The organism is Kitasatospora sp. NPDC015120 (genome assembly GCF_043080305.1).
Classification (GTDB): domain Bacteria; phylum Actinomycetota; class Actinomycetes; order Streptomycetales; family Streptomycetaceae; genus Kitasatospora.
In genome coordinates this window covers 1-57,084 of the sequence record NZ_JBIBVJ010000014.1, presented here as the reverse complement: position 1 = coordinate 57,084, position 57,084 = coordinate 1, and the positions used below count along the sequence as shown (strand labels likewise).

At 75.1% G+C, this 57,084-nt stretch carries 49 protein-coding genes (1 of these 49 only partly in view); 29 read left to right on the top strand and 20 right to left on the bottom strand.

Annotated elements, in window-relative coordinates; genetic code table 11:
* Positions 1-972, top strand: the 3' portion of a protein-coding gene (dapE, locus tag ACF1AK_RS26580) for a succinyl-diaminopimelate desuccinylase (protein ID WP_391501338.1). Its footprint begins 102 nt before the window's first position; the window shows 972 of its 1,074 coding nt (coding positions 103-1,074); its start codon lies beyond the left edge, outside the window; the stop codon is at positions 970-972.
* Between the two features lie 100 nt (positions 973-1,072).
* Complete coding sequence (locus ACF1AK_RS26575) at positions 1,073-1,882, top strand: TIGR00730 family Rossman fold protein (RefSeq protein WP_391501337.1); 810 nt, start codon at positions 1,073-1,075, stop codon at positions 1,880-1,882.
* Between the two features lie 16 nt (positions 1,883-1,898).
* Here ACF1AK_RS26575 and folP read toward each other — a convergent pair whose 3' ends face one another.
* Complete coding sequence (gene folP / locus ACF1AK_RS26570; protein WP_391501458.1) at positions 1,899-2,711, bottom strand: dihydropteroate synthase; 813 nt, start codon at positions 2,709-2,711, stop codon at positions 1,899-1,901.
* Between the two features lie 156 nt (positions 2,712-2,867).
* On the opposite strand from folP, the gene ACF1AK_RS26565 reads away from it, so the two are divergent.
* Together ACF1AK_RS26565 and ACF1AK_RS26560 are read left to right on the top strand one after the other, a co-directional pair.
* Complete coding sequence (locus ACF1AK_RS26565) at positions 2,868-3,320, top strand: DivIVA domain-containing protein (protein WP_391501336.1); 453 nt, start codon at positions 2,868-2,870, stop codon at positions 3,318-3,320.
* Positions 3,317-3,904, top strand: coding sequence for a DNA-3-methyladenine glycosylase I (locus ACF1AK_RS26560; protein ID WP_391501335.1), 588 nt, complete (start codon positions 3,317-3,319; stop codon positions 3,902-3,904). Before ACF1AK_RS26565 ends, ACF1AK_RS26560 begins: the two co-directional genes overlap by 4 nt.
* A 54-nt stretch (positions 3,905-3,958) precedes the next feature.
* Here ACF1AK_RS26560 and ACF1AK_RS26555 read toward each other — a convergent pair whose 3' ends face one another.
* Positions 3,959-4,759 (bottom strand): enoyl-CoA hydratase-related protein, encoded by an 801-nt coding sequence (locus ACF1AK_RS26555; protein WP_391501333.1) that lies wholly within the window; start codon positions 4,757-4,759, stop codon positions 3,959-3,961.
* A gap of 298 nt (positions 4,760-5,057) precedes the next feature.
* On the opposite strand from ACF1AK_RS26555, the gene ACF1AK_RS26550 reads away from it, so the two are divergent.
* Positions 5,058-5,225: a DUF3117 domain-containing protein gene (locus ACF1AK_RS26550; RefSeq protein ID WP_014137929.1), complete on the top strand. Its 168-nt coding sequence runs from the start codon at positions 5,058-5,060 to the stop codon at positions 5,223-5,225.
* Between the two features lie 120 nt (positions 5,226-5,345).
* On the opposite strand, the gene ACF1AK_RS26545 is transcribed toward ACF1AK_RS26550, so the two are convergent.
* A complete protein-coding gene (locus tag ACF1AK_RS26545) occupies positions 5,346-5,978 on the bottom strand; it encodes an O-methyltransferase (protein WP_391501457.1) in 633 nt (210 codons plus the stop codon).
* A 331-nt stretch (positions 5,979-6,309) separates the two neighbouring features.
* Here ACF1AK_RS26545 and sigE point away from each other — a divergent pair, with 331 nt between their 5' ends.
* From sigE to ACF1AK_RS26525, 4 genes are all read left to right on the top strand, one after another.
* Entirely contained in the window at positions 6,310-7,053 is a 744-nt protein-coding gene (sigE, locus tag ACF1AK_RS26540; protein ID WP_391501456.1) for an RNA polymerase sigma factor SigE, read from the top strand.
* On the top strand, positions 7,050-8,048 hold the full coding sequence (locus ACF1AK_RS26535) for a zf-HC2 domain-containing protein (protein ID WP_391501332.1): 999 nt from the start codon (positions 7,050-7,052) through the stop codon (positions 8,046-8,048). The genes sigE and ACF1AK_RS26535 overlap by 4 nt, the downstream gene beginning before the upstream one ends.
* 139 nt (positions 8,049-8,187) lie before the next feature.
* A complete protein-coding gene (locus tag ACF1AK_RS26530) occupies positions 8,188-8,634 on the top strand; it encodes a sec-independent translocase (RefSeq protein WP_391501331.1) in 447 nt (148 codons plus the stop codon).
* 211 nt (positions 8,635-8,845) lie between these two features.
* On the top strand, positions 8,846-9,520 hold the full coding sequence (locus tag ACF1AK_RS26525; RefSeq protein WP_391501330.1) for a hypothetical protein: 675 nt from the start codon (positions 8,846-8,848) through the stop codon (positions 9,518-9,520).
* 75 nt (positions 9,521-9,595) lie between these two features.
* On the opposite strand, the gene ACF1AK_RS26520 is transcribed toward ACF1AK_RS26525, so the two are convergent.
* From ACF1AK_RS26520 to ACF1AK_RS26505, 4 genes are all read right to left on the bottom strand, one after another.
* Positions 9,596-10,756: an Mrp/NBP35 family ATP-binding protein gene (locus ACF1AK_RS26520; RefSeq protein WP_391501329.1), complete on the bottom strand. Its 1,161-nt coding sequence runs from the start codon at positions 10,754-10,756 to the stop codon at positions 9,596-9,598.
* A 56-nt stretch (positions 10,757-10,812) separates the two neighbouring features.
* Positions 10,813-11,361, bottom strand: a complete 549-nt coding sequence (locus tag ACF1AK_RS26515; protein ID WP_391501455.1) for a DUF1003 domain-containing protein — start codon at positions 11,359-11,361, stop codon at positions 10,813-10,815.
* A gap of 76 nt (positions 11,362-11,437) precedes the next feature.
* Positions 11,438-12,733 carry a magnesium transporter MgtE N-terminal domain-containing protein gene (locus ACF1AK_RS26510; protein ID WP_391501328.1) on the bottom strand — a complete coding sequence of 432 codons (1,296 nt, stop codon included), beginning with the start codon at positions 12,731-12,733 and terminating at the stop codon, positions 11,438-11,440.
* A 170-nt stretch (positions 12,734-12,903) separates the two neighbouring features.
* Complete coding sequence (locus ACF1AK_RS26505; protein WP_391501327.1) at positions 12,904-13,464, bottom strand: hypothetical protein; 561 nt, start codon at positions 13,462-13,464, stop codon at positions 12,904-12,906.
* Positions 13,465-13,584: 120 nt separating this feature from the next.
* Here ACF1AK_RS26505 and ACF1AK_RS26500 point away from each other — a divergent pair, with 120 nt between their 5' ends.
* Positions 13,585-14,556 (top strand): DMT family transporter, encoded by a 972-nt coding sequence (locus ACF1AK_RS26500; protein WP_391501326.1) that lies wholly within the window; start codon positions 13,585-13,587, stop codon positions 14,554-14,556.
* Between the two features lie 47 nt (positions 14,557-14,603).
* On the opposite strand, the gene corA is transcribed toward ACF1AK_RS26500, so the two are convergent.
* Positions 14,604-15,725 carry a magnesium/cobalt transporter CorA gene (gene corA / locus ACF1AK_RS26495; protein ID WP_380288663.1) on the bottom strand — a complete coding sequence of 374 codons (1,122 nt, stop codon included), beginning with the start codon at positions 15,723-15,725 and terminating at the stop codon, positions 14,604-14,606.
* A 493-nt stretch (positions 15,726-16,218) separates the two neighbouring features.
* Between corA and ACF1AK_RS26490 the strand changes: the two genes are divergently transcribed.
* On the top strand, positions 16,219-16,860 hold the full coding sequence (locus ACF1AK_RS26490; RefSeq protein WP_391501325.1) for a suppressor of fused domain protein: 642 nt from the start codon (positions 16,219-16,221) through the stop codon (positions 16,858-16,860).
* A 71-nt stretch (positions 16,861-16,931) separates the two neighbouring features.
* Here ACF1AK_RS26490 and ACF1AK_RS26485 read toward each other — a convergent pair whose 3' ends face one another.
* The 5 genes from ACF1AK_RS26485 to ACF1AK_RS26465 all read right to left on the bottom strand — a co-directional run bounded on the left by ACF1AK_RS26485 (position 16,932) and on the right by ACF1AK_RS26465 (position 22,123).
* The gene (locus ACF1AK_RS26485; protein ID WP_391501324.1) at positions 16,932-17,792 is read right to left on the bottom strand and encodes a PHP domain-containing protein; all 861 of its coding nucleotides are present in this window, start codon (positions 17,790-17,792) and stop codon (positions 16,932-16,934) included.
* A 99-nt stretch (positions 17,793-17,891) separates the two neighbouring features.
* A complete protein-coding gene (locus tag ACF1AK_RS26480) occupies positions 17,892-18,530 on the bottom strand; it encodes a DUF6758 family protein (RefSeq protein WP_391501323.1) in 639 nt (212 codons plus the stop codon).
* A gap of 331 nt (positions 18,531-18,861) precedes the next feature.
* Complete coding sequence (locus tag ACF1AK_RS26475; RefSeq protein WP_380288655.1) at positions 18,862-19,008, bottom strand: hypothetical protein; 147 nt, start codon at positions 19,006-19,008, stop codon at positions 18,862-18,864.
* Positions 19,009-19,379: 371 nt separating this feature from the next.
* Positions 19,380-20,267: an alpha/beta fold hydrolase gene (locus ACF1AK_RS26470; RefSeq protein ID WP_391501322.1), complete on the bottom strand. Its 888-nt coding sequence runs from the start codon at positions 20,265-20,267 to the stop codon at positions 19,380-19,382.
* A 116-nt stretch (positions 20,268-20,383) separates the two neighbouring features.
* Positions 20,384-22,123, bottom strand: a complete 1,740-nt coding sequence (locus ACF1AK_RS26465) for a DEAD/DEAH box helicase (protein WP_391501321.1) — start codon at positions 22,121-22,123, stop codon at positions 20,384-20,386.
* Between the two features lie 657 nt (positions 22,124-22,780).
* Between ACF1AK_RS26465 and ACF1AK_RS26460 the strand changes: the two genes are divergently transcribed.
* Positions 22,781-23,512, top strand: a complete 732-nt coding sequence (locus ACF1AK_RS26460; protein ID WP_380288649.1) for a ferritin-like fold-containing protein — start codon at positions 22,781-22,783, stop codon at positions 23,510-23,512.
* A 55-nt stretch (positions 23,513-23,567) separates the two neighbouring features.
* On the opposite strand, the gene ACF1AK_RS26455 is transcribed toward ACF1AK_RS26460, so the two are convergent.
* The 3 genes from ACF1AK_RS26455 to ACF1AK_RS26445 form a co-directional block, all read right to left on the bottom strand.
* Positions 23,568-23,900, bottom strand: a complete 333-nt coding sequence (locus tag ACF1AK_RS26455; RefSeq protein ID WP_391501320.1) for a hypothetical protein — start codon at positions 23,898-23,900, stop codon at positions 23,568-23,570.
* A 156-nt stretch (positions 23,901-24,056) separates the two neighbouring features.
* On the bottom strand, positions 24,057-24,284 hold the full coding sequence (locus ACF1AK_RS26450) for a DUF3107 domain-containing protein (protein WP_391501319.1): 228 nt from the start codon (positions 24,282-24,284) through the stop codon (positions 24,057-24,059).
* 132 nt (positions 24,285-24,416) lie between these two features.
* Complete coding sequence (locus ACF1AK_RS26445; RefSeq protein WP_391501318.1) at positions 24,417-25,079, bottom strand: TetR/AcrR family transcriptional regulator; 663 nt, start codon at positions 25,077-25,079, stop codon at positions 24,417-24,419.
* Between the two features lie 232 nt (positions 25,080-25,311).
* Here ACF1AK_RS26445 and ACF1AK_RS26440 point away from each other — a divergent pair, with 232 nt between their 5' ends.
* The 3 genes from ACF1AK_RS26440 to moeZ all read left to right on the top strand — a co-directional run bounded on the left by ACF1AK_RS26440 (position 25,312) and on the right by moeZ (position 29,449).
* Positions 25,312-26,241: an alpha/beta fold hydrolase gene (locus ACF1AK_RS26440; RefSeq protein ID WP_391501317.1), complete on the top strand. Its 930-nt coding sequence runs from the start codon at positions 25,312-25,314 to the stop codon at positions 26,239-26,241.
* A 787-nt stretch (positions 26,242-27,028) separates the two neighbouring features.
* Entirely contained in the window at positions 27,029-28,030 is a 1,002-nt protein-coding gene (locus tag ACF1AK_RS26435; RefSeq protein WP_391501316.1) for an NAD-dependent epimerase/dehydratase family protein, read from the top strand.
* A 240-nt stretch (positions 28,031-28,270) separates the two neighbouring features.
* Entirely contained in the window at positions 28,271-29,449 is a 1,179-nt protein-coding gene (gene moeZ, locus ACF1AK_RS26430; protein WP_380288634.1) for an adenylyltransferase/sulfurtransferase MoeZ, read from the top strand.
* A gap of 67 nt (positions 29,450-29,516) precedes the next feature.
* On the opposite strand, the gene ACF1AK_RS26425 is transcribed toward moeZ, so the two are convergent.
* A complete protein-coding gene (locus tag ACF1AK_RS26425) occupies positions 29,517-32,288 on the bottom strand; it encodes a flippase-like domain-containing protein (RefSeq protein ID WP_391501315.1) in 2,772 nt (923 codons plus the stop codon).
* 143 nt (positions 32,289-32,431) lie between these two features.
* Here ACF1AK_RS26425 and ACF1AK_RS26420 point away from each other — a divergent pair, with 143 nt between their 5' ends.
* From ACF1AK_RS26420 to ACF1AK_RS26405, 4 genes are all read left to right on the top strand, one after another.
* Complete coding sequence (locus ACF1AK_RS26420; protein WP_391501314.1) at positions 32,432-32,839, top strand: MGMT family protein; 408 nt, start codon at positions 32,432-32,434, stop codon at positions 32,837-32,839.
* A gap of 66 nt (positions 32,840-32,905) precedes the next feature.
* Positions 32,906-36,280 (top strand): ATP-dependent helicase, encoded by a 3,375-nt coding sequence (locus ACF1AK_RS26415; RefSeq protein ID WP_391501313.1) that lies wholly within the window; start codon positions 32,906-32,908, stop codon positions 36,278-36,280.
* A gap of 126 nt (positions 36,281-36,406) precedes the next feature.
* The gene (locus tag ACF1AK_RS26410) at positions 36,407-39,625 is read left to right on the top strand and encodes a UvrD-helicase domain-containing protein (protein WP_391501312.1); all 3,219 of its coding nucleotides are present in this window, start codon (positions 36,407-36,409) and stop codon (positions 39,623-39,625) included.
* Positions 39,626-39,815: 190 nt separating this feature from the next.
* Positions 39,816-41,072: a PP2C family protein-serine/threonine phosphatase gene (locus ACF1AK_RS26405; protein ID WP_391501311.1), complete on the top strand. Its 1,257-nt coding sequence runs from the start codon at positions 39,816-39,818 to the stop codon at positions 41,070-41,072.
* 24 nt (positions 41,073-41,096) lie between these two features.
* Here the strand turns inward: ACF1AK_RS26405 and ACF1AK_RS26400 are convergent, their stop codons facing one another.
* Entirely contained in the window at positions 41,097-42,068 is a 972-nt protein-coding gene (locus ACF1AK_RS26400) for an endonuclease/exonuclease/phosphatase family protein (RefSeq protein WP_391501310.1), read from the bottom strand.
* Between the two features lie 164 nt (positions 42,069-42,232).
* Between ACF1AK_RS26400 and ACF1AK_RS26395 the strand changes: the two genes are divergently transcribed.
* From ACF1AK_RS26395 to ACF1AK_RS26370, 6 genes are all read left to right on the top strand, one after another.
* Positions 42,233-42,886 (top strand): PadR family transcriptional regulator, encoded by a 654-nt coding sequence (locus ACF1AK_RS26395; RefSeq protein WP_391501309.1) that lies wholly within the window; start codon positions 42,233-42,235, stop codon positions 42,884-42,886.
* Positions 42,887-42,973: 87 nt separating this feature from the next.
* Positions 42,974-43,750 (top strand): ABC transporter ATP-binding protein, encoded by a 777-nt coding sequence (locus ACF1AK_RS26390; protein ID WP_391501454.1) that lies wholly within the window; start codon positions 42,974-42,976, stop codon positions 43,748-43,750.
* On the top strand, positions 43,747-46,623 hold the full coding sequence (locus tag ACF1AK_RS26385; RefSeq protein WP_391501308.1) for an FtsX-like permease family protein: 2,877 nt from the start codon (positions 43,747-43,749) through the stop codon (positions 46,621-46,623). Before ACF1AK_RS26390 ends, ACF1AK_RS26385 begins: the two co-directional genes overlap by 4 nt.
* Positions 46,624-46,781: 158 nt before the next feature.
* Complete coding sequence (locus ACF1AK_RS26380) at positions 46,782-48,194, top strand: dipeptidase (RefSeq protein WP_391501307.1); 1,413 nt, start codon at positions 46,782-46,784, stop codon at positions 48,192-48,194.
* A gap of 93 nt (positions 48,195-48,287) precedes the next feature.
* The gene (nudC, locus tag ACF1AK_RS26375; protein WP_391501306.1) at positions 48,288-49,238 is read left to right on the top strand and encodes an NAD(+) diphosphatase; all 951 of its coding nucleotides are present in this window, start codon (positions 48,288-48,290) and stop codon (positions 49,236-49,238) included.
* 322 nt (positions 49,239-49,560) lie between these two features.
* On the top strand, positions 49,561-50,415 hold the full coding sequence (locus tag ACF1AK_RS26370) for a GntR family transcriptional regulator (RefSeq protein ID WP_391501305.1): 855 nt from the start codon (positions 49,561-49,563) through the stop codon (positions 50,413-50,415).
* 105 nt (positions 50,416-50,520) lie between these two features.
* Here ACF1AK_RS26370 and ACF1AK_RS26365 read toward each other — a convergent pair whose 3' ends face one another.
* The gene (locus tag ACF1AK_RS26365) at positions 50,521-50,778 is read right to left on the bottom strand and encodes a mycoredoxin (protein ID WP_391501304.1); all 258 of its coding nucleotides are present in this window, start codon (positions 50,776-50,778) and stop codon (positions 50,521-50,523) included.
* 270 nt (positions 50,779-51,048) lie between these two features.
* Here ACF1AK_RS26365 and ACF1AK_RS26360 point away from each other — a divergent pair, with 270 nt between their 5' ends.
* The 4 genes from ACF1AK_RS26360 to ACF1AK_RS26345 all read left to right on the top strand — a co-directional run bounded on the left by ACF1AK_RS26360 (position 51,049) and on the right by ACF1AK_RS26345 (position 54,998).
* The gene (locus ACF1AK_RS26360; RefSeq protein WP_391501303.1) at positions 51,049-53,313 is read left to right on the top strand and encodes an ATP-dependent DNA helicase UvrD2; all 2,265 of its coding nucleotides are present in this window, start codon (positions 51,049-51,051) and stop codon (positions 53,311-53,313) included.
* A 279-nt stretch (positions 53,314-53,592) separates the two neighbouring features.
* The gene (locus ACF1AK_RS26355) at positions 53,593-54,069 is read left to right on the top strand and encodes a hypothetical protein (RefSeq protein WP_391501302.1); all 477 of its coding nucleotides are present in this window, start codon (positions 53,593-53,595) and stop codon (positions 54,067-54,069) included.
* A gap of 168 nt (positions 54,070-54,237) precedes the next feature.
* The gene (locus ACF1AK_RS26350) at positions 54,238-54,603 is read left to right on the top strand and encodes a WhiB family transcriptional regulator (protein ID WP_030309517.1); all 366 of its coding nucleotides are present in this window, start codon (positions 54,238-54,240) and stop codon (positions 54,601-54,603) included.
* On the top strand, positions 54,600-54,998 hold the full coding sequence (locus ACF1AK_RS26345; RefSeq protein ID WP_380288604.1) for a hypothetical protein: 399 nt from the start codon (positions 54,600-54,602) through the stop codon (positions 54,996-54,998). Before ACF1AK_RS26350 ends, ACF1AK_RS26345 begins: the two co-directional genes overlap by 4 nt.
* 110 nt (positions 54,999-55,108) lie before the next feature.
* Here ACF1AK_RS26345 and ACF1AK_RS26340 read toward each other — a convergent pair whose 3' ends face one another.
* Positions 55,109-56,608 (bottom strand): ABC1 kinase family protein, encoded by a 1,500-nt coding sequence (locus ACF1AK_RS26340; RefSeq protein WP_391501301.1) that lies wholly within the window; start codon positions 56,606-56,608, stop codon positions 55,109-55,111.
* Between the last annotated feature and the right edge of the window lie 476 nt (positions 56,609-57,084).

Genomic DNA, 57,084 nt, shown 5'->3' with positions numbered 1-57,084 from the left:
GCCGACGCGATCGAGGCGGCCCTGCGCGCCCACCCGCACCTGACCGTCGACCGGTACGGCAACAACGTGGTCGCCCGCACGCACCTGGGCCGCGCCGAGCGGGTCGTGCTCGCCGGCCACATCGACACCGTGCCGATCGCCGACAACGTGCCCTCCCGGGTCGAGGGCGACCTGCTCCACGGCTGCGGCACCTCGGACATGAAGTCCGGCGTCGCCGTCCAGCTCCGGCTCGCCGCCACCCTGCCCGAGCCCAACCGGGACCTCACCTTCGTCTTCTACGACTGCGAGGAGGTGGAGGCCAGCCGCAACGGCCTCGGCCACCTCGCCCAGGCCCACCCCGACTGGCTGGCCGCCGACTTCGCGGTGCTCATGGAGCCCAGCGGCGCGGTCGTCGAGGGCGGCTGCCAGGGCACCCTGCGCGCACAGGTCCGGCTCGGCGGCGTCCGCGCCCACTCGGCCCGCAGCTGGCTCGGCGACAACGCCATCCACAAGGCGGGCGAGGTGCTGCGCCGGCTCTCCGAGTACCGGGCGCGGCTGGTCGAGATCGACGGGCTGGAGTACCACGAGGGCCTCAACGCGGTGCGCATCGACGGCGGCGTGGCCGGCAACGTCATCCCCGACGAGTGCGTGGTGACGGTCAACTTCCGCTTCGCCCCGGACCGCGACGAGGCGGACGCCGAGAAGCACGTGCGCGAGGTCTTCGACGGCTTCGAGGTCACCGTGACCGACTTCGCCCCGGGGGCGCTGCCCGGCCTGAACCAGCCGGCCGCGCGGGCGTTCCTCGAAGCGACCGGCGGCACCGCCCGCGCCAAGTTCGGCTGGACGGACGTGGCCCGGTTCAGCGCGCTCGGCGTCCCGGCGGTCAACTACGGCCCCGGCGACCCGAACATGGCGCACAAGCGGGACGAGCACTGCTCGCTGAGCGCCATCGCCGCGACCGAGGAGCGGCTGCGCGCCTGGCTGACCGCCTGAGGCGGCCCGGCCGGCCGGCGGCCGAAGGCCACCTTCCGGTTGCCCAACCGACCTTCCACCGTTGCCTGAAAACGGGGAGGGGCGGGCGTAGGGTTTCGTCATGACAGGCACTGGAGACGAAAAGCACTACGGTCACGGCCCCGAGCAGGTGGGCGAGCCGCGCCCGACGAAGGCGTGGCCCGAGAAGCAGAAGGGCCCGGTGCTGGTGCGCCGGGACCAGGTCGGCGAGAGCACCACGGACCAGCGCCTGCTGGACACCACCGGTCCCACCGACTGGCTGCACACCGACCCCTGGCGGGTGCTGCGGATCACCTCCGAGTTCGTCGAGGGCTTCGGCGCGCTGGCCGAACTCCCGCCCGCGGTGAGCGTCTTCGGCTCCGCCCGGACCCCGGTCGACTCGCCCGAGTACGCGGCGGGCGTGGCGATCGGCCGGGCGCTGGCCGAGGCCGGCTACGCGGTGATCACCGGCGGCGGTCCGGGCGCGATGGAGGCGGCCAACCGCGGCGCCTCGGACGCCGGCGGGCTCAGCGTCGGGCTCGGCATCGAGCTGCCCTTCGAGCAGGGGCTCAACGAGTTCGTCGACCTCGGCCTGAACTTCCGCTACTTCTTCGTCCGCAAGACGATGTTCGTGAAGTACGCGCAGGGCTTCGTCGTGCTGCCCGGCGGGCTGGGCACGCTGGACGAGCTGTTCGAGGCGCTCACCCTGGTGCAGACGAAGAAGGTCACCCGCTTCCCGGTGATCCTCTTCGGCAGCGCCTACTGGGGCGGGCTGGTCGACTGGCTGCGGAACACCCTGGTCGCGCAGGGCAAGGCGGCCCCGCACGACCTGGAGCTGTTCCACGTCACCGACGAGATCGACGAGGTCATGAAGATCCTCGCCGAGGCCCGCCGCCCGGCGACCGAGATCTGAGGCCTCGCCGCCAGGATCACGCCAGGCCCCGGCGGGCGACCGCCGGGGGGCGGGTGCCGCGGATCGAGGCGACCATGTCGAGCACCTGCCGGGTCTCCGCCACCTGGTGCGCCCGGTACACCCGGGCGCCCAGCCAGGCGGAGACCGCCGTGGTCGCCAGGGTGCCGAGCAGCCGCTCGTCCACCGGCCGGTCGAGCGTCTCGCCGACGAAGTCCTTGTTGGACAGCGACACCAGCACCGGGAACCCGGTCGCGGTCATCTCCGGCAGCCGCCGGGTCGCCTCCAGCGAGTGCCGGGTGTTCTTCCCGAAGTCGTGCCCCGGGTCGATGACCACCGCGTCCCGCCGCACGCCCAGCTCCACCGCGCGCTCCGCCAGCCCGACGGTCACCCGCAGGATGTCCGCCATCACGTCCTCGTAGCCGGCCCGGTGCGGGCGGGTGCGCGGCTCGGCGCCGCCCGCGTGGGTGCAGACCAGCCCGGCGTCGTACCGGGCGGCGACCTCGGCCAGCCGCAGGTCCACCCCGCCCCAGGCGTCGTTCAGCAGGTCCGCACCCGCCTCGCAGACCGCCTCGCCGACCTCGTGCCGCCAGGTGTCCACGCTGATCACGGCCTCCGGGTGGCGCTTGCGCAGCTCCGCCACGAACGGCACGGTGCGCCGCAGCTCCTCCTCGACGGTCACCTCGTCGCCCGGGCCGGCCTTCACCCCGCCGATGTCCAGGATCGCGGCGCCCTCGGCCATCGCGCGGTCGGCCGCGGCGAACGCGGCCTCGTCCGCGAAGGTCGCGCCCCTGTCGAAGAAGGAGTCGGGTGTGCGATTGACGATCGCCATGATCACCAGCTCGTCGTCGCCGAATTCCCGTGGTCCCAGGCGCAGTGCCACCGATGTCTCCTCCACAGCTGCTGCGGGTGCGATGATGGCCCCCGGCCCATCGGGACCATGATCCCACTCCAGTCGGGGCCGGCCGGAAAATCGGGAGGACCGCTCGTGTTCTGGGTGATCGTGGTGGCGATGGCCGTGGTGGTCGGCGGCGCCGCGCTGGTGGCGCTGGGCGGCGGGGGTTCGCTGCCGGAGGCCGTGCAGGACCGTATCTCCGCCCGGTTGCCGCAGGACCGTCCGCTGGGCCAGGGCGATGTCGAGGCACTGCGGCTGCCGATGGCCGTGCGCGGCTACCGGATGGACGAGGTGGACGACGTCCTCGACCGGCTGGGCGCCGAACTCGCCCACCGGGACGCCCGGATCGCCGAACTGGAGGCGCTGGCCGTGGTGCGCGGCGCCGTCGAGGCCGGCGACGGCCCGCAGCCCGGCGCCGAACCGCTGCCCGGCCTGGAGGAGTTCGCCCGGGTCGTCGAGCCCGCGGTCGCCCTCACCAAGGCCCCCGCAGCGCCGTCCTCCCCGGCGCAGGGGCCCGAGGACGCGAAGCCCGAGGGGGCGCGGTGAGCGCCGAACCCGGTGGTGCCGTCCTCGGCGCGGACGGGCTGCGCCGCTGCGGCTGGGGCGACTCGGCGGACGACTACCGCGTCTACCACGACACCGAGTGGGGCCGCCCGGTGCGCGGCGACGACGCGCTGTTCGAGCGGGTCTGCCTGGAGGCCTTCCAGTCCGGCCTGTCCTGGATCACCATCCTGCGCCGCCGCGAGGGCTTCCGGGCGGCCTTCGCCGGCTTCGAGATCGCCGCGGTGGCCGAGTTCGGCGAGGCCGACGTCGAGCGGCTGCTCGCCGACACCGGCATCATCCGCAACCGGGCCAAGATCGAGGCGGCGATCGCCAACGCGAAGGTCGCCCGCGACCTCGACGGCGGACTGGACGCGCTGATCTGGCAGTTCGCCGGGGACCCGGACCGGCCGGCGCCCCGCACGCTCGGCGAGGTGCCGGCCGTCACGCCCGAGTCGACGGCGCTGGCCAGGACCCTGAAGAAGGCCGGCTTCCGGTTCGTCGGCCCGACCACCGCGTACGCGCTGATGCAGGCCTGCGGACTGGTCGACGACCACCTCGCCGACTGCCACGCCCGGGTGGCGCGCTGAGCGGGCGGCGGGTGCGGCGGGGCCCGGCGGGCCGGCCGGTCCGGGGGAGGCCGGCTACCGCCCCAGGTACGCCGGCTTCTCCTTGGCGATGAAGGCGCGGACCGCGATCCGGTGGTCCTCGCTCTCGCCGGCCAGCGTCTGCAGCTCGTCCTCCTTGTCGAGCAGCTCGCTCAGCGAGTGCGAGGCGCCGTACGCCAGCGACTCCTTGATCGCGCCGTAGGCCACCGTCGGGCCCTCGGCCAGCTCCTTGGCGAACACCCGCGCGGTGGCCGCCAGTTCGGCGGCCGGCACGACCTTGGTGGCCAGGCCCAGCTCCATCGCCTCGGCCGCCTTCACGGTGCGCGGGAGCATCAGCAGCTCGGTCGCCCGGGCGTGCCCGACCAGCCGCGGCAGCGTCCAGGAGGCGCCGGAGTCGGCGGTCAGCGCGATCCCGGCGAACGCCGTGTTGAAGCCGGCGGTGTCCGAGAGGATCCGGAAGTCGCAGGCGAAGGCCAGCGAGGCGCCCGCGCCGGCCGCCACCCCGCCGACCGCCGCCACCGTCGGCTTGCGCATCCCGGCCAGCGCCCGCAGCAGCGGGTTGTAGTGCTCGGCGACGGTCTTCAGCGCGCCCTCGCCGGTCTCCTCCGCCCGCTTCAGCAGGCCCAGGTGCTCCTTGAGGTCCTGGCCGACGCAGAACGCCCGGTCGCCCGCGCCGGTCAGCAGCACCGCCCGCACCGCCGGGTCCCCGGCGGCGGCGGTCACGGTGTCCCGCAGCGCCACCTTCGTCGCCACGTCCAGCGCGTTCATCGCCTCGGGGCGGTTGACGGTGATGACGGCCAGGCCGCCGTCCAGCTCGTACAGCACGGAATCGGACATGGGCGAGGGCTCCCTCGGTCGTGATCGGCTCTGATCGTCGCTGCCAGGATGCCGGAGCGCCCGGTCACCTGGGGAGTGTGAGGTATCGCACCTTTCGGCGGCGTCCGGACCGCCGCCGCGCCGGGGCTTATGCCGGAAATTGACCGGGATTGCGGTGGTCCGGACGAGGTTGCACCGAGAGTGATGTTGGTCATCAGGCCGTGGCATGCGGGATAATGGCTTCCGATCAATGCGTTCGATACCGGCGGTGGACGGACTGCCGGTGCGTAGCTGAGCGGTTGCAGGAAGGGGAACGAGCATGGCGGCCATGAAGCCGCGGACGGGTGACGGCCCGCTCGAAGTCACCAAAGAGGGGCGGGGCATCATCATGCGCGTTCCGCTCGAAGGCGGCGGACGCCTCGTGGTGGAGCTCACGCCTGACGAGGCCGACGCCCTCGGCGAGGCCCTGAAGAAGGCCTGCGGCTGACCGCAGCAGGTGCTCGCCATCTCCTGGAGATGTGCTGCCGGGCCCGGGTCCGACCGTCGTGTCGGCCCGGGCCCCGTACTTTGTCCGGGCCGCCCGGCACGTTCCCGCCGGCCCCGGCCCTCAGCGCTTCACGGCGCAGAGCAGCCCGTCCGAGACCGGTAGCAGCGCGGGCAGCAGCGCCTCGCTCTCCCGGACGGCCTGGACCAGGTCCCGCACCGACTGCGTCTGCGGGTCCTGCAGATCCGGCTCGGCCAGCCGGCCCTCCTGGAACACGCCCTCGAAGCAGACCATCCCGCCCGGCCGCAGCAGCCGCAGCGACTCCGCCAGGTACTCCCGGGACTCCGCCGGGTCACCGTCGCAGAACACCAGGTCGTACTGGCCGTCCGCGAGCCGCGGCAGCACCTCCAGCGCGCGGCCCGGTATGAACCGCGACCGGTTGGCCGCGAACCCGGCCGCCTGGTACGCCTCCTTCGCCAGCTGCTGGCGCACCGGCTCGGAGTCGACGGTGGTGAGCACCCCGTCCGGCCGCATCCCGCGCAGCAGGTACACCCCGGAGACGCCCGTCCCGGTGCCGATCTCGGCCACCGCCTTGGCATCCAGCGCGGCGGCCAGCAGCCGCAGGCAGGCGCCGCCGCTGGGCCCGATCGCCCTGATCCCGGTGCGCGCGGACTGCGCCCGGGCGTAGGTCAGCACCGCGTCCTCGCCGACGTAGGTGTCGGCGAGGGCCGCGCGCGCGGGCCCGAACTCGCTGATGGCTGCCTCTTTCGGAGCCCCGGGTGACGGCCCGGCGCCGAGCGGATGTCGATATTTCCTGCCACAGATTACTGTCCGGACGGGAACCGCGTACGGCGGCGGGCCGTTGGTGGAGCAGGGACCGGGGGAACGGGGCCTCCCGGAGACCCTCCGGGCCCGGAATCCGGGCCGGGTGGTCCCGGACACTTCTTATCCGGGCTTGACGGGCGAGGTGGATATGGTGGTGGCCCTGCTGGGCAGAAGAGCCGACCGAGGAGGTGTGGCCGAGGGCGACGTCCCCGTGCGGCGGCACCCCCGCGGCACCGCGTCGACCCGTACGCCGAAGCCCGTGATGAACCAGCCTGCGCACTCCACCCTGGACCAGCCGGCCCCCGCGCCCGGGGCGCGCGCCGCCGGCACTGCCGAGGCCCCCGCCCTCGCGAGCTTCGCCGAGGGCCCCGACGCGCAGACCTGGACTCCGCCCACCTGGGAGGAGATCGTCGAGGCCCACAGCGCCCGCGTCTACCGTCTCGCCTACCGCCTGACGGGCAACCAGCACGACGCCGAGGACCTCACCCAGGAGGTCTTCGTCCGGGTGTTCCGCTCGCTGTCCACCTACACCCCCGGCACGTTCGAGGGCTGGCTGCACCGGATCACCACCAACCTCTTCCTGGACATGGTCCGCCGCCGCCAGCGCATCCGCTTCGACGCGCTCGGCGAGGACGCGGCCGAGCGCCTCGCCTCCCGCGAGCCGAGCCCGGCCCAGCACTTCAGCGACACCCACTTCGACGCCGACGTCCAGCACGCGCTGGACACCCTGGCGCCCGAGTTCCGCGCCGCCGTCGTCCTCTGCGACATCGAGGGCCTCTCCTACGAGGAGATCGCGGCCACGCTCGGCGTCAAGCTCGGCACCGTCCGCAGCCGCATCCACCGCGGCCGCTCGCACCTGCGCGCCGCGCTCAAGCACCGCGCCCCCGGCTCGGCCCCCGGCCGCGAGCGCCGCGGCGGCGGGGCCGAGGAGCAGCCGGTGCCGGTCGGCGCCGCCGCCGGCGGGGCCGCGGTCGCGCCCGGCGGGCGCGGACGGAGGCGATCGTGAGCGGAACCGGCCGATCGGGGCCGGGCCACCCGGAGACGCCCGGCCGCACCGCCGCCCGCCGGGGCGGCTGGCCCGCACTGGGCCGACGGGGCCAGGACGGCCCGCACGGCGACGGCGCGCCGCACCCGGCGCCCGCGGGCGAGCCGGCGCTGCGGGCCGTCGCCGTGCGGGCCGTCGAGCCGGCCGCCGAGGAGCACCACCTCGGGGAGCGGCTGTCCGCCTTCCTCGACGGCGAACTCGGCCATGACTCGCGCGACCGCGTGCAGGCCCATCTGGCGACCTGTCCGCAGTGTCTCGCCGAGGCCGACGAGGGCCGCGCCGTCAAACACCTGCTGACCCGCACCGGCACGCCCGGCCCGTCCTCCGGGCTGATGGCCCGGCTGATGGCCGTCGGCGCGCTCCCGGAGGACGAACAGCCGCCGCGCGGCGACCGCTCCCACCGGGACGACGACGACCTGCCCGGCGGCGGCGTCACGGCCGCCGGCACGCTCGGCGGCAGCCGGCTGGACGGCGGCTCGTTCGGCCGCGGCGCCGGGGCCTCCTTCGGCGCGGGCGCGCTCGGCGCCGACGCTCCGGTGCCCGGCGTCGACCCCCGCGCGTTCGGCCGCGGCTCGGTGCTGCGCCCGCTGATCGGACGGCGCTCGCCGCGCCCCGACGCCCCCGTCCAGCCGCTGGCGGCGGCCGCCGCCCCGGTGGTCCGGCCGGCCCCGGCGCGCGGACGGCGCTTCGTCTTCGCCGCGGCCGGCGCCTTCTCGGTCGCCGCGGTGACGCTCGGCGGCGTCGGCACCATCGCCGGCCCGGGCGACGACCAGCACGGCACCACGGTCAGCCCGGCGGGCGGCGGACGGGGCGGAATGGTCCCGATGAACGCCCAGGTGCCGGCGGCGGACGTGCCGCTGCGCCCGGTGGCGGTCACCCGGGGCACGCCGCCGTACGAGCTTCCCGAGCGTTCGCCGAGCTCCGGCGTCGCCGGTCTGCACCACGAGAACAGGTAGGCCCCGGGAGGCACTCGCGGCCCTGATCATCGGCGGGTCTTCACCACGGCTTCATCACATCGGGGGTCATGGACCCGTCGGCGGCCATTACGCTGTGAGGAGCGTCTGTCCGATCCGATCGCGAGCTTAGGGAGCTTTGGTGTTCAGCGACGTGGGCACACTGGAGATCCTGACCCTGGTCATCATGGCCATCGTGATCTTCGGTCCGGACAAGCTGCCGAAGCTGATCCAGGACACCATGGGCTTCATCCGGAAGATCCGGTCCTTCGCGGACACCGCGAAGGAGGACATCCGCAGCGAGCTGGGTCCGGAGTTCAAGGACTTCGAGTTCGAGGACCTCAACCCGAAGACCTTCGTGCGCAAGCAGCTGATGGGCGGCGACGAGGACCCGCTGGGCCTCAAGGAGATGCGGGACACCCTCGACATCCGCTCGGTGCTGGACGACAAGCCGGCCACCCCGGTGAACGGCACCGGCCGCACGGGCAGCGTCTCCTTCGACAAGTCCGCCGCCGCCCCGGCCCCCGCCGCGGCCGGCGCCCCGCTCGCCCCCGGCGAGCGCCCCCCGTTCGACCCCGACGCGACGTAGCCGGCCCGCCTCCGGGGCGAGGAATCAGGGCGGCGACCCGACGGTCGGGCGGGGCTGCGGCGCAGGCGCCGCTATTGTGCTGATTGTTCCCGCTGTGCCGTCTGTCACTTTCCGGTCCCGCCCGGGCCGGAGACGGTCGGCAGGGACGCCGTGGTGGGCCACGATGGGAGCGCGCCACGGCAGGCAAACGTCGTTTGAGGAGGCCCCGGGGATGGACGCGACGAGTCAGGCGGTCGGGACGGCCACGGCCGGCGGACCCGTGGTCGGCGGACAGGCCGGCCCGGCGGACCCGCTGGTGCCGTACCTGTCCGCGGACTTCGCCTGGTACGGCCTGGACGAGGGCTGGAGCGGCCGCCGCTTCCTGCTGCCGAGCGGCTTCGGCGGCCCGCGGGCGGGCGCCCACGGCACCGTCGACTACGGCAGCCTCGGCCACGGCGAGGAGCCGGCCCGCCAGTTCGAGCCGCGCGACGTGCGGAAGTTCGCCGTCGTCGTCACCGTCGCCCGCCGGGAGAGCCGCCGCAGCGCCGACAACACCGGCACCCTGGAGGCGACGTCCGCCTCCTCCGCCGCCTGGCTGGCGGGCTCCGGCCTGCTCGCCGCCACCTGGCCGGCCCAGCTGGACCGCGCGCGGCGCCAGGACTGGCTGGACCAGCAGTCCACGCTCGCCTGGGACCTCGCCGACGACCTGGAGGGCCCCGGCTGGTCCACCCTCAGCCTCCCGGTGAACGGCCTGCCGCAGCCGTTCCGCTACCGCGAGTCCGAGTACGGCTGGGTGCTCGCCGGCGAGGCCCCCGGCGTCCTGCTCGGCGCCTACGGCCGCGGCGTCAGCGCCTACGGCGCCGGCTTCACCGCCGTCCCCGACCTGATCGCCTACACCCGCCCGTAGGACGCCTCCGGAACGCCCGCGGGGGCCCGCCGGAGGTGATCCGGCGGGCCCCCGCGGGCGTCGGCTGGTGCCGCGTCAGAACTTGTTCTTCGGGGTGAGGCCGAGGGAGAGGCCGGACAGGCCGCGCCGGCGGCCGCCGAGCTTGCCGGCGACGGCGCGCAGGGCGGTGCCGGCCGGGGAGTCGGGGGCGGCCAGGACGACCGGGCGGCCGTCGTCGCCGCCCTCGCGCAGGCGGACGTCGATCGGGATCGAGCCGAGCACCGGGACGGTGGCGCCGACGGTGCGGGTGAGCGCGTCCGCGACGGTCTGGCCGCCGCCGGTGCCGAAGACGTCGATCATCTCGTCGCAGTGCGGGCACGGCATGCCGGACATGTTCTCGATCACGCCGACGATCTTCTGGTGGGTCTGCACCGCGATGGTGCCGGCCCGCTCGGCGACCTCGGCGGCGGCCATCTGCGGCGTGGTGACGATGAGGATCTCGGCGTTGGGGACCAGCTGGGCCACCGAGATGGCGATGTCGCCGGTGCCGGGCGGCAGGTCCAGCAGCAGGACGTCCAGGTCACCCCAGTACACATCGGCGAGGAACTGCTGCAGCGCGCGGTGCAGCATCGGGCCGCGCCAGACCACCGGGGTGTTGCCCGGGGTGAACATGCCGATCGAGATGACCTTCACACCGTTCGCCTGCGGCGGCATGATCATGTCCTGGACCTGGGTGGGCCGGCCGTCGACGCCCAGCATGCGCGGCACGCTGTGGCCGTAGATGTCGGCGTCCACCACGGCGACCTTCAGGCCGTCCGCGGCCATCGCGGCCGCCAGGTTGACGGTCACCGAGGACTTGCCGACGCCGCCCTTGCCGGAGGCGACCGCGTAGACGCGGGTCAGCGTGCCGGGCTTGGCGAACGGGATCTCCCGCTCGGGGGCGCCGCCGCGCAGCAGCTGCGAGAGCTCCTTGCGCTGCTCGTCGCTCATCACGTCGAGCTCGACCTCGATGCCGGTCACGCCGGGGACGCGGCCGACGGCCTCGCGGACCCGGGTGACGATGGTGTCGCGCATCGGGCAGCCCGAGACGGTCAGGTAGACCGCGACCCGCACGGCGCCGCCCTCGCCGATCTCGACCGATTTCACCATGCCGATCTCGGTGATCGGGCGGTTGATCTCCGGGTCGTTGACGGTCGCCAGCGCCTGGCGCACGGACTCCTCCGTGGCGCCGGTCGCGACCTCTGTCTCGTTGGCCATGCCTTGATGGTACGGCGCCGCGCGGGGTGCAGAACCGGTCGGTAGCGTGCTGCGGGTCACAGCATCTCGGGGGCCTCCCGGCGCTCGTCGATCTCCTTGAGCAGCGCCTGGAGTTCGGAGCGGACGAAGTCGCGGGTGGCGACCTCGCCGAGGCCCTGGCGCAGGGCCGCGACCTCGCGCGTCAGGTACTCGGTGTCGGCGATGTTGCGGTCGCTGCGGGCCCGGTCCTGCTCCATGTTGACCCGGTCCCGGTTGTCCTGCCGGTTCTGCGCCAGCAGGATCAGCGGCGCCGCGTAGGAGGCCTGGAGGGAGAGCATCAGGGTCAGGAAGATGAAGGGGTAGTCGTCGAACCGGGCGGCGTCGGGCAGCAGGGTGTTCCAGGCGACCCAGAGGATGATCACCACCGTCATCCAGACGATGAACCGGCCGGTGCCGAGGAAGCGGGCGATCCGCTCGGAGAGCTTGCCGAAGGCCTCCGGGTCGTAGGACGGCAGGGTGATCAGCCCGGGGCGGGCGGTGCGCGGCTGGTCGAGCCGGCTGCGGGGGGCCGGGCCGGTCGCGGCGGCCTCGGCGCGGCGGTCCCGGGCGCCCTCGCGGGCCCGCAGTTCGCGCAACTGGCGCAGCTGGCGCAGCTCGCCCTGGAGCCGCTGGCGCGGGGACTCGTCCCGCCGGCCCTTGCGGTCAGCGTCCACCGGTGACCTCCCTCTCGTCGCTCTCCTCGGCGGGTCCGCCGTGCAGCGCGGCCTCCCGCCAGTCCTCCGGCAGCAGGTGGTCGAGCACGTCGTCCACGGTGACCGCGCCGACCAGGTGGTCCGCGTCGTCGACGACCGGCGCGGCGACGATGTTGTAGGTCGCCAGGTAGCTGGTGATCAGCGACAGCGGGGTGTCCGGCGGCAGCGGGTCGAGGTCGTCGTCGACCAGTGAGCCGACCAGGGTGTAGGGGGGTTCGCGCAGCAGCCGCTGGAAGTGCACGGTGCCCAGGTACTTGCCGGTCGGGGTCTCGTTGGGCGGGCGGCAGACGAAGACCTGCGCGGCGAGGGCCGGCTTGTGGTCGGAGACCCGCACCCGGGCCAGCGCCTCGGCCACCGTGGCGTCCGGCTCCAGGACGATCGGCTCGGTGGTCATCAGACCGCCGGCGGTGTTCTCCTCGTAGGTCAGCAGGCGGCGCACCGGCTCGGCCTCGTCCGGCTCCATCAGCTGGAGCAGCCGCTCCGCCTCGTCGCCGGGCAGCTCGGAGAGCAGGTCGGCGGCGTCGTCCGGGTCCATCGCCTCCAGGATGTCGGCGGCCCGTTCGTCCTTCAGCTTGCCGATGATCTCGACCTGGTCGTCCTCGGGCAGCTCCTCCAGGACGTCGGCGAGCCGTTCGTCGTCGAGCGCGGCGGCGACCTCGGCGCGGCGCTTGGCGGACAGGTGGTGCATGACGCTGGCGAGGTCGGCGGCGCGCAGCTGGTCGAAGGTGGCGAGCAGGTTGGCGGCGCCCTGGTTCTCCTCGGGGAGGGTGAAGCCGGTGACGTCCTGCCAGTCCAGGGTGAGCGTCTCGCCGCGCGCCTTGCGCAGCCGGCCGACCCGGCCGACCTGCACGAAGACCTTGCTGATCTGCCACTCGCGCAGCCGGGTCTGGGTCATCGCGACGTCCAGGACGGTGACGTCCTGGCCGGTCTTGCTCCAGGTGACGGTGCGGTCCAGCAGTTCGGCGAGGACGAGCGTCTCGGCGGGGCGCTGCTCGAAGCGGCGCATGTTGATCACGCCGGTGGTGATCACCTGGCCGGACTCCAGGCTGGTCACCCTGGTCATCGGCAGGAAGATCCGGCGCCGGCCGACCACCTCCGCCACCAGGCCGAGCACCCGGGGCGGGCGGCCGGCGAGGCGCAGGGTGACCACGACGTCCCGGACCCGGCCGACCTGGTCGCCGTTCGGGTCGAAGACGGCGATGCCGGACAGGTGCGAGATGAAGACCCGGTTGCCTGGCCCTGCCATGGACTTCTGGACTCCCTCGCCTCGCTCGACGCCTGGTCGGGCGCGCGGGCACGCCCCGCGGCCAAGGCTACTCGGGCATTCCCGCCCGGGCTCGGTGAAACCGGGCGAATCGGTCGGCGGGGTGGCCGGGGCCGGCGGAAGGAGGGGAGGGGAAGGGAGGGGAGGGGGCGTCAGCCCTTGCGGCGCTTCAGCAGCAGCTTCGGCAGGCCGGCCGGGACCGGGCGGCGGGTGGTGGCCGGGGTGGGCATCGGGGCCGCGACGTGCGAGTCCTGCGGCATCGCGCCGGGCCGCTCGGCGAGTTCGGCGCCCGCCGCACCGGCCGGCTCCAGCCGCAGCACCCGGCACTCGCGGGCCCAGCGGTCGGCGATGGTGTCGGTGTCGGGCGCGTTCAGCCGCTTGCCCTTCAGCTCCTCGACGGCGCCCAGCCAGGCCTCGCCGCCCGGCGCCAGCTCGACCACCCGGGCCGGCCAGCCGGTGAGCCGGCCGCCCTTGTCCTTGCTGCGGACGGTCACCGTCGCGCCCGCGCCGCCGGCCAGCCCGTGCAGCGGCTGCTCGGCGCCGTCGCCGACCACCACCACCGCGCCGTCGTGCCAGGCGTGCCAGAGCGCCCGCGCGTGCTCCTGGCCGTCCGCCCGGACCCAGAGCAGACCGGACTTCTTCGCGGCCTCCTCCAACAGGGCCCGGTCGAGGAAGTCGTCGGCGGTCGCGGCTGCGGCAGGCGTACGGTCCATGGCGCACAGCGTACGGCCTGCGCCGACCGGGCGAGGGTCCGCGGTTCGGTCGACAGTTCCGTGGACGACGCACGGGCCTTACCGTAGGAGCCGCCCCGCACCGCCGACCCGAGGAGCGCCGTGCCCGCCGCCCGGCCCGAGACCGCCGCGCCCGCCGCGCCCGCCCCCGCCCCCGCCTCCGCCGCGGCGCCCGCCCCGGGGTCCGTCGCGCCGGCCGGCCCCGTGCGCCCGCTGCCCAGGACGGACCTGCTGCTGCTCGCCGTCTCCGTCGCGGGCATCTCGCTCTCCGCCCCGCTGATCAGCGCCACCGCCGCGCCCGCCCTGGCCATCGCCTTCTGGCGCAACCTCATGTCGGTCGGGGTGCTCGGCCCCTGGGCGCTGCTGCGCCACCGCGCCGAACTGCGCGCCGTCTCCCGCCGCGCGCTGCTGCTCGCCATGGCGGCCGGCGCCCTGCTCGCCGTCCACTTCGCGCTCTGGATGCCCAGCCTGCGGATGACCTCGGTGGCCTCCGCGACCGCCCTGGTCACCACCACCCCGCTGTGGACCATCGTGCTGATGCGGCTGCTCGGGGTGCGGGCGCCCCGGATGGTGTGGCTCGGCACCGCGGTCGCCTTCGCCGGCGTCCTGGTGCTCACCGGCGTCGACCTCTCGCTCTCGTCGCGCGCCCTGGCCGGTGACGCCCTCGCGCTCGCCGCCGGGCTCGCCGCCGCCGGGTACATGCTGCTCGGCGCCGAGGTCCGGCGCACCGTCAGCACCACCGCGTACACGCTGGTCTGCTACGCCACCACGGCGGTCGTGCTGCTGGTGGTCTGCCTGGCCGCCGGGACGCCGCTGTCCGGCTGGCCCGCCGGGGCCTGGTGGCAGATCGTGCTGCTGATGGTCACCGCCCAGCTGCTCGGCCACTCGCTCAGCAACCGGGTGGTGCGCAGCCTCGGCCCTTCGGTCACCTCGACCGCGATCCTGCTGGAGACCCCGGGCGCCGCGCTGATCGCCGCGCTCTGGCTCGGCCAGTGGCCGCCGGCCGCCGCCTACCCGGCGGTGGTGCTGATCCTGGCCGGCCTGGTCCTGGTCGCCCGCGCCGGCCGGCGGTAGCCGGGCCGCAGGCAGCCCGGCCGGTGGGCAGCAGCCGGGCCGGGGCCCTAGAGCCAGCCGTTGCGGCGGAAGCCCCGGTACATGCCGACGCAGATCAGCACCACGCTGCCGAGCACCATCGGGTAGCCGTACTTGTGGTGCAGCTCCGGCATGTACTCGAAGTTCATCCCGTACACGCCGGTGATCATGGTGGGCACGGCGAAGATCGCCGCCCAGGCGGTGATCTTGCGCATGTCCTCGTTCTGCGCCACCGAGACCTGGGCCAGGTTGGCCTGGAGCAGCGAGTTCAGCAGCTCGTCGAAGCCGTGCACCTGCTCGGTGACCCGGGCCAGGTGGTCGGCGACGTCCCGGAAGTACTTCTGGATCTCCGGGTCGACCAGCCGCTGCAGCGGTTCCGACAGCTGCTGCATCGGCCGCAGCAGCGGCGCCACCGCCCGCTTGAACTCCAGCACCTCGCGCTTGAGCTGGTACACCCGCCCGACGTCGGCGCCCCGCCCGCCCCGGTTGGAGAAGACCTCGAACTCGATCTCGTCCACGTCGTTCTGCAACTGGTCCGCGACCAGCAGGTAGTTGTCCACCACGTGGTCGGCGATCGCGTGCAGCACCGCCGACGGGCCCTTGGCGAGCAGCCCCGAGCCGTCCGCGTCGGCCTCCAGCCGGTGCCTCAGCTCCTTCAGCGAGCTGTGCCCGCCGTGCCGCACGGTGATGACGAAGTCCCGCCCGGCGAACACCATCAGCTCGCCGGTCTCGACCACCTCGCTGGTCGGGGTCAGCTGGTCGTGGTCGACGTACCGGATCGTCCGGAAGACCGCGAACAGCACGTCGTCGTAGCGCTCGACCTTCGGGCGCTGGTGCGCGTGCACCGCGTCCTCGACCGCCAGCGGGTGGAGCCCGAAGCGCTGCGCGATGCCCTCGAACTCCGCCTCGGTCGGCTCGTGCAGCCCGATCCAGCTGAACGATCCTTCACCGTCCGGCAGTTGCTTCGACGCCTTGACCAGCCGGGCCGCCTCGCGCGGGCTGCACGTCTCGCCGTGCCGCTTGCCGTGCTGGTAGACGGCGCAGTCCACCACCGCCGACGGGGTCTCGCCGGGGTGGATGGAGTCGAACAGGGCCGCGGAGCGGCGGCGGTTGGTGCGGACGGCTGCGCGCAGGCTGTTGATCATCGACATGGCTGGCTCCCTGGGGCAGGAACCGCCGCACGACGGCGTGGGGACGGACGGCCGCGGTGCGACGGCGGAGGAACACCGATGGACTCCGGCGCCCACGGCCGTCCTGGGTGCCTTGCCGGGGCACGGGGAACGGAACGGCCGGACGTCGGTGGGGTGCTCTCCCGGCCGGACCGGAGTTCCGCCGTGCGGCCGCACGGGGAGGCTGGGGTCCGCGGTGCTGGGGAGGAGGCCGGCGACTGCCGGGGCCTCTCAGGCCCGCTGTTTCAGCCCGCGCGCCGAGGGGTACGGGGAAGGCGATCGGGCCGGGTAGAGCTGCCGGTACTGCATGGTCGGCTGGTATCCACCGCAACCACCTCCTTCGCGCCGCTGCCCCGCGGGATGGGGATCCCCGGTAGCCAGTCGCTCACACTAACACCCGAGCCGCCTTTGCCGCGCCCGCGTTCACGTAAAGGCCGTGCCAACTGCCCGTGGTGCGCGGGTTACGCTCACCGGCATGGCCCACGACTTCCCGCTCTTCGGCGACCCCTCCGGCGGCAGCCCGCACGGCCCCTCCCGCGCGGCGGTGCTGGCCGCCGTCGAGGCCCGGCTGCTCACCGTCCTCGGCGAACCGAGCGGCCGCGCCGCCGTCACCTTCCTCGGGGCCGACCGCATCGAGGTGCTGCGCTTCGGCCCCGACGCGGAGGGCCTGGTCCGCTACGCCACCCTCGGGATGTCCGCCGCGCCGATGGCCGACCCGGGCGCGGCGGTGGTCGACCAGGTCCGCGGCCCGCGCGCCGAATTGGTCCTGACGATCCGCGGCGGGCGCGACGGCGTGCTCCGGTCGCTGGCCACCTTCGCCGCGACGCCCCAGGTGGAGGGCCTGGTGGTGGCCCCCGGTGGTTCGCTGGACCTCGGCGCCCCGCTCTGGGACGGCGCGCCGTTCACCTCCGTCCTGGCCGCCGAGCCGGGCGGGCTGGTGGAGGACGTGGAGCTGGACGAGCCGGCCGACCCGGTCCGCTTCCTGCCGCTGCTGCCGATGACGCCCAACGAGGCGGGCTGGAAGCGGGTGCACGGCGCGGCGGCCCTCCAGGAGCGCTGGCTCCAGCACGGCACCGACCTGCGCGACCCGCAGCGCCGCGGTGTCCGGCTGGACTGACCCGGCGTCACGGCACACGGCGCCACGGCGCGTGGCGTCACGGTGCAGGGCGCCACGGCGCGTGGCGGTGGTCAGCCGCCGATCGGCTTCGCGCCGGTCGCCTGGTCCACCAGCGCCTCGTAGACGGCCGGGTCGGTGGTGAACTCGCCGAGGCGGACGGTCTTGCGGGCGCCGTGGTAGTCGCTGGACCCGGTGGTCAGCAGCCCCAACTCGGCGGCCAGGCCGCGCAGGTGCTCCCGGGTGGGTTCGTCGTGGTCGATGTGGTCGACCTCCAGCGCGGCCAGCCCGGCCGCCGCGAGGTCGGCGATGACCCGGTCGGAGACGGTCCGCCCGCGCTTGACCGCCCCCGGGTGGGCGAAGACCGGCACCCCGCCGGCCTCCCGGACCAGCCGGACCGCCGTCACCGGGTCGGTCTCGTGCTTGCGGACGTCCGCCCGCCCGCCGTTGGCCAGCCAGTCCGCCGTGAACGCGTCCGACACCGAGGCCACCACGCCCGCCTCCACCAGCGCACTGGCGATGTGCGGACGGCCCACCGAGCCCGCTCCGGCGATCCGCCGCACCTGCTCCCAGCTGATGTCCGCGCCCAGTGCGCGGCAGCGCTCGACGACCGCCCGCCCGCGCCGGAAGCGGTCGGTGCGCACCAGTTCGCGCTCCGCGGCGAAGGCGGGCTCGGCCGGGTCGAAGAGGTAGGCGAGCAGGTGCATCGAGATGCCGTCGACCACGCAGGACAGCTCCGCGCCGGGGACCAGCGTCAGCCGGGTGCCGGGCGGCAGCGCGTGCACCGCGTCGGCCGCCTCGGTGTGGCCCGCCACCGTGTCGTGGTCGGTCAGCGCCACCACGTCCAGCCCGGCCCCGACGGCCGCCGCGACCAGGCCGGCCGGGCTGTCCGTGCCGTCGGAGGCGTTGCTGTGGGCGTGGAGGTCGATGCGCACGGGTGGTGCTCCCTCGGGGGTCGGCGCCGGGCGGCGCTGGCGCCGGCACGGCCTGCCGGCGGGTGACGCCCAGGATAGTGCGACGGGGCCGGGGGAGGGTCAGCCCAGCAGGCGGGGGGAGAGGGCCCCGCAGGGCAGCAGGTCCAGCTCCGCGCCGGCGTCCCGCAGGTCGGTCAGCACCAGTTCGTCGTACATCACCAGCGCCGACTGCTCCGGCCAGGCCACCGCCCAGAGCCAGAGGCCGCGGGCCTCGCCGACGAACACCGCGCGGTCCGCCGGGGCGTCCGGCACGTGGAACATCGGCGTCGGCCGGCCGGCCGCCATCAGCTTGGCGTCGGCGGGCTTGTAGAGGCCGACGGAATCGCCCGGGTCCGGCCCGGACAGGCCCGCGTACCGGGCGCCGAGCCCCACGCCCAGTTCCTCGGCGACCAGCACCAGTTCGCCGAAACCGCCCAGCGGCGCCGGTCCGGAGCAGGCGACGGCGGTGGCGCGGGCCCCCGAGACGTCGTCGCCGACGTGCGCGATCCCGGTGTACAGCCAGCCGACCGGCAGCGGCCAGGGCATCCAGACGGGGACCTGGGAGCGGGCGACGGCGACGCCGAGGGCCTCCACGCTCGGGGGCAGCACCGGCTGCATCGGATGCACGGCGCCGTGCCGGTCGCACTGCCACGTGTCTGAGAACAGACCGGGGGCGCGGACCCGACCGGCGCACCTCGGGCAGCTGGGCTCGCCCCTCATAGCCGTCAACGCTCCTCCCTCCGGACCGCCGCGTCAAGGACGATCACCCGTACGGAGGGCGGTTTCGGCGGCACCTGTCGGTGGCGGGTGCCCGCGCGGCGCGGGGTGGGCGCGGTGCGGGCGGCTCCTGTTGGGAAATGTCCAGCGGGGGGCGGCGGCAAACGTGGGCGGCGCGCGCCGGAGCGGGGCGGCGTGCGGGCCCGGACGCGCTGACGCCCCGTTGTCGCTGCTGCGATGACGGGGCGTCAGTCGGGTATCGGAACGTCCGGGTCGGACGGGCCGGGCTCGTCGGCGGCGGGGGAGTGCTCGGGCTCCCGGGGGCCGCGCCCGGTCAGACGGTCGGGCACGGACGGATGAGCAGGCGTTCGCCGGTGCGGGCGGCGGCCTGGACGAGCTCGCGGACGGTCTCGGCGTCGGCGATGAGGGGGTCGGCGGCGGTGCCGTGGGCGTCGTCCAGTCGGAGGATCTCGAAGCGCATGGGCCTGTCCTTTCCTGGCCCCGTGGAGCGGGGCGGTCGCGGCTGAGTCGGGATCAGCCTCGTCGGGGTGGGTCGGGTCGAGTCGTCGACCGTCCGTTGTCGCGGCAAAGAGGGCTCCCCCCTGCTCGCCAGTGGCGCGTGGCCCCTCGTGAACCACGCTGCGGTGGCGCTGCTACCGGGTCGTTGCCCGTCCGTGAAGTCCTGGTTTCGGATGGATCGCGTCGACGGAACGCCGACGGCACTGTCGACGATGTTTCCAGGACCGAATCAAATATTACCGCAACTAACGAATTTTGTCGCCCCTCTTGTACCAGGGGCCGGCGGGGGACGTCGAGGCGGGGCCCCGGTATCGGCCCGGAAGGACCGGTGGATCAGCCCCAGAAGTCCAGCAGGGCCTCGGCGGTGGCGGCCGGCCGCTCGGCGTTGGGGGAGTGCCCGGCGTCGGCCACCACGACCCGGCGGGCGCCCAGCCGCCGCGCCATCGCGGTCTGCTCGGGCACCGGCCACGCGTAGTCCCGCACCCCGGAGACCACCAGGGCGGGCAGGCCGCCCGCGACGACGGCGGCCAGCTCGTCCGCCCGGTCCGGCGCGGCGACCAGGTGGCCGCCGGTGGTGATCAGCGCCTGCGGCACGTTCGCCAGCCAGCGGCGGTGCAGGAACCCGGCCACCTCGGGGGAGGGGCGGCGGGCGCGGTCCCCGCCGCCCTCCTCCATCTCCTGCATCACCTGCCAGATCTCCTCCAGGCCCATGGTGGGCAGGGCGCCGATCAGCAGCCGGGTCCGCTCCGCCTCGGCCGGGTCGATCGCCCCGGGGCCGGTGGACATCAGGGTCAGCGACGCCCACGGCGGCGCCGCGCCGTCCGCGGCTTCGGCCAGCACCGCTTCGCGGACCACGTGACCGCCGAAGGAGTGGCCCAGCAGGTGCGGCGGCCCGGCGGCGTCCCCGGCCCGCAGCGCGGCGCCGAGCGCCCGCACGTCCGCGCCCAGCGCGGCCACCGTGTAGGCGGCCGGGTCCTGCGGTCCGCCGGTCTCGTACTGCCCGCGCTGGTCGACGGCGGTCACCCGGTAGCCGGCCGCGGCCAGCGGCTCCAGCAGCGCGATGAAGTCCTCCTTGCTGCCGGTGAAGCCGGGCACCAGCAGCGCCGAGCCGCGCACCGTCCCGGCGGGCTCCGCCCGCAGCGCCGCGAACTCCCCGCGCGCCGTCACCACCCGCAGCGCACGCGCACAGGGCGGGAGGGCGAGGAACGGCGGCATGCTCATGGACGGACCTCCGGCGACCGGCGCGAACGGGCGGGTGGCCCCGAGCTTAGGGCGTCGCGCGGGAACGCCGCAGGGGCGGCCCGGGAGTCCGGGCCGCCCCTGCGCGGGACTGCGGATCAGCTCTCCGGGGCCGCCTCGGGGGCGGCCGCCGGGCGGCGGGTGCGGGTGCGGGTGCGCTTCGGCTTCTCCTCGGCCGGGGCCTCGGCGGCGGTCTCGGCCGGGGCGGCGGTCACGGCCTCGGCCGGGGCCTCGGCCTTCGCCCGCGAACGGGTGCGGGTGCGCTTGGGCTTCTCCTCGGCCGGGGCCTCGGCGGCGGCCGGCTCGACGACGGCGGCCTCCGCGACGGCGGTGGCGACGGCCTCGGCGGCCGCGCCCTCGCCCGAGGCCGGACCGCGCGAGCGGCGGCGGCGGCGGCGCGGCGCCGACTCGCCCTCGGTGCCCTCGACGGCGGTGGCGGCCGGAGCCTGCGGCGCGGCGGGCGCGACGGGCGCCCCCTCGACGGCGTCCACGACCCCGTCGACCGAGGCACCCCGGCGGGTGCGCCGGCGCTCACGGGGCTTGCGGGCCGGCTTCTCCTCGGCCGCGGCCGGCTCGGCGGCCGCGGGCCGGCCGGAGCCGCTGCGCCCGCCGCGTCCGCGCCCGGCGGAGCGCGAACCGCGCCCGCCGGTCTCGCCGAGGTCCTCGACCTCCTCCGCGCCGAGCCCGGCCCGGGTCCGCTCCGAGCGCGGCAGGATCCCCTTGGTCCCCGGCGCGATCTTCAGCAGCTCGTACAGGTGCGGCGAGGTGGAGTAGGTCTCCTCCGGCTCGTTGAACGGCAGGTCCAGCGCCTTGTTGATCAGCTGCCAGCGCGGGATGTCGTCCCAGTCGACCAGGGTGACGGCGGTGCCCGAGGCGCCGGCCCGGCCGGTGCGGCCGATCCGGTGCAGGTAGGTCTTCTCGTCCTCGGGGCACTGGTAGTTGATCACGTGCGTGACGCCCTCGACGTCGATGCCGCGGGCCGCGACGTCGGTGCAGACCAGCACGTCGACCTTGCCGTTGCGGAACGCCCGCAGCGCCTGCTCACGGGCGCCCTGGCCGAGGTCGCCGTGCACCGCGCCGGCCGCGAAGCCGCGCTGGGTCAGCTGGTCGGCGACGTCGGCGGCGGTCCGCTTGGTGCGGCAGAAGATCATCGCCAGCCCGCGGCCCTCGGCCTGCAGGATGCGCGAGACCATCTCCACCTTGTCCAGCGAGTGGGCGCGGAAGATGTGCTGCTCGATGTTGGCGACGGTGGTGCCGGTGTCGTCCGGCGCGGCGGCGCGAATGTGCGTCGGCTGGCTCATGTACCGGCGGGCGAGGCTGATGACCTGGCCCGGCATGGTCGCCGAGAACAGCAGGGTCTGCCGCTTGGCCGGCAGCATGGTGATGATCTTCTCGACGTCCGGCAGGAAGCCGAGGTCGAGCATCTCGTCGGCCTCGTCCAGGACCAGCGAGCGGACCTCGGAGAGGTTCAGCTTCTTCTGGCCGGCCAGGTCGAGCAGACGGCCGGGGGTGCCGACGACGATGTCGACGCCCTTCTTCAGCGCCTCGACCTGCGGCTCGTAGGCCCGGCCGCCGTAGACGGCGAGCACCCGCACGTCGCGGACCTTGCCGGCGGTCTGCAGGTCGTTGGTGACCTGGGTGCACAGCTCGCGGGTCGGCACGACGATGAGCGCCTGCGGGCAGTCGGAGAGGTCCTCCTCCTGCGCGCGCCCGGCGTCGACGTCGGCCCGCACGACGACCCGCTCGATCAGCGGGAGGCCGAAGCCGAGGGTCTTGCCGGTGCCGGTCTTGGCCTGGCCGATGACGTCGTGGCCGGTCAGCGCGACCGGCAGGGTCATCTCCTGGATCGGGAAGGGATGGACGATGCCGACGGACTCCAGGGCCTCGGCGGTCTCCGGGAGGATTCCCAGGTCCCGGAAGGTCGTCTTCGTGGGTTCAGCGGTGGTGGACAGGGTGCTGCCTCTTCCGTGTGGAGGGGCCGAGAGCGAGCGGCGGGCGGGCAGCCGCGCGGCTGCGTACGGGCCTGGACGGCCCCGAATACAGCTGCGCGGACGCACAACCGCGCCGGTCCCTGCGGCCGGCCGGTGCGCGCGGCCCGGTCAAGGGGGCGCGTCGTCGGCGGCGTCGGGGAGGATTCCCGTGAGGGACCTGCGCGGGACCTGCGCCGGCTGGCGCGGTCTCGGCGGCCCTCGCTCGGCCACTGATGCGGTGCCAAGGCTTGAAGTCCAAGCCCTGGTCGGAGCCGATCGGCTCTCCGACCGGGCATCCGCGTACGTTGAGTACCCGGCTTCCGCGCGGCGCGTCCTTCGGGGACGGAGTCGCTGCGGAGCGGGCTTGCCCGGCACACCGAGACGGCGGTGACACCGTGCGAGCACGACGGGCCTCCGTACCACCATACAGTCACCCGACGACTCGAACACGTGACGCGGACGACATCGCAGGTCGGAGGGGTGGAAGAGGTGTCCCGGGACGGACCGGCACTAAGGTGGCGGGTCATGGAGAACCGTGGTGAGACGCAGGACGACGTGGCGGCCGGCTCGATCGGCGACTGGGCCGCCTGCTCGGCCGATCCGGGCTACCGGGCCGCCGTACTGGACCTGCTCGGCGCCCTCGCGTACGGCGAGCTGAGCGCCTTCGAGCGGCTCGCCGAGGACGCCAAGCTCGCTCCCGACCTGGCCGACAAGGCGGCGCTGGCCCGGATGGCCAGCGCCGAGTTCCAGCACTACCAGCGGCTGCACGACCGGCTCGCCGAGATCGGCGCCGACCCGCAGGAGGCGATGCGGCCGTTCGTCGAGCCGCTGGAGCTCTTCCACCGGATGACCGCGCCCTCGGACTGGCTGGAGGGCCTGGTCAAGGCGTACGTCGGCGACGCCATCGCGACCGACTTCTACCGCGAGGTGGCCGTCCGGCTCGACGACGACACCCGTGACCTGGTCCTCGGCGTCATGTCCGACACCGGGCACGCGCAGTTCGCCGTCGACAAGGTCCGCCGGGCCATCGAGGCCGACCCGCGGGCCGGCGGCCGGCTCGCCCTGTGGGGCCGGAGGCTGATGGGCGAGGCGCTCAGCCAGGCGCAGCGGGTGGTCGCCGAGCGCGACGCGCTGTCCAACCTGCTGGTCGGCGGCGTCCGGGTGCAGGGCTTCGACCTGGTCGAGGTCGGCAAGATGTTCAACCGGATCACCGAGGCGCACACCCGGCGGATGGCGGCGCTCGGCCTGGCCTCCTGACCCGGGTCCCGTCCCGGGCCGCCGTCCCGGACCGGGTCCGCCGCGGACCGGCCGCTCAGGCGTGCCGGTGGCGCCGGGGCGTGCCCGTCCGGTGCGCGCCCGTCCGGGACGGGCGGTGGCGGTGCGCCGGCGCCCGCCCGGCGGCGAGGTCGGGCCGGGCCAGCACCGAGGTGAGCAGGGCCGAGGCGACCGCCGAGACGGCGATGCTCGCCGCCGGGTACCGGCCGTCCAGGGCGAAGTGCGCGATCACCCCGGCGAGCAGCGCCGAGACCAGGGCCGTGCCCGGCACCAGCGCCCGCGCGTCCCGGAAGTGGGCGGGCCAGGACAGCAGCGCGGCGGCGGCGACCACCACGCCGACGAGCGCGAAGGCGAACGTCTCGACCAGCAAGGATGCCTCCCCGGGGTACGGGCGCCCGGCGCGGCCGGCCGCACTGTCGCCGTACCCCCGCCGCCGCCGCCGTACACCCCGCCCCGCCCGCACCCGGGAACGACGGTGCCCCGCCCCCTCGGCCGAGGGAGCGGGGCACCGGACGAGGCCCGTGGCTCAGAGCGTGCCGAAGCCGACCTTGCGCGCGGCCGGCTCGCCGATCTCCACGTACGCCAGGCGGTCGGCCGGGACGATGATGCGACGGCCGTGCTCGTCGCTCAGGGAGAAGAGCTTCTCGGTGCCCTCCAGCGCCTTCTCGACCGCGTTCTGGACCTCATCGGCAGTCTGCGAGCTCTCGATCACGATCTCGCGGGGCGCGTTCTGCACGCCGATCTTGACCTCCACGGCTTCCGTCCCTCCGGGGTTGCAGCCATCCACGCGCGGTCACCGCACCGCCTGGGACAGGCGGGCCCGGCGACCGCGCCGTACGGCTTCACCTTAGAGCACCGGATCGGCACCCCGGCGAAGATCCACGGGTCACCGGCCGGCGGCCGGGGCCTCCGGGGAGTCGGTGTTCGGGTGCATCGGGAAGCCCTTGAGCCCGCGCCACGCCAGGCTGGCGACCAGCCGGACCGCCTCGTCGCGGGGGATCTCCAGGCCCTGCGACAGCCAGTACCGGGCGGTGATCTGGGCCAGGCCGCAGACGCCCGCGGCCAGCAGCTTGGACTCCGCCTCCGGCAGGTCGGTGTCCTCCTGGATCACCTTGCTGACCAGCGTCGCACTGGCCTCGGCGGCCCGCTCGACCCGCTCCCGCACGGCCGGCTCGTTGGTCAGGTCCGACTCGAAGACCAGCCGGAAGGCACCCGACTCGCTGGAGACGTAGTTGAAGTACGCCTCCATCGTCGCGGCCACCCGCAGCTTGTTGTCGGTCGTCGTCTCCAGGGCCTCGCGGGTGGAGTCGACCAGCGCGTCGCAGTGCTTGTCCAGCAGCGCCAGGTAGAGCTCCAGCTTCCCGGGGAAGTGCTGGTAGAGGACCGGCTTGCTCACCCCGGCACGGTCGGCGATGTCGTCCATGGCGGCCGCGTGGTAACCCTGCGCGACGAACACCTCCTGGGCGGCACCGAGCAGTTGTTCACGGCGGGCGCTTCGCGGCAGGCGGGCACCGCGCGGGCGCTCCTGCGCCTCCTGGATGGCCGTCACGGCGCTCCTCACTTCACGGGTCGTACGGGGTCGGCAAGATGACCGATTCTACTTTCGGGTAACCGCGTTCGCGCTTGCCAGGCACGAGAAAAGCGGCGGCCCCCCTTGTCAGGTGCCCACAATACGGCGCCCACCACGGCCGTCGGCAGTGCTGCGCACCGGGCAGTGGGCGCCCCCGCGGCACCGTGGCGACCTGGGCCGCGGCGGCACCGGCTCACTACCATCGTCCCCCATGGACAGCGCTGAGCAGCAGATACTCCCGGAACCGGCCGCCCTGGCACCGCTGCGCACCGTCGAGGTGGCCGGCACCGCCCTCGCCGTGCACCGGTCCGCCGGGGACCCCGGCCCGGGCGGCGGACGGGAACCGGCGCTCTTCGTGCACGGGCTCGGCGGCTCGGCCGCCAACTGGACTGAGCTGATGGCCCGGCTCGCCGGACACCTCGACGGCGAGGCCCTGGACCTGCCCGGCTTCGGCGACTCCGCCCCGCCCGCCGACGGCAACCTCGGCCTCTCCGGGCACGTGCGCGCCGTCATCGGCTACCTGGAGGCCACCGGCCGCGGCCCCGTCCACCTCTTCGGCAACTCGCTGGGCGGAGCCGTCGCCGTCCGGCTCGCCGCGCTGCGCCCCGACCTCGTCCGCAGCCTCACCCTGGTCTCGCCCGCCCTGCCCGAACTGCCCCCGCAGCGCACCGCCTGGTCCGCCGGACTGCTCGGCGTCCCCGGCCTGCCCGCGCTGCTGCGCCGGCTGCCCTCCGGCCGGCGCAGCCCCGAGGAGGTCACCGACGACCTGCTGCGGCTCGTCTGGGGCGACCCCGGCCGTCTCTCCGCGGCCGCCCGCGCCGGGGCGCTCGCCGAGTACCGGCGGCGCGCGGAGCTGCCCCACGCGATGCCGGCGCTGGCGGGCTCGGCGCGCGGCATCGTCTCCGCCTACACCGAGCGCGGCGAGCAGGCGCTCTGGCGGCAGGCCGCCCGGGTGAAGGCCCCCGTCCTGCTGGTCTACGGGCTGCGCGACAAGCTCGTCGCCTACCGTTCCGCCCGCCGGGCCTTCGCCGCCTTCGCGGACTGCCGGCTGCTGGTGCTCCCGGAATCCGGGCACGTCGCCATGATGGAGCACCCCGACGCCGTGGCCCGTGCGGTGCTCGAACTGCTCGGGCGGGCCTGACGCCGGCGCCGCCCGGCGCGGGGGGTCGGCGGGACACCCCGTGAGCGGCGCCCCTTAACGCCGTCATCGGGACGAGGTCACTCCGGTTCACTCGTTCAGGTGGCAGCCAGGCATGTGACCGATGGATTGCCCCGGGCCGGACCTACCTTTCTGCTGTCGGACCGAACAGGTGTGGGGGGAACCGCGCCCGCCGGCGAAGCCGGAGGGCGGCCGCGCGAGGGACGCCGGCGCCCGGTGGCGGCCGCCGGCCCGGCCGCGGTGCCTCGGGCGGACCGCCTCCCCCCGCCCCGCCGCGGGCCGCCGCCGCCGAGCGCGCACCGCCCGCTCGGCCCGCCAGGTCCGCCCGGCCGTCCGTCGAACCGCTCTGCTCTGGAGGTCCCCCGTGCGCGTAGCACTGCTCACCGAGGGTGTGCGTCCGCACGCCGCCGGTGGTACCGGCGACCGGGGCGAGCGGCCGGGGGACGGCCGGACCGGGCACGACCGCGGGCGGTACGGCCGCACCGGGGGACCCGCCCCGGCGGGCCGGGGGAGCGGCGGGTGACGGCGGCGCCGGTGCCGGCGCCGCACCTGGCGGTACCGGCCGCGCCCGGCTTCGCGGCGCTCGCGGTGCCGACCGCCCTCGCGCCGCCCCCGGGGCCGGTCCGGCCGTCCGGGCCCCTCGGCCGGGATCCTGTCCGCCCTCCCGCCGTTCCTGCTGTTCCCGTGGTTCCCGCTGTTCCCGCTGTTCCCGTAGTTCACTCGGACCGCCAGGCCGCTCCCCGGCCCGGCTTCGTGGAAGGACGCCCCGATGAGGGTGCTGCTGCTGGGCGCCGACGGCTTCATCGGCCGTCGGGTCACCGACCGCCTGCTCGTGGATCCGGAGTTGCAGGTGACGGTGCTCGGCCGGCGTGACTCCGCCGACATCCGTTTCGACCTCACCACCGGCAGCCCGGGGGCGCTGGCCCGCTTCCTGGACGCGGTCGCGCCGCAGGTGGTGATCAACTGCGCGGGCGCCACCTACGGCAGCTCGCGCACCCTGATCCGGGCCAACACGCTCGCCGTGGCGACGGTCTGCGAGGGCATCCGGCGCAGCCGGGAGCCGGCCCGGCTGGTGCACGTGGGCTCGGCGGCCGAGTACGGGCCGGTGCCGGGCGGGGTCCCGGTGGCGGAGAGCGCCGAGCCCCGCCCGGTGGGCCCGTACGGGGTGTCCAAGCTGGCCGGCACGGAGCTGGTGCTGGCCTCGGGACTGGACGCGGCGGTGCTGCGGGTGTTCGACGTGGTGGGGCCGGGGGCGCCGACCGCCTCGCTGTTCGGGCGGCTGGCGGAGGGCCTGCGGCGGGCGCTGGAGCGCGAGGAGTCCCAGGTGCGGATGCCGGACCTGTCCGGATACCGGGATTTCGTGGACGTCCGGGACGTCGCGCGGGCGATCCAGGCGGCGGCGGTGTCGGCCGCGACGGGGGTGATCAACATCGGCAGCGGGCACGCCGTCCGGGCCCGTGAGGCGGCCCAGCTGCTGGTCCGGGCGTCCGGCTTCGAGGGGGCCGTCGTGGAGGAGAACCGGCAGGTCGTGCTGCCCGCGCAGGCCGGCGGACCGGTCGAGCACGTGCCGGGGCACGTGCCCGCGCACCACGTGCCGGGGCACCGTCCGGCGGAGCCCCGGCCGGGGGAGGGCCGGGCGGCCCCGGGAGAGCCGGTGCCGTGGCGGCAGGCGGACGTGCGCACCGCCCGGGACCGTCTCGGCTGGCGGACACAGGTGCCGCTGGAGGAGTCGCTGGGGGACGTCTGGCTGGAGACGGCCTGCCGGGTCTGAGCCCCGGCGGCAGCTCCCGCGCAGGCCTGCGACAGGCCCCGGACGCCCCGGAGGGGGCCGGTCCGGGGCCTGTTCCGTGGTCCCACCATCCGGCTCGGGGCGTCTCGCCCATCGGACGAGCTGTCTCGGAATAGCGGGGCGGCGTGACACTGTTGGCGTAGCAGAGCCACTGCGGTGGCGGAGCAACAAGCCCCTAGAGGTTGGCCCTGGCCACCTGAACCGACGACCATCGGAGTCCCCGTGTCGCTGCCACCCCTGGTCGAGCCGGCCGACGAGCTCACCGTTGACGAGGTCCGCAGGTACTCCCGCCACCTGATCATCCCCGACGTGGGCATGGCCGGGCAGAAGCGGCTGAAGAACGCCAAGGTGCTCTGTGTCGGCGCCGGCGGCCTGGGCTCGCCGGCGCTGATGTACCTCGCGGCGGCCGGTGTGGGCACGCTCGGGATCGTCGAGTTCGACGTGGTCGACGAGTCGAACCTGCAGCGCCAGATCATCCACGGCCAGTCGGACATCGGCCGCTCGAAGGGCGAGTCGGCGCGGGACTCCGTCAAGGAGATCAACCCCTACGTCGACGTCATCCTGCACGAGGAGCGGCTCGACAACTCCAACGTCCTGGAGATCTTCTCCGGCTACGACCTGATCGTGGACGGCACCGACAACTTCGCCACCCGTTACCTGGTGAACGACGCCGCGGTGCTGCTCGGCAAGCCGTACGTGTGGGGTTCGATCTACCGCTTCGACGGCCAGGCGAGCGTCTTCTGGGCCGAGCACGGCCCCTGCTACCGCTGCCTCTACCCGGAGGCGCCGCCGCCGGGCATGGTCCCGTCCTGCGCCGAGGGCGGCGTGCTGGGCGTGCTGTGCGCCTCGATCGGCTCGATCCAGGTCACCGAGGCGATCAAGCTGCTGGCCGGGGTCGGCGACCCGCTGGTCGGCCGGCTGATGATCTACGACGCCCTGGAGATGAACTACCGCCAGGTGAAGGTCCGCAAGGACCCGAACTGCGCGGTCTGCGGCGAGAACCCGACCGTCACCGAGCTGATCGACTACGAGGCCTTCTGCGGCGTCGTGTCGGAGGAGGCGCAGGCCGCGGCCGCCGGTTCGACGATCACCTCCAAGCAGCTCAAGCAGTGGCAGGACGAGGAGGAGGACATCTTCCTCATCGACGTCCGCGAGCCCGGCGAGTACGAGATCGTCAACATCCCCGGCGCGGTGCTGATCCCGAAGAACGAGTTCCTGATGGGCAACGCGCTGGAGCAGCTGCCGCAGGACCGGAAGATCGTGCTGCACTGCAAGTCGGGCGTCCGCTCGGCCGAGGTGCTGGCCGTGGTGAAGTCGGCCGGCTTCGCCAACGCCGTCCACCTGGGCGGCGGCGTGCTCGGCTGGGTCAACCAGATCGAGCCGCACAAGCCGGTGTACTGACCCACCGCGTCCGACCCCGCGCAAGGGCCCGCTCCGGCGGGCCCTTGCGCGTGTCCGCGGACGTCTCCTAGAGCGCGCCCTTGCGCTGGAGCACGTTGTAGGAGATCCAGCCGGGGAGCACCGGCAGCCAGAAGGTGAGCGCCCGGTAGAGGAAGACCGCCGGGGTGGCGACGGCCGGCGGCACGTCGGCGACGGTGAGCGCGCCGATCAGCGCGACCTCGACCGGGCCGATGCCGCCGGGGGTGGGGATGGCGGAGCCGGCCGCGTTGGCGGTCAGGAAGACCACGGCGACCGCCGAGAAGGAGATCGAGCCGCCGAAGGCCTGCACCGAGGCGTCCAGGCAGGCGGTGAAGGAGAGCGTCAGCAGCAGGATGCCGCCGAAGCCGGTGATCAGCTTGCTGGGCGTCTGCATCAGGTCGAGCATCCGGGGCACCACGCCGAAGAACAGCGAGCGCAGCCGGTTCAGCACGAAGCGCCGCAGCGGGGCGACCGCCGCGACCACCAGGGCCAGCACGGCGGCGCTCAGCACGCCGATGATCACCGCCCGGGAGGCGGAGAGGTCGCCGTTGGTCTGGCTGCCGGTGATGAGGCCGAAGCTGAACAGCAGCAGCAGGTGCCCGGCCAGGCCGGCCAGCTGGGAGGCGCCGACCGAGGCGACCGCCTGGCCGGAGCGGATGCCCGCCTTCTGCAGGTAGCGGGTGTTCAGCGCGATGCCGCCGATCGCGGCCGGGGCGACCAGCTTCACGAACGACCCGGCGAGCTGGGCGGCCACGGTGCGGCGGAAGGGCAGCTTCTCCGGGACGAAGCCGGTCAGGCTCATCGACGCGGCGACGTAGGAGAACGCGGCCGCGGCCAGCGCCAGCGCCGCCCAGGCCCAGTTCATCTGGGAGAGCTTGAGCTGCGCGGGCTTGACGGTGGTCAGCGTCAGGTAGGCGGCGAAGGTGAGCGCGACCACCATGATCAGGCTCTTCGGCTTGAGCCGCTCCAGCTTGGCCGGCTCCATCGGCGCCTCGGGCGCGATCTGCAGGATCTGCGCGCGGATCCGGCTGAGCAGGTCCTCGCCGGCGGCGGCGATGTCCTCCTCGGCCTGCTGCTGGGTGCGTTCCCCGGCGGCGACCTGCTCCAGGGCCCTGGCCTGGGCGGCGGCCTTGCGCTCCTTGGTGACCTTCTTCAGGTCGACACGGGTCGAGCGGCTCATGCCGACCGGCTGCAGCAGCGGCAGCGACTGGGCGACCCGCTCGGCGCCGAGCACCGCGTTGGCGGTGGCGACCGTCCGCTCGGGGCCGACCCGCAGCGCGAAGGTGGTGAGCAGCTGGGCGACGTCGATGCGCAGGGTGAGGTCGGTGGCGGCGATGTCGCCGCCGGAGAGGTTGACCAGGCAGGCCGTCTTCTCGTCGACGACCAGCAGCGACTCGCCGGTGAGCCGGCGGTGGGCGATCCGGCGCTCGTGCAGGGCGGCGACCGACTCCCACAGCGAGGCCATCACCTGGTCGGTGACCTCCTCGTCGGCGAGGTCGTCCAGGGTGCGGCCCTCGACGTTCTCGTAGACCAGGATCGCGGCGTCCGGGCCCAGCTCGGAGGTGGCGACCAGCTGCGGGGCGCGGGCCCCGGAGGCGGCGGCCGCGTAGGCGATCAGCGCCTCCTGCTCCAGCGCCTGGCGCAGCGACTGCGGGCTGCGCCGCACGGCCACCGAGCGCAGCCGCAACCGGCGCCAGGCCCGGTAGAAGAAGCCGGAGGCCTGCTGCTCGCGGTCGACGATGTGGACGTCCAGCGGCGGTCCGCTCTGCTGGGCGACCAGGTAGCGGCGGGTGCCGCCCGGGGCGTCGGGGGCGCGGTGGGCGCTGGCCGGGGTGAAGCCGACCTTGCGCAGGCCGATCATCAGATGCTGGCCGGTGGGGCGGATGTTCGGCGAGCCGATCGCGTAGAGGGTGCCGTAGGCGACGGACCAGCCGATCAGTACGGTGAGCAGCAGGGACAGCGGGGTGGTGTAGCCGCCGAGCAGCTCGGTGATGCCGCTGAAGACGACCACCACCCACAGGGCGACCCGCCACCGGGGTCTGCTCGACATGCCGACCGCCGTCATGTAGGCGATCACCGGGGCGAGGTAGCCGTGCACCGGGTCGGTGAGGGTGCCGACGGAGTCCAGCGGGAAGCGGGTCAGGGCGTCGCGGATGTGGTCGGAGGCGCCCTCGGCGACCCACCAGTCGATGCCCAGCGAGACGCCGTAGGCCAGCACCGAGGCGAGCACGCCGTCGGCGACCCGCAGGCCGTCGCGTTTGATCAGCCGCTCGACGGCGAAGGCGAGCGGGACGGCCAGCACCGCGACGTTGGAGACCAGGCCGGTGATGGTGGAGAGCACCGGGGAGAAGCGGGGCGCGTTCTCGGCGATGTCGATCTCGATGCCGGTGGTGGTCGAGGTCGCCACCCCGGCGAGCACGAAGACCGCGACGATGCCGAAGACGCCGGCCAGGAAGCGGATGAGGTCGGAGGGCCGGTGCGCGCGGGCGGCGAGCAGCGGCTCGTCGACGTCCAGGTGCGGGGTGTCGTCCAGCGGGTCGCTCCCGGCGCGCGGCCCGGGGGCGCCGGGGGCCGCGGGCTCGGCGGGCTCGGCGGGTTCGGGGGCGGCCTCGGGAGCGGGCCCGGGAACGGACGGCTGGGCGGGTACGACGGCGGGGGCCCCGGTCGCTGGGCCGGCCGGCTGAGGGCTCTTGATCGTCGGGTCCTTGATCAGGGAGACTTCCGGTGGTGCTTCGGCGGTGGCGTCGCCGCCACCTGCGGGCATGCCGTCGGAGGACTCGTCGGAGCCCTCGTCCACGCCCACGTCAGCCGTCCCGGTCATCTGGTCTTGTCCTCGTATCACCACTCACCGCCCCGAAGATGGTGGCATGTCTCGCCGCCCCGTGCTGGACAGGGGCCGGATCGGGCGCGGCGGATCCGCCGCCCCGGGGCCGCCGGCCGGCCGGATGCGGAAGAATGCCGCAGGTGACGGACGCCCCTGACGACGCCGGCCCCGGCGAGCTGCCGCCCTTCGCCGACCTCGTGCTCGACCTGGCCGAGCGGATTCCACCCGGCCGGGTGATGACGTACGGCGACGTCGCGGAGTACCTCGGCCAGGGCGGCCCCCGGCAGGTCGGCCGGGTGATGGCCCTGTACGGCGGCGCCGTGCCCTGGTGGCGGGTGATCCGCGCCGACGGCCGGATGCTGCCCGGCCACGAGCACCGCGCCCTCGCCCACTACGGCGAGGAGGGCACCCCGCTGCGCGACCTCGCCGACCCGCCCCGGGTCGACCTGCGGCGCGCCCGCTGGGACGGCCGGCCCGCCCCCGGCCGGGCGGGCCGGGGATCTCGCGGAACCCCGTGCGCGGACGGGAATGACGGGGCAGGATCGTAGGCTCGAACACGGCGGGCCCCCGGCGGGCCCGCCCGCAGTTGCCCGAGCACGACCCCCAGGACGTCCGTGAGCTCCCCCTACCGTCTGGTGCGCAGCCCCCTCGTGCCGCCCGCCCCGCCCGCACTCGACGCCCACCAGCGCGCCGTGGTCGAGCACGCGGGCGGCCCGCTGCTGGTGCTCGCCGGACCGGGCACCGGCAAGACCACCACCCTCGTCGAGGCCGTCGCCCGGCGGATCGAGAACGGCGCCGATCCCGAGCGGATCCTCGTCCTCACCTTCAGCCGCAAGGCCGCCATGGAACTGCGCGACCGGATGGCCGGGCGCCTGTCCGCCACCACCGGCGGCGCCCGGGCCGCCGCCCCGCAGGCCACCACCTTCCACTCCTTCTGCTACGCCCTGCTCCGCGCCCACCAGGACCCGGCCGACTACGCCGAGCCGCTGCGCCTGCTCTCCGGCCCCGAGCAGGACGTCATGGTCCGCGAGCTGCTCGCCGGCGGCGCCGAGGACGCCCGGCGCGGCCGCTCCCGGATCGCCTGGCCGCTCGACCTGCGCGCCTGCCTCACCACCCGCGGCTTCGCCGACGAGGTGCGCGCCGTGCTCGCCCGCAGCCGTGAGCTCGGCCTCGGCGAGGCCGAGCTGGCCCGCTTCGCCGAGGGCGTCCAGCGGCCCGACTGGGCCGCCGCCGCCCACTTCCTCGCCGACTACCTCGACGTCCTGGACCTGCGCGGCGTCCTCGACTACGCCGAGCTGGTGCACCGCGCCGTCCTGCTCGCCGACCGTCCCGAGGTCGAGCGCGACCTGCGCGGACGCTACGACGCCGTCTTCGTCGACGAGTACCAGGACACCGACCCCGCCCAGGTGCGGCTGCTGCGCCGGCTGGCCGGCGGCGGGCGCGAACTGATCGCCGTCGGCGACCCCGACCAGTCCATCTACGCGTTCCGCGGCGCCGACATCAACGGCATCCTGGAGTTCCCGCAGACCTTCCGGCACGCCGACGGCCGCCCCGCCGACGTCAAGGTGCTGCGGGTCTCCCGCCGCTCCGGCGCCGTGCTGCTGGCCGCCGCCCGCGAACTCACCCGCCGGATGCCGATGGGCCGGCTGCCCGCCGACAAGCTCGCCGAGCACCGCGCCCCGCTGCCCGCCCGCGAGGGCGGCCGGGTCGAGGTCTACACCTACCCGACGCCCGGCGCCGAGCTGGACTCGATCGCCGACCTGCTGCGCCGCGCCCACCTGGAGGACGGCGTGCCGTGGGGCGAGATGGCCGTCCTGGTCCGGGCCGGCGCCCGGTCCATCCCCGGGGTGCGGCGGGCGCTCGGCGCGGCCGGCGTCCCGCTGGAGATCGACGGCGACGACCTGCCGCTGCGCGAGGAGCCGGCCGTCGCCCAGCTGCTGCTCGCCCTGCGGGTCTGCGCCGAGCAGGCGGTCCGCGACCGGCAGGACGGCACGGTCGGTGCGGACGGCGCGGACGGCGCGGACGCTGCCGCGCCCGACCCGCTGACCACCGACCTCGCCCACGCCCTGCTCACCGGCCCGCTCGGCGGCCTCGACGGCGCCGACCTGCGCCGCCTCGGCCGCACCCTGCGCGAGGAGGAGCGCGCCGCCCTGCGCGCCGGGGCCGCCGACGGCGCACCCCCCGCCGTGCCCCGCCCGGCCGGCGACCTCCTGCGCGAGGCCCTCGCCGAACCCGAGCGCCTCGCCGTCCTGGACGCCCCTCACGCCCGGCGTGCCCACGACCTCGGCACCCTGCTGCGCAAGGTCCGCGAGGCCCTGGCCGGCGGCTGCACCGCCGAGGACGCCCTCTGGCAGCTGTGGGACGGCTCCCGCCGCTGGCGCGAGCGCCTGGAGCGGGCCGCCCTGCGCGGCGGCGCCGCCGGCCGCAACGCCGACCGCGACCTCGACGCGGTCTGCGCCCTGTTCGAGACCGCCGCCCGGGCCGAGGAACAGGTCACCGGTCACCGCGGCGCCCTCGACCTGCTCGCCGAGCTGGAGGCCCAGGACATCGCCGCCGACACCCTCACCGTGCGCACCGTGCGCCCCGAGGCCGTGCGGCTGATGACCGCCCACCGCGCCAAGGGCCTGGAATGGCGCCTGGTCGTCGTCGCCGGCGTGCAGGACGGCCTCTGGCCCGACCTGCGCCGCCGCGGTTCCCTGCTGGAGGCCGACCGGATCGGCCGCGACGGCCTCGCCGAACCGCTCACCCCCGCCGCGCTGCTCGCCGAGGAACGCCGCCTCTTCTACGTCGCCGCCACCCGCGCCAAGGACCGGCTCGTCGTCACCGCCGTCAAGGCCCCCGCCGACGACGGCGACCAGCCGTCCCGCTTCCTGCGCGAGCTCTACCGCGAGGACGTCGACCCCCGGACCGGCCGCGTCCTCAGGCGCACCCCGCAGGTCACCGTCGAGGACGTCACCCACCGCCCGCGCCGCCCGCTCGCCGTGCCCGCACTGGTCGCCGAGCTGCGCGCGGTCACCGTCGACCCGGCCCGCTCGCCCGAACTGCGCCGCGCCGCCGCCGAACGGCTCGCCACCCTCGCCCTCGCCGCCGACGACGAGGGCCGCCCGCTGGTGCCCGCCGCCCGCCCCGAGAGCTGGTGGGGCCTGGAGGACCCCACCGCGGCCCCCGACCCGCTGCGCTCCGCCGACCTGCCGGTGCGGCTGTCCGGCAGCGGCCTGGAACAGCTGGAGAACTGCTCGCTCCAGTGGTTCCTCGACAAGGAGGTCAAGGCCCGCGGCACCTCCTCCGCGGCCCAGGGCTTCGGCAACGTCGTGCACGCCCTCGCCGACGAGGTCGGCTCCGGCCGCACCCCCGCCGACCTCGCCGTCCTCATGGAACGCCTGGACACCGTCTGGGACGCGCTGGCCTTCGACGCGCCGTGGAAGTCCCAGCAGGAGAAGACCGAGGCCCGCGCCGCCCTGGAGCGCTTCCTCACCTGGCACGTGATGGCCCGCGGGCGCGACGTCGTCGCCACCGAACACGGCTTCGACGTCACCCTCGACGCCGGCGGCGTCCAGGTGCGCATCCGCGGCTCGATGGACCGGGTCGAGAAGGACGAGGCCGGGCGCGCCTACGTCGTCGACTTCAAGACCGGCAAGCAGACGCCCGCCGACAAGTCCCTGCCCGAGCACAAGCAGCTCGCCGTCTACCAGCTCGCCGTGCGCTCCGGCGCCCTCAACGGGCTGCCCGGCTTCGACGCCGCCGCCCCCGAGTCCGGCGGCGCCGAACTCGTCCAGCTGCGCAAGCCCGACAAGGGCGCGGCCGACGCGCCCAAGGTGCAGCGGCAGGAGCCGCCCGAGGGCGAGCCGTGGATCGAGAACCTGCTCGCCGACGCCGCCGGGCGGATCCTCGCCGAGCGGTTCGTCCCGCAGACCGGCGGCGGCTGCGACCGCTGCGCCTTCCGCCGCAGCTGCTCCGCCCAGCGCGACGGCGCCCAGCTCGTGGAGTGACGGCGCCCGGCCCGCCGGGCCGCGCGCCCGGCGAACGGCCGGTGGACGGCGGATGTGGTGCACGCGGCACGTGGCCGTCGCCACAGCGGCCCCCCGGCTGTCGGCGGCCCCGGCTACCGTTGCGTGGTGACCGCCGTGCTCAGCCATCCCGACCAGCTCAAGGAGCTGCTGGGCATCCCCTTCAACCGGGAGCAGATGGCGGCCATCGGCGCCCCGCTGCGGCCGGCCGTCATCGTCGCCGGCGCCGGCTCCGGCAAGACCACCGTGATGGCCGCCCGGGTCGTCTGGCTGGTCGGCTCCGGCGCGGTGCGCCCCGAGGAGGTCCTCGGCCTCACCTTCACCAACAAGGCCGCCGGCGAACTCGCCGAACGCGTCCGCTCCGCCCTGCGTCTCGCCGGCGTCACCGACCCCGAGGACGGCGGGGCGCTCGGCGAACCCGACATCTCCACCTACCACGCCTTCGCCGGCCGCCTCCTCAAGGAGCACGGCCTGCGCATCGGCGTCGAACCCGACACCCGGCTGCTCGCCGACGCCACCCGCTTCCAGCTCGCCGCCAAGGTGCTGCGCACCGCGCGCGGCCCGTTCCCCGCCCTCACCGGCACCTTCGCCAACCTGGTCGCCGACCTCACCGCCCTGGACGGCGAACTCGCCGAGCACCTCGTCGAGCCCGCCGCGCTGCGCGCCTTCGACGAGGAGCTGCTCGACACCCTGGCGGGCGTGCGGCTGAGCAACGAGGACCTGCGGACCGTGCCCGCCACCGCCCGCGCCCGCCTGGAACTGCTGCGGCTGGTCGAGGACTACCGGCGCCGCAAGGCCACCGCCGGGCTGATGGACTTCGGCGACCAGATCGCCGCCGCCGCCCGGCTCGCCCAGCAGCGCCCCGAGGTCGGCGCCCTGCTGCGCGAGCAGTACCGGGTCGTGCTGCTCGACGAGTACCAGGACACCTCCGTCGCCCAGCGGCTGATGCTCGCCGGGCTGTTCGGCGCCGGACCGGACGGCACCGCCCCCGGCCACCCCGTCACCGCCGTCGGCGACCCCTGCCAGGCCATCTACGGCTGGCGCGGCGCCTCGGTCGCCAACCTCGACGACTTCCCCCGGCACTTCCCCGCCGCCGACGGCGCCCCCGCCGACCGCTACGCGCTCAGCGAGAACCGCCGCAGCGGCGGGCGGCTGCTCGCCTTCGCCAACGAGCTCGCGGCGCCGCTGCGCGCCATGCACGAGGGCGTCGAGGCGCTGCGCCCCGCCCCCGGCGCCGAGACCGACGGCCGGGTGCGGGCCGCCCTGCTGCCCACCCACGCCGAGGAGATCGCCTGGCTGGCCGACGAGATCGACCACCTGGTGCGCACCGGCACCGCCCCCGGCCGGATCGCCGTGCTGTGCCGGGGCGGCGCGGCCTTCCCCGACGTGCACGCCGCGCTGGTCGCCCGGGACGTGCCGGTGGAGGTGGTCGGCCTCGGCGGACTGCTCCACCTGCCCGAGGTCGCCGACCTGGTCGCGGTCTGCGAGGTGCTCCAGGACCCGACCGCCAACGCCGCCCTGGTCCGGCTGCTGATCGGCCCGCGCTGGCGGATCGGCCCGCGCGACCTCGCCCTGCTCGGCCGGCGCGCCGCCGAACTCGTGCGCACCGAGCGGCCCGAGGGCGTCGAGGCGCTCGCCGCCGCCGTCGCGGAGACCGACCCCACCGAGGTCGTCTCGCTCGCCGACGCCCTGGAGACCTTCCTGGACGCGCAGGACGCGGACGCCGACGGGCTGCCGTTCTCCGCCGAGGCCCGGGTCCGCTTCGCCCGGCTCGCCCGCGAACTGCGCGAGCTGCGCCGCTCGCTCGCCGATCCGCTGATGGACGTGCTGCACCGGGTCCTCGCCGTCACCGGCCTGGAGGTCGAGCTCGCCGCCTCCCCGCAGGCGCTGGCCGCCCGCCGCCGGGAGACCCTGCACGCCTTCCTCGACGTCGCCGCCTCCTTCGCCGACCTCGACGGCGACCCCGGCCTCGCCGCCTTCCTCGGCTTCCTGCGCGCCGCCCAGGAGCACGACCGGGGCCTGGACGCCGGCCTGCCCGGCGGCGAGGACACCGTCAAGGTCCTCACCGCGCACAAGTCCAAGGGCCTGGAGTGGGACGTCGTCGCCGTCCCCGGCCTGGTCAGGGGCGCCTTCCCGTCGTCCTCCCCGCGCGAGCGCTGGACCAGCACCAAGCGCGTCCTGCCGCACGCCCTGCGCGGCGACGCCGCCACCCTGCCCGAGGTGCGCGGCGGCTGGAACGCCAAGGCGATGAAGGAGTTCCGGGCCGCCCTCGCCGAGCACTCCGCCGTCGAGGAACTGCGTCTGGGCTACGTCGCCTTCACCCGCCCGCGCGCCCTGCTGCTCGCCTCCGGCCACTGGTGGGGGCCCAGCCAGAAGTCCCCGCGCGGCCCGTCGGACTTCCTGGAGCAGCTGCGCCAGCACGCCGAGCGGCCCGGCAACGGCGAGGTCGTCGTCTGGGCCGACCCGCCCGCCGACGGCGAGGAGAACCCGGCGCTCGCCGCACCCGTCGAACGCCCCTGGCCACTGCCGCTCGACCCGGCCGCCCAGCACGCCCGCCGCCGGGTCGCCGAGGTGGTGCACCGCCGCCTGGCCGGCGCGCCCGCCCCGGAGCCCGAGCCGATGGCCCCCGAGGACCGCCGGCTGGTGGAGTCCTGGGACCGTGACCTGAACGCGCTGCTCGGGGAGCTGGAGCGCTCGCGCAGCCGGGTGCGCGAGGTGCCGCTGCCGGCGTCGCTCTCCGCCACCCAGCTGCTGCGCCTGGCCGCCGACCCGGACGGCTTCGCGCACGACCTCGCCCGCCCGATGCCCCGCCCGCCGCAGCCCGCCGCCCGGCGCGGCACCCGCTTCCACGCCTGGGTGCAGTCCCGGATCGAACCGCTGATGCTGATCGGCCCCGGCGCGCTGCCCGGCGCCGACGACGACGGCATCGAGGACGAACAGGACCTCGAACGCCTCAAGGAGGCCTTCCTGCGCACCCCGTACGCGCACCGGGAGCCGCTGCGGGTCGAGGCGCCGTTCCACCTGGTGCTGGCGGGCCGGGTGGTGCGCGGCCGGATCGACGCGGTCTACCGTGACGGTGACGGCGGGTCAGAAATCGGCGGCGCGTCACGCTACGAAGTGGTGGACTGGAAGACGCACCGGGAGGAGACCGCCGACCCGCTCCAGCTCGCCGTCTACCGGCTGGCCTGGGCCGAACAGGCGGGCGTCCCCCTGGAGCAGGTCACGGCCTCGTTCCTGTACGTCCGCAGCGGCCGGATCGAACAACCCGCAGGACTTCCCGGCCGAAAAGAGTTGGAACGGCTCCTGATCGGGAACAGTGAAGAATGAGTCACGGAGAGCATTCAAGTCATCACGGCATCGGGCGAAACCTGTGCGTAGTGCACGTTTCGCGCCTATTGTGGGGTCGGTAACCGGTCAACCCCCGTGCTCCGGCCGCCAGCGAGGCCCGTATTCCCTAACCCTCAGTCATCACCGCAGGTGCCCCTGGGCATCGGCGTCTTCTGCTGGAGAACCGAAGTTGAGCGCGACCGGATGGATCAGAGAACGGTTCGCCGGGCCGGCCCCGGGGGCCGCGCCCGGGGCGACCGGCACCTGGCCGAGGACGGCACTGTCGCTGCCGTTCATCGGCATGGCGCTGGTCGTCGTCCTCGACTACTTCACCGACGCCGCAGTGACCGTCGAACCGGCGCTCACCGCCGTTCCGGCGCTGGCCGCCGTGGTCAGCCGCCGCACCTGGTACCCCCTCGCCATCGGCGCCTGCACCGAGGCCGTCGCCTTCCTGATGGCGTTCCACAACGACGTGCTCGGCGAGTCCGTGCACAGCGCCACCGTCTTCGCCATCGTCCTCGTCGCCGCGATCGGCTGGGTCAGCGCCACCCTGAGGCTGCGCCAGGAACGCCTGCTCGCCGACGCCCAGCTCGTCGCCTCCATCGCCCGGCGTGTCCTGCTGCGCCCCGTCCCCGACCGCGTCGGCACCGTGCGCGCCGCCGTCCACTACGCGGCCGCCGCCGCCCACGCCCGCATCGGCGGCGACCTCTACGAGGTCGTCAACACCCGGCACGGCGTGCGCGCCGTCGTCGGCGACGTGCGCGGCAAGGGCCTCGGCGCGGTCGAGACCGCCGCCGCCGTGCTCGGCGCCTTCCGCGAGGCCGCCCACCAGGAGGCGGCCCTCGACCGGGTCGCCGGCTGGCTCGCCGACAGCCTCGACCGCGCCCTGCACGAGAACGACCACCCCGGTGTCGAGGAGGAGTTCGTCACCCTCGTGCTCATCGGCGTCGGCCCCGACGGCACCGCCGAGATCGTCAACTGCGGCCACCCCGCCCCGCTGCTGCTGCGCGGCACCGAGGCCGCCCGTCCGCTGGAACTCGCCGAGACGGTGCCCCCGCTCGGCGTCCTCGACCCCGCCGACGTCCGCCCCCCGGTCCACCGCGTCCCGCTGCACCCCGGCGACCGCGTCCTGCTGTTCACCGACGGCGTCATCGAGGCCCGGGACCGGGCCGGCACCTTCTACCCGCTCGCCGAACGCCTCCCGCGCTGCGCCCGGGGCGGACCCGTCGACGTGCTGCGCCTCCTGCACGAGGACGTGGTGCGCCACGTCGGGCGCCAGCTCGGCGACGACGCCGCCATGCTGCTCCTCCAGTACGAGCCCCCGCCCGCCGCTGACCGCCCGGAGTCCGCCGTCACCGCCGCGCAGCTGCCCGCCGACCCGGCCCGGCCGCCCGCCTCGCCCGTCCCCCTCGTCCCCCAGCAGAACGGGCACCTGTCGCGGCAGTGAGGGCCCGTGGAGTGCGGGCCGCGGTCAGAGGGACACCCGGACCACCAGCGGCCGGTGGTCCGACACCCCCGCACGCGGAGCGGACGCCGCCCCCACCGCCGAGCGCGGCACCCCCACCGCCAGCACGTGGTCGAACTGCACGGCCGGCCGGTGCGACGGATAGGTCGGCGTCCGGGCCAGGTCCGACCAGCCCTGGAGCCGCGCCCGCGGCTCGCGCACCCGCCGCCGGCGCGGCTCCGGGAGCACCGGCCGGGCCCGGCGGGCCGCCCGCAGCTCCCGCACCCGCACCCGCGGCGCCGACCGCTCCAGCGCGCTCGCCCCGCCCAGCACCGTGCGCGGCACCGCGCCCACCAGATTGAAGTCCCCCAGCACCAGGTACGGCTGCGGCAGGTCGGCGATCCACCGGCGGATCGCCGCCAGCTGCGCCATGTTCCAGCCCGGGACGAACGACAGGTGCGCGGCCACCACCGTGAACGGGCCGTGCGCACCCTCCAGGACGGCGGCCAGCGCGGCCCGCGGCTCGTCCGGGACCGGCGTCAGCCCGCGCCGCCCGGCCACCCGCAGCGGCAGGCCGAACGGGGCCGGCGCGAACCGGCGGGCCCGCCAGTGCCGCACCGGCAGCCGGGTCAGCAGCGCCGTGCCGTAGGCGGGCGGCGCGCCGTCGCCGACCTCGGCCGGCCCGTACACCCGGATCCCGGCGGGTGCCGAGGCCTCCGGCAGCCAGCCGGCCACCGGTGCGGGGCGGCCGTGCAGGGCGGCGGCGAACCGCCAGTCCCCGGCGCCCATCGCGGCGGCGGCGACGGCGGCCTGGTCGGTGCCGCCGGAGCGGGCCTGTCCGCGGTCCACCTCCTGGAGCGCCAGCACGTCGGCGTCCAGCGCGGCCACCGCCTGCGCGAGCGGCCCGCCGGGGTCGGCCGGGTAGGGCCGCGGGGCGCCGTCGGGCGCGAGCGGCTGACCGTGCAACAGATTGAAGGTGGCGATGCGCAACTGGCTCACGCCCCCCGACGTTACCCGCCGCCGGTGACGGCCGGACCCTCGCCCGGACGTCCGGGCCCGGCCCGGCGGCCCGTCCCCGGCCCGCTGCCCGGCCGGCTCCCGGCGGCTGCCCGGGCGGACCCCCCGGCTTGACCCGTCGAGCATACCCGGTATACATACTCGGTATGTCCATCCGCCACGGCCTGCTCGCCCTGCTCGACCAGGGACCGCGCTACGGCTACCAGCTGAGAACCGAATTCGAGGCGCGCACCGGCGCCACCTGGCCGCTCAACGTCGGCCAGGTCTACACCACCCTCGCCCGCCTGGAACGCGACGGCCTGGTCGTCCCCGCCGGGGAGGACGAGGAGGGCCACCAGTTCTACGCCGCCACCGACGCCGGCCGCGCCGAACTGCGCGCCTGGTTCGACACCCCGGTGCCGCGCACCAACCCGCCGCGCGACGAACTCGCCATCAAACTCGCGATGGCCGTCACCGTCCCCGGCGTCGACGTGCCCGCCGTCGTCCAGGGCCAGCGGCGGCACAGCATCAAGGCGCTCCAGGACTACACCCGGCTCAAGGGCCGCGCCCTCGCCGGGGAGACCCGCCCCGGCGGCGCCGGCGAACAGGCCGGCTCCGACCTCGCCTGGCTGCTCGTCCTCGAACAGCTGATCTTCCAGACCGAGGCCGAGATCCGCTGGCTCGACCACTGCGAGACCCGGCTCGCCCAGCGCGCCGAGGTCGAACAGGCCCGCGCCGCCGAAGCCCGCACCACCGGGAACCCCGCCGACGACGTCCCGCCCGCACCCACCCGGTTCGGGCGCCGCCGCAGCAGGGCCTGAACCACCCGGGGCCCGGCCCCGCCCGAACGAACGAACCACCGGCCCGCCACCCGCCACCGTGCGACGGGCCCCACCACAGCAGGGGGAATCGTGTCCCACAGCGGTCCGAGCGGGAACGGCACCGGCGCCGTTCTCCACCTGGACAACGTCACCCGCGTCCACGGCCAGGGCGCCGCCGAGGTCCAGGCGCTGCGCGGCGTCGACCTCAAGGTCCACCCCGGCGAGTTCGTCGCCGTCATGGGCCCCTCCGGCTCCGGCAAATCCACCCTGCTCACCCTCGCGGGCGGCCTCGACACGCCCAGCGCCGGCCAGGTCCTGGTGGAGGGCGTCGCCCTCGGCGGCCTCAGCCGCAAGCGCCTCGCCGAGGTCCGCCGCCGCTCCGTCGGCTACGTCTTCCAGGACTACAACCTCATACCGGCCCTCACCGCCGCCGAGAACATCTCCCTGCCGCGCGAACTCGACGGCCTGTCCGCCCGCGCCGCCCGCCGCGAGGCGCTCGCCGCGCTGGAGGAACTCGGGATCCCCGAACTCGCCGACCGCTTCCCCGACGACATGTCCGGCGGCCAGCAGCAGCGCGTCGCCATCGCCCGCGCCCTCATCGGCGACCGCCGCCTCGTCCTCGCCGACGAGCCCACCGGCGCCCTCGACTCCACCACCGGCGAAGCCGTCCTCGCCGTGCTGCGCGCCCGCTGCGACGCCGGCGCCGCCGCCATGATGGTCACCCACGAGGCCCGGCACGCCGCCTGGGCCGACCGCGTCGTCTTCCTGCGCGACGGCCGGATGGTCGACGAGAGCGCCAGCCAGGACGCCGGCAGCCTGCTCGTCGCCGCCGCCGCCAACGCGAAGGGCCCGGTGGGGGAGTGAACCTCGGTTCCTGGCGGGTCGCCCTGCGCATCGCCCGCCGCGACGCCCTGCGCGCCAAGGGCCGCAGCGCCCTCGTCGTCGCCATGGTCGCGCTGCCCGTCCTCGGCGTCACCGGCGCCGACGTGTTCTTCCGCAGCGCCGAACTCGACCCGATCGAGAAGATCGAGCGGACCATGGGCCAGTCCGACGCCTCCCTGGAGATCCTCGACCGCGGGGCCGTCGTCCTGCAGACCCCCGACCCCAGCGTGGACCGCAAGATCACCACGGTCGACGAGGCGAAGAAGGAGAACGGCAAGCCCGTCCTCACCCCCGAGCAGCAGCGCAGCCTCGACACCGCGCCCGCCGACCTCGCCCGGCAGCTGCTGCCCGGCGCCACCCTGGTGCCGCTGCGCGAGGGCCCCTTCATCACCACCAGCACCGCCGAGGGCCTCACCTACGTCCGCGTCACCGAAGTCGACCTCGCCGACCCGGTCTGGCACGGCCGCTACGACGTGGTCAAGGGCCGGGCCCCCAGCGCCGACCACGAGATCGCCGTCACCCAGGCCTTCCTCGACACCTCCGGGCTGAAGCTCGGCGACCGCACCGCGCCGCGCGGCCTCGAAGCCACCCCCTACACCATCACCGGCGTCGCCGAGCACCCCGGCGACCTGCGCAACGCCGGCCTGTTCGCCCGCCCCGGCGCCGTGACCGACCCGCTGGCCAAGCTGCCCGCCGAGCCCGGCACGCGCGGGCGCACCTCCGTCAGCGACGAGGTCAACGACTGGCTCGTCAAGCTCCCGGCCGGGACCACCCTCGACTGGCCCAAGGTCGTGGAGCTCAACAAGCACGGGTTCCTCGTCGCCTCGCGCGCCGTGATCCTCGACCCGCCGCCCCGCTCCGAGGTGCCGTTCTACGCCGACCCGGCCGGCCGGGGCGGCAACCCGACCCCGTTCCTCGACCGGACCTCCGTCGTCGTCCTCGGCACCGTCATGGGCATGGCCCTGCTGGAGATCGTCCTGCTCGCCGGCCCCGCCTTCGCCGTCGGCGCCCGCCGCTCGCGCCGCCAGCTCGGCCTGCTCGCCGCGGGCGGCGGCGACCGCGCCCAGGTGCGCGCCGTCGTCCTCGGCGGCGGTGTCGTCCTCGGCCTCGCCGGCGCCGTCGTCGGCCTCGCCCTCGGCATCGGCCTGGTCGCCCTGCTGCGCACCCGGGCCGAGGAGTTCGCCGGCGAGCGCTTCGGCCACTTCGACCTCCAGCCGCTCGACCTGCTGGGCATCGCCCTGATCGGCCTCGTCACCGGCCTGCTGGCCGCCGTCGTGCCCGCCGTCCAGGCCTCCCGCCAGGACGTCGTCGCCGCCCTCACCGGCCGCGACACCCTCAAGCCGCCCAGCCGCAGGCTCGCCCTGCTCGGCCTGCTGATGCTCGGCGGCGGCTCCGCCCTCGCCCTGCTCGGCGCCACCGGCGGCTTCGGCGGCCGCTCCCTCACCGTCCTCGGCGGCTCGGCCGTCGCCGAACTCGGCATGGTCGCGCTCTCCCCCTACCTGGTCGGCCTCTTCGGCCGGATCGGCCGCTGGCTGCCGCTCGGCCCCCGCCTGGCGCTGCGCGACTCGGTGCGCCACCGCGCCCGCACCGCCCCCGCCGTCGCCGCCGTCATGGCCGCCGTCGCCGGCTCGGTCGCCGTCGGCGTCTACACCACCAGCTCCGACGAGGAGATGCGCCGCGAGTACGTCGCCTCCGGCCCCGACCACGCCGTGATGCTCTCCGCCGGCTGGGGCGCCGGCTCCGACGGCTCGCTGCTCCCGCAGATGCGCGGTGCCGTGCAGAACAACATCCCCGGGCTCGGCACCCGCGCCGACGTCCAGCGCGTCACCTACCTGGGCGACTGCATGGTCAGCCGCGACGGCGTCTGCGGCTGGGCCACGCTCGCGATGCCCGAGGAGCGCCGCTGCCCCGCCTCGGGCCGCAACGCCGTGAAGATGGGTCCGGACGAACTCGAACGGCTCACCCGCGAGGACCCGCGCTGCCAGGAGAAGCACCTGTCCCGCGGCAGCTCCTTCGCCATGGTCCAGGCCGGTGACGGCGGCCTGCTGCGCAACCTCTACGACGTCACCGACCAGGCCTCCGTCCAGGCCCTCGCGGCCGGCAAGGCCGTCGTCTTCGACGAGCGCTACATCAAGGACGGCAAGGCCATCCTGGAGCTCACCGAGCCGAGGTACGAGAGCGGCCCGGACGCCGAGCCGGCCGTCCACCCGGTCACCGTCGACGCCCACCTCGCGACCTCCCCGCTGGGGCCGACCGACCAGGTGGTGCTCAACCCCGACACCGCGCGGCGCCTCGGCCTCACCACCCGCGACATCGGCTCGGTGTGGCGGCCCGACGGCCCCACCACCGACGCCGCGGAGCAGAAGGCCCTCTCCGCGCTCGCCAAGCTCTCCGACGGCATCCAGTTCGACATCGAACGCGGCTACCGGTCCCCGGGCGACCTCATCACCCTCGGCCTCACCGTGTTCGCCGGCCTGGTCGCGCTGGGCGCCGCCGGCATCGCCACCGGCCTCGCCGCCGCCGACTCCCAGCGGGACCTCACCACCCTCGCGGCGGTCGGCGCCGAGCCCCGGATCCGGCGCACCCTGTCCGGGTTCCAGTGCGGCGTCATCGCCGCCATGGGCGCCCTGCTCGGGGTCGTCGCCGGGGTGGTGCCCGCGATCGCCCTGCGCAAGGTCGAGGGCGCCGCGGACAGCTACCCCGGGATGAGCCTGCAGGAGCAGGCGGCCAACGGCATCGTGGTGTTCCCCTGGCTCACCATCGCGGGCACCGTGGTCCTGCTGCCGCTGCTCGCGGTGGCGCTGGCCGCGCTGCTCACCCGCTCGCGGATCTCGCTGCTGCGCCGCACCGGCTGAGCCGGGGCCGCCGCCCGCCGCCCGTCGGCCGTCGGCCGTCACACCCGTCACCCCGGACCGCCCGCGCGTCCGGGGTGACGGACGTAACAGCCCCCGGAACGCCCGCGCTTCGGGACCGGGGCCGCTCGCAGGCACCCGGGCGAACTAAAGTCGTCCGTATGACGAAAACCCCGGACAGCGTCGTCCGCTCCTTCATCGACCAGCACCGGCCCGCCTTCCTCGCGGACCTCGCGGACTGGCTCCGCATCCCCTCGGTGTCCGCCGACCCCGGCCGGGCCGGAGACGTCCGCCGCTCCGCCGAGTGGCTGGCCGCCAAGCTGCGCGACACCGGCTTCCCGGTGACGGAGGTGTGGGAGACCGACGGCCTGCCGGCCGTCTTCGCCGAGTGGCCCTCGGGCGACCCGGACGCGCCGACCGTCCTCGTCTACGGCCACCACGACGTGCAGCCCGCCGCCAAGGAGGACGGCTGGGCGACCGACCCGTTCGAGCCGACCGTGGTCGGCAACCGGCTGTACGCCCGGGGCGCCGCCGACGACAAGGGCCAGGTGTTCTTCCACACCCTCGGGGTGCGCGCCCACCTGGCCGCCACCGGCCGCACCGCGCCGGCCGTCAACCTCAAGCTGCTGATCGAGGGCGAGGAGGAGTCCGGCTCCCCGCACTTCGCCGACCTGGTGCGCCGCGAGGCCGGCCGGCTGGCCGCCGACGTCGTGATCATCTCGGACACCGGCATGTGGTCCGAGACCACGCCGACCGTCTGCACCGGCATGCGCGGCCTGGCCGACGCCCAGATCGACCTGTACGGGCCGGACACCGACATCCACTCCGGCTCCTTCGGCGGTGCCGTGCCCAACCCGGCCACCGTCGCCGCCGAGCTGGCCGCCGCCCTGCACGACGCCGACCACCGGGTCGCCGTCCCCGGCTTCTACGACGGCGTGGTCGAGCTGACCGACCGCGAGCGGGCGCTCTTCGCCGAGCTGCCCTTCGACGAGGCGGCCTGGCTGCGGACCGCCAAGTCGTACGGCACCCGCGGCGAGGCCGGCTACTCCACCCTGGAGCGGATCTGGGCCCGCCCGACCGCCGAGGTCAACGGCATCTGGGGCGGCTACACCGGCCCCGGCGGCAAGACCATCGTGCCCGCCTCGGCCCACCTGAAGCTCTCCTTCCGGCTGGTCGCCGGACAGGAGGTCGAGAAGGTCCGCGAGGCCGTCCGCGCCTGGGTGGCCGACCGGGTCCCCGAGGGCATCCGCCACGAGCTGGTCTTCCCGGGCGCGACCCGGCCCTGCCTGACCCCGCTCGACCACCCGGCGCTGCAGTCCACCGTCCGGGCGATGGGCCGGGCCTTCGAGCAGAAGATCCTGTTCACCCGTGAGGGCGGTTCCGGTCCGGCCGCCGACCTTCAGGACGTGCTCGGCGCGCCGGTGCTGTTCCTCGGCATCTCGGTGCCCTCGGACGGCTGGCACTCGGTGGACGAGAAGGTCGAGCTGGACCTGCTGGCCAAGGGCGTCGAGACCGCCGCCTACCTGTGGGCCGACCTGGCCGAGAACTGGCGGCCGGGCGGCGGGAGCGCGTGAACCGCGGGCCGGCGCGGGCCGACCGGGGGCGGGCGCGTCCCGCCCCGGCGGTCCGCGCGGACCCGAACCGTCCGGAAGACTGATCACGTGGGGATGGAACAGTTGAGCACCGTGCCTGAGACCGAACGCCCGTCGCACCTGGCGCTGGCCCGGGCCGGGGTGGACCGGGCGGCCCAGCACCGGTTCGACGAGCCCTGGCTGGCGGCCGCGTGGAGCCACCCGTCCACCAAGGTGCTGCCGATCGCCGGCGGCGAGGTGTTCGTGGTGGACACCGGGCAGGGGACCGAGCTGGTCCTGCTGCCCTCCTTCGAGGCGCCGCAGATCGGCGACCGGTACTTCCTCGGCACCGACGAGGACGGCGTCTCCTACTTCGCGCTGGCCGGCGAGAGCCTGCCGGGCCGGCTGGACGGCGACGCCCGCCCGGCCGGGCTGCGCGAGGTCGGCGCGCTGCTGTCCGACCGGGACGCCGGGCTGCTGGTGCACGCCGTCGCGCTGGAGCACTGGCACCGGCTGCACAGCTTCTGCTCGCGCTGCGGCCACCCGACCGAGAAGGCCGGCGCCGGGCACGTGCGGCGCTGCACCTCCTGCGCGGCCGAGCACTACCCGCGCACCGACCCGGCGGTGATCATGCTGATCACCGACGAGCAGGACCGCTGCCTGCTCGGCCGCCAGGCGCTGTGGCCGGAGGGCCGCTGGTCGACGCTGGCCGGCTTCGTCGAGCCGGGGGAGTCGATCGAGCAGGCGGTGGTGCGCGAGGTGCAGGAGGAGGCCGGGGTGCGGGTCGCCGAGGTCTCCTACGTGGCCAGCCAGCCGTGGCCGTTCCCGTCCAGCCTGATGCTGGGCTTCCTGGGCCGGGCGCACCCGGAGGGCACCGCGATCACCGTGGACGGGGAGGAGCTGGCGGAGGCGCGCTGGTTCTCCCGGGAGGAGCTGCGGGCGGGGATGGCGGCGGGAGAGATCCTGCCGCCGTCCGGGATCTCGATCGCCCGGCACCTGGTCGAGGTCTGGTACGGGGAGCCGCTGCCGTCGGCGGCCCGCTGGTAGGCCCGGCGGTTCGCGGGACCGGCCGACGGGTCCGGTGCTTCCGGTGCTTCCGGGTGTTCGGTGCTTCCGGATGTCCGAGGCCTCCGGATGTCCGAGCTTCCGGGTGTTCGGCGCGTTCGGCGTGTTCTGTGGATGGGGGGCGTGTGGAGTTGATCCACGCGCCCCCCATTTCCTTTTCGAATCCGTCTCCGCAGGATGTTCGTAACCGGAGCGGCCCTGTCCAGTACGGCCCCCGGGGCCCCGTCCGGCGGTGTCACCGATCCCGGCGGACTTTGCCGCAAACGCCTGAAAGCGCCTCACCCGGCTCGCTACATTCACTCGGGTGACAATCCCCCGGGGTACCACCCAATCCCCCAAATACCAGCGCCTCGCCGCCGACCTGCGCCGCCGGATCGCCGAGGGCGAGTTCACCGCCGCGGCCGCCCTGCCCGTCGAGAGCGAACTGGAACGCCAGTACGGCGTCGCCCGCAACACCGTCCGGCTCGCCGTCGACGTCCTCGTCAACGAGGGCCGGCTGGTCCGCCTCCAGGGCAAGGGCACCTATCTGCGCGAGCACCCGGTGCTCGACCACCGCGCCTACGGGCCCGCCCCCCGCCTCGACCCGCAGGACCCCGGCGCCCGCGACTGCCTGGCCGTGCCCAGCGCCGTCTACCGCGGCGAGGCCGCCGAGAGCGGGCGCGAACTCACCGTCGACTTCGAGATGATGATCGTCCGGGCCCGGGTCGACATCGCCGAGCGGCTCGGACTGCGCCCCGGCGAGGCCATCGTGGTCCGCCGCCAGCTGCGCATGCTCGACCGCGAGCCGTACTCCATCGAGGAGAGCCACTACCGGGCCGGTCTCGCCGCCGGCACCCCGCTGATGGAGCCCGACCAGATCGACGGCGGCGACGAGGCGGTGCTCGCCGCCCTCGGCCGCACCGAGATCGGGGCCGTCGACCACCTCGTCGCCCGGATGCCCGGGCCCGAGGAGGCGCAGTGGTTCCAGGGCGGACCCGGGGTGCCGCTGATGGTCCAGACGCGGGTCACCTACGACCGGCGCGGACCGGTGCGGGTCATCGAGACCCGCTACTCCGCCGACCGCAGCCGGCTGGTCTACGGCGTCGGCGACCTCGCCGCCCGGACCGTGCTGCCCGGGCCCGCCGCGCCCGTCGAGGCGGCCCGGGCCGACGCGCCGTAGCCGCGGTGGGCGGGCGCGCCGGGCCGGGGCCGCCCGGGCCGCCGTGCGGTGCCGCGCGCGGGGCGGAGCCAGGGCGGGGCCGCGGGCCCGGGCGGAGCGCGGGGGTCAGGCCGCGAGGGCCTTCTTGACCTGCAGCAGGCTCGGGTTGGTCATCACGACCCGCTCGCCGCCGCCGGCCGGCTCCACCAGCACGGTCGGAACGGTCTGGTTGCCGTTGTTCACCGACTCGACGAAGGCCGCCGAGGCCGGGTCCTCCTCGATGTTGATCTCGGTGTAGCCGATGCCCTCGCGCTGCAGCTGGCTCTTGAGCCGGTTGCAGTAGCCGCACCAGGTCGTGCTGTACATCGTCACGCTGCCGGACATCGAGGGGACTCCTTCTGATCGGGGAGGGGCCGGGGGCCTTGGCGGGGGCGCCGCGCGGGTCACGCGGCTCCGGGGGGAGAACGTCCACCGCCCGGCGGTCATTCCGCGCCCGGCCGGCCGGACCGCACCAGCGTGCACCCACCCGAACCGGCGCGGGTCGCAGGGCCCGCGCCCCCACGTACAACCATCCGCCGTCCCCGGCGCGATCATCCGGCGATCACACCGCACCTGTGGACAACCCCGCCCGCGATGTCCGCGCGGGCTGAGAGGATGGAACGCATGCAGGAAGACCTCTTGAGCGGCAGCCCGTTCGACGGACACCAGGACGCCCACCGCTTCGGCGACCCCGCCGCCGACGGCCCCGACGCCGTCCTCGCCGGGCTCGACCCCGAACAGCGGGCCGTCGCCACCGCCCTGCACGGTGCCGTCTGCGTCCTCGCCGGCGCCGGCACCGGCAAGACCCGCGCCATCACCCACCGCATCGCCTACGGCGTGCGCAGCGGCGTCTACCAGCCCCAGCAGGTCCTCGCCGTCACCTTCACCGCCCGCGCCGCCGGCGAGATGCGCGGCCGCCTGCGCCAGCTCGGCGCCGACGGCGTCCAGGCCCGCACCTTCCACGCCGCCGCCCTGCGCCAGCTCCAGTACTTCTGGCCCCGCGCCGTCGGCGGGCCCGTGCCCCAGCTGCTGGAGCGCAAGGTCCAGCTCGTCGCCGAGGCCGCCGGCCGCTGCGGGCTGCGCGTCCAGCGCACCGAACTGCGGGACCTCACCGCCGAGATCGAATGGGCCAAGGTCACCCAGACCGGCCCCGACGACTACCCCGCCGCCGTCGCCAAGTCCGGCCGCGACGCCCCCCGCGACCCCGCCGAGACCGCCCAGGTCTACCGCGTCTACGAGGAGACCAAGAACCGCCGCGGGAACATCGACTTCGAGGACGTGCTGCTGCTCACCGCCGCCATCCTGGAGGACCGCCCCGACATCGCCGACCAGGTCCGCGCCCAGTACCGGCACTTCACCGTCGACGAGTACCAGGACGTCTCCCCGCTCCAGCAGCGCCTCCTCGACCAGTGGACCGGCCCCGGCGGCGGCGCCAGCCTCTGCGTCGTCGGCGACGCCAGCCAGACCATCTACTCCTTCACCGGCGCCACCCCCGACTACCTGCTCGGCTTCCGCAACCGGCACCCCGGGGCCACCGTCGTCAAGCTCGTCCGCGACTACCGCTCCACCCCCCAGGTCGTCCACCTCGCCAACGGACTCCTCGCCCAGGCGCGCGGCGAGGCCGCCCGCCACCGCCTCGAACTCGTGTCCCAGCGCGAGGCCGGCCCCGAGCCGGTCTACACCGAGTACGAGGACGAACCCACCGAGGCCGAGACCACCGCCCGCCGGATCAAGGAGCTCCTCGCCGCCGGCGTGCGCGCCAGCGAGATCGCCGTGCTCTTCCGCACCAACGGCCAGTCCGAGGTCTACGAGCAGGCCCTCGCCGACCTCGGCGTCCCCTACCAGCTCAAGGGCGCCGAGCGGTTCTTCGAGCGCCCCGAGGTCCGCGACGCCGGCGTCCTGCTGCGCGGCGCCGCCCGCGCCGCCTCCGACCCGGTCACCGACGGCGCCCCCGACCTCGCCGGCCAGGTCCGGGCCGTCCTCGCCACCCGCGGCTTCACCGCCGAACCCCCGGCCGGCTCCGGCGCCGTCCGCGACCGCTGGGAGTCCCTCGCCGCCCTCGTCCGGCTCGCCGAGGAGTTCGAGCGCGGTCGCGCCGCCGACGGGCAGAGCACCGACCTCGCCGCCTACGTCGCCGAACTCGACGCCCGCGCCGCCGCCCAGCACGCCCCCGCCGTCGAAGGCGTCACCCTCGCCTCCCTGCACGCCGCCAAGGGCCTCGAATGGGATGCCGTCTTCCTCGTCGGCCTCACCGAGGGCACCCTGCCGATCATCTACGCCAAGACCGACGAGCAGGTCGAGGAGGAGCGCCGCCTCCTCTACGTCGGCGTCACCCGTGCCCGCAAGCACCTCACCCTCTCCTGGGCGCTCTCCCGCTCCCCGGGCGGCCGCGCCTCCCGCAAGCCCAGCCGCTTCCTGGACGGGCTGCGCCCCGGCTCCAGCGCCCCCGGCAGCCGGCCGGCCGGGCGCGGCGGGGCGGCCGGCGGGGGCGGCGAGCGCTCCGCCGGGCGCCGGGTCCGCGGCCCGGTCACCTGCCGGGTCTGCGGGCGGGCCCTCACCGAGGCCGTCGAGCGCAAGCTCCGCCGCTGCGAGGGCTGCCCCTCCACCATGGACGAGGGGCTCTACGAGCGGCTGCGCGAGTGGCGCGCCGCCCAGGCCCGCGAACAGGGCGCCCCCGCCTACGTCGTGTTCACCGACGCCACCCTCATGGCCATCGCCGAGGACGTCCCCGCCAACCGGCAGGAGCTCGCCGGCATCTCCGGGGTCGGCGCGATGAAGCTGGACAAATACGGGGCCGCCGTGCTCTCGTTGTGTGCGGGGGAGGAGCCCGTCAGGGATCCGGCGGACGTCACGGACGACCAGCCGGACGAACCGGCCTGAGCCGGTCCGGGGCGATCACAGCCGGTGCCGGAAGGCGCCGCGGAGACCGTCGGGAAACTCGCCGGAAAAATAGTTTGCGCGCCGTACCGGGAGCGCAATAGCCTGCCGGAGCGGTCAAGGGGACGCGATCGGCCGGGGTGACGCCTGTCGCCGCACTCCCCTGCACCCACGAGCTCACAGAGCTCCACCCGCTTCACCCAGCTTCACCGAGACAGACATCCGAACAGTTCGGAGCCCGGGGAACCAGGCTCCGCGAGACGCCGAGAGGAGGCGAATGCAGTGGAAACCATGATCACCAAAATGACTGGCCAGACCGTCGTCGCCGCCTCCCTGCGTGCCGCCAACCTGCGGCTCGCCGTCCAGCTGTGCGAAACCGGTCTGGGTCTCGACACCACCGGTGTCTCCGTCGTTCCCGCTTCCCCCGCCCTCGCTGTCAGTGGCCTCGGACACACTGGCTCCGGCAGCAACGGCATCCAGGGCGGCAGCCTCGACGGCACCGGTGTCGAGACTGGTCTGTCCCGCGACTGGGCGTCGGTCGATGCTTCGCGCTCCCTGCGTGATGAGCGACCGACCCAGGCACCGAAGACGGCCGTAGCCATTGCCATGCATGGCGGCTATGCGCGGGTCATCGGTGCCGGAAACACCCAGAAGCAGAACGAGCAGCAGATCAGCCAGGCCATGGCCGCCTTCAACGGCGCCACGGCCGTCCGGATGCGGGCCTTCCGCGGCCCCGAACCCTGGAGAGAACGAACCTGAGCCAGCCTCAGGTCGGCGCCTCCAGGGCCGCGGAACCCCACACACCGGGATCCGCGGCCCTTCTGTTTTGTCCGGTACGCAAGACCACCCAGGCCCCCCGGGGCCTCCGGCCCAGCCCCACCAGTCAGCTGAGCCGGACCCACTGAGAAGACGAGGAAGACGCCCACAGTGTCCACGGTCATCACGCCGCCCACCCCGTCCGTACCGCCGACAAGCCAGACCAAGGCCGACCAGGCCGACCCTCCGGAGGTTCTCCCCATGCAGTTCACCTCGATCGACCAGGCCGAGGAGCTCGGGCTCCCCATCCCGTGCCGTGCCTTCGACCCCGAGGTCTTCTTCGCCGAGACGCCCGCCGACGTCGAGTACGCGAAGTCCCTCTGCGGCACCTGCCCGGTCAAGGACGCCTGTCTCACCGGTGCCCTGGAGCGCCGCGAGCCCTGGGGCGTCTGGGGTGGCGAGCTCTTCGTCCAGGGTGTCGTCGTGGCCCGCAAGCGGCCGCGTGGCCGCCCGCGCAAGACCGAGGTCGCGGCGTGAACCCCGCGTCCGGAGCCGGAACCGTCCGCCGGGGAGAGCAGCCCCCGCTGGACAACGCCCTCCGCCGCTCCGTACGCCTCGCCGCCGCCAAGGCCGACGCCGCCCGCATCCGCCCCTTCCCGACGCCGCACCACGAGCAGGACCACCACATGACCGCCGCCGCCATCGATCCGACCGTCCGGGCCGAGCAGACCACCGAACTCCAGATCCAGAACAGGACCCTCGAAATGCAACTTCTCCATGAATCCCTGGCACGGGCGCATATGCAAGAGCGCCTCCAGGAGGCCGAGCACCAACGGCTCGTCAGCCGGCTCGCCCGGGCCCAGCGGCTCAAGCAGAAGGCCGAACGCGCCTCGCTCCGGGCCCGCAAGGCCCTCGCCGTCGCCCTGATGTGACCGGGACGCCGGTGAGTTAGACCCCTCAGGACCCCCGTCGCGCCGCAGGCCGCCCCCCGACACACCGGGGGGCGGCCTGCGGCCGTCGGCCGTTCACGGCCGACGGCGGATCAGTCTTCCGCGGACGGGCTCCGGCGCCTGGCCGGGGCGGCCTTCTTCGCCGCCGCCTTCTTCACGGCGGGCTGCTGTGCGGCCGGCTTCTTCGGCGCGGCCTTCTTCGGGGCGGGCTTCTCCGCAGCGGCCTCGGACGCCGCCGCCTCCTTCGCCCGCCCCGGCGACCCCTCCTCGGCGAACTCCGGCAGCCACGCCAGCATCTCCGCCCGGAACGGCGCCTTCGCCCCCAGCTGGCAGAGCACCCCGATCGTGCTCAGCGTCACCCGGTGGATCAACAGGTACGACGGCGGCAGGTTCAGCTGCTTGCCCAGGTTGTACGCGGGCGACCGCGGATCGGCGATCCGTGCCGCCTGCGCCCGCATCCACGCCCGGGTGAAGTGGAACGACTCCACCGCCGCCGGCTCGATGATCGGCACCAGGTAGTCCAGCACCGCGTCCGGATCCAGCTCGATCGAGGGCTTCACGAAACCCTCCTCGCGCAGCATCGCCAGCACACCCGCCGCGTCCCCGGCCAGGGCCATCCGCAACGAGGCCCCGATCGGCGCCGGCAGTCCGCCGGGCAACCGGTCCACCGTCCCGAAGTCCAGGACCCCCAGCCGCCAGCCCTCCACCGGGCCGTCGTCCTTCAACAGCCGGAAATTGCCCGGATGCGGATCCGCGTGCAGCAATCCCGTCCGTGACGGACCGGCGAACAGGAAGCGCGCCAGCAGCCGGCCGGCGACGTCCCGCTCCTCCTGCGAACCCGAGGCGATCACCTCCGCCAGCGGCGTGCCGTCCATCCACTCCGACACCAGCACCTGGTCCGCCTGCGCCACCACCCCCGGCACCACGATCTCCGGATCGCCCGCGAACTCCTCCGCGTGCCGGCGCTGCGCCTGCGCCTCCAGCCCGTAGTCCAGCTCCTCCGCGACCCGCTCCCGCAGCTCCGTGATCAGCGGCTTGATGTCCAGGCCCGGAATCAGCGGACCCAGCAGCCACGCCACCCGGCTCAACTGCGACAGATCGGCCAACAGGGCGTCCCCCGCCCCCGGGTACTGCACCTTGACCGCGACCGCGCGCCCGTCGTGCCACACCGCCCGGTGCACCTGGCCGATCGACGCGGCCGCCGCCGGACGGTCGTCGAACTCCAGGAACAGGCTCCGCCAGTCCTCGCCCAGCCGCTGCGCCAGCGCCGCGTGCACCTTCGCGGCCGGCATCGGCGGCGCGGCGTCCTGCAGCTTGGTCAACGCCGCCCGGTAGGGGCCGGCCACCTCTTCCGGCAGGGCGGCCTCGAAGACGGACAGCACCTGCCCGAACTTCATCGCCCCGCCCTTGAGCTCGCCCAGGACCTTGAACAACTGGTCGGCGGTGGCCTGTTGCAGCTCGGCGGTCACCACCTCGGCCGACCGGCCGCCGATCCGCTTCCCGAGACCCAGGGTGGCGCGGCCGGCTATCCCCAGCGGCAGGGCGGCGAGTCGTGCCGTGCGGGTCATTGCCTTGCGCGGAAGATCGCTCACCCGGGCCTCCAAGTCGACACGCCCAAGGCCCCCGCAGCGGGGGCCGACCGTCATACGCCATTGTGCCCGTTCGACGGCGCGGCCCCGGCCGGAATTCGCCGCCCCGACGGGTCCGCACTGCCCCGGCGGACACCTCCCCGGGACCGGTGCCCCCGCCACCGCGGCCCTCCCGGCGGCCGGCAGGGGCCCACCGGGCCCGTCAACCGGGCGATGCCGGCGGCGAGTTCGGCCCCGGCCCGGACCGTGCCGGCCGGTGCCGGAAGGAGCGGCACCGGGGCGGCGGACTTCACCTCCCCGGGGCCGCGCCGCCCGCTCGGGCGGCGCGGCCTGCCCCGCTCCACCCACCTCGGCCGTCCCATCCACCTCGGCGGCGCCGGCCCGCCCGGCGGCGGCGCGGCGGTGGGCCGCCCGGCGGGTGCGGGCCGGCCGGGGCGGGGCGGGGGGGCGGGGGGGGGGGGCCGGCGGGGGGGGGCGGG

Excerpts from the sequence above, each read along its gene's own strand:
- ACF1AK_RS26465 (WP_391501321.1), bottom strand. The coding sequence starts at position 22,123 with ATGACCCTGCCGGTCGCGCTGACCGGCCACGACGTCATCGGCCAGGCC.
- ACF1AK_RS26555 (WP_391501333.1), bottom strand. The coding sequence starts at position 4,759 with ATGTCCGATTCCGTGCTGTACGAGCTGGACGGCGGCCTGGCCGTCATC.
- ACF1AK_RS26460 (WP_380288649.1), top strand. The coding sequence starts at position 22,781 with ATGGAGAACCGTGGTGAGACGCAGGACGACGTGGCGGCCGGCTCGATC.
- ACF1AK_RS26475 (WP_380288655.1), bottom strand. The coding sequence starts at position 19,008 with ATGCGCTTCGAGATCCTCCGACTGGACGACGCCCACGGCACCGCCGCC.
- sigE (WP_391501456.1), top strand. The coding sequence starts at position 6,310 with ATGAACCAGCCTGCGCACTCCACCCTGGACCAGCCGGCCCCCGCGCCC.
- ACF1AK_RS26440 (WP_391501317.1), top strand. The coding sequence starts at position 25,312 with ATGGACAGCGCTGAGCAGCAGATACTCCCGGAACCGGCCGCCCTGGCA.
- ACF1AK_RS26470 (WP_391501322.1), bottom strand. The coding sequence starts at position 20,267 with ATGAGCATGCCGCCGTTCCTCGCCCTCCCGCCCTGTGCGCGTGCGCTG.
- ACF1AK_RS26510 (WP_391501328.1), bottom strand. The coding sequence starts at position 12,733 with ATGGCAGGGCCAGGCAACCGGGTCTTCATCTCGCACCTGTCCGGCATC.
- ACF1AK_RS26425 (WP_391501315.1), bottom strand. The coding sequence starts at position 32,288 with ATGACCGGGACGGCTGACGTGGGCGTGGACGAGGGCTCCGACGAGTCC.
- ACF1AK_RS26395 (WP_391501309.1), top strand. The coding sequence starts at position 42,233 with ATGTCCATCCGCCACGGCCTGCTCGCCCTGCTCGACCAGGGACCGCGC.
- ACF1AK_RS26360 (WP_391501303.1), top strand. The coding sequence starts at position 51,049 with ATGGAACGCATGCAGGAAGACCTCTTGAGCGGCAGCCCGTTCGACGGA.
- ACF1AK_RS26505 (WP_391501327.1), bottom strand. The coding sequence starts at position 13,464 with ATGGACCGTACGCCTGCCGCAGCCGCGACCGCCGACGACTTCCTCGAC.
- ACF1AK_RS26550 (WP_014137929.1), top strand. The coding sequence starts at position 5,058 with ATGGCGGCCATGAAGCCGCGGACGGGTGACGGCCCGCTCGAAGTCACC.
- ACF1AK_RS26525 (WP_391501330.1), top strand. The coding sequence starts at position 8,846 with ATGGACGCGACGAGTCAGGCGGTCGGGACGGCCACGGCCGGCGGACCC.
- ACF1AK_RS26435 (WP_391501316.1), top strand. The coding sequence starts at position 27,029 with ATGAGGGTGCTGCTGCTGGGCGCCGACGGCTTCATCGGCCGTCGGGTC.
- nudC (WP_391501306.1), top strand. The coding sequence starts at position 48,288 with ATGGAACAGTTGAGCACCGTGCCTGAGACCGAACGCCCGTCGCACCTG.
- corA (WP_380288663.1), bottom strand. The coding sequence starts at position 15,725 with ATGTCGATGATCAACAGCCTGCGCGCAGCCGTCCGCACCAACCGCCGC.
- ACF1AK_RS26380 (WP_391501307.1), top strand. The coding sequence starts at position 46,782 with ATGACGAAAACCCCGGACAGCGTCGTCCGCTCCTTCATCGACCAGCAC.
- ACF1AK_RS26490 (WP_391501325.1), top strand. The coding sequence starts at position 16,219 with ATGGCCCACGACTTCCCGCTCTTCGGCGACCCCTCCGGCGGCAGCCCG.
- ACF1AK_RS26365 (WP_391501304.1), bottom strand. The coding sequence starts at position 50,778 with ATGTCCGGCAGCGTGACGATGTACAGCACGACCTGGTGCGGCTACTGC.
- folP (WP_391501458.1), bottom strand. The coding sequence starts at position 2,711 with ATGGCGATCGTCAATCGCACACCCGACTCCTTCTTCGACAGGGGCGCG.
- ACF1AK_RS26575 (WP_391501337.1), top strand. The coding sequence starts at position 1,073 with ATGACAGGCACTGGAGACGAAAAGCACTACGGTCACGGCCCCGAGCAG.
- ACF1AK_RS26480 (WP_391501323.1), bottom strand. The coding sequence starts at position 18,530 with ATGAGGGGCGAGCCCAGCTGCCCGAGGTGCGCCGGTCGGGTCCGCGCC.
- ACF1AK_RS26520 (WP_391501329.1), bottom strand. The coding sequence starts at position 10,756 with ATGGCCAACGAGACAGAGGTCGCGACCGGCGCCACGGAGGAGTCCGTG.